This is a genomic window from Mycobacterium asiaticum (assembly GCF_001673315.1).
GTDB lineage: Bacteria > Actinomycetota > Actinomycetes > Mycobacteriales > Mycobacteriaceae > Mycobacterium > Mycobacterium asiaticum_B.
In genome coordinates, this window is sequence record NZ_LZLQ01000066.1 from 1 (window position 1) to 56,726 (window position 56,726).

General features: G+C 66.3%; 53 protein-coding genes, 1 tRNA gene and 1 pseudogene (1 of these 55 running past the window's edge). 27 read left to right on the forward strand and 28 right to left on the reverse strand.

Going from position 1 to position 56,726, the window contains the following annotated elements:
* On the reverse strand, positions 1–1,384 hold a 1,384-nt coding region (locus A5636_RS10105; RefSeq protein WP_253900561.1), incomplete at its 3' end, for an acyclic terpene utilization AtuA family protein.
* Between the two features lie 359 nt (positions 1,385–1,743).
* Here A5636_RS10105 and rpmF point away from each other — a divergent pair.
* From rpmF to A5636_RS10130, 5 genes are all read left to right on the forward strand, one after another.
* Complete coding sequence (gene rpmF, locus A5636_RS10110) at positions 1,744–1,917, forward strand: 50S ribosomal protein L32 (RefSeq protein WP_036364355.1); 174 nt, start codon at positions 1,744–1,746, stop codon at positions 1,915–1,917.
* A gap of 54 nt (positions 1,918–1,971) precedes the next feature.
* Positions 1,972–2,658, forward strand: a complete 687-nt coding sequence (mprA, locus tag A5636_RS10115) for a two-component system response regulator MprA (protein WP_065158504.1) — start codon at positions 1,972–1,974, stop codon at positions 2,656–2,658.
* Positions 2,659–2,738: 80 nt separating this feature from the next.
* Entirely contained in the window at positions 2,739–4,196 is a 1,458-nt protein-coding gene (locus A5636_RS10120) for a HAMP domain-containing sensor histidine kinase (protein ID WP_155763742.1), read from the forward strand.
* Between the two features lie 114 nt (positions 4,197–4,310).
* Positions 4,311–5,813, forward strand: a complete 1,503-nt coding sequence (locus A5636_RS10125; protein WP_065158505.1) for a S1C family serine protease — start codon at positions 4,311–4,313, stop codon at positions 5,811–5,813.
* A complete protein-coding gene (locus tag A5636_RS10130; RefSeq protein ID WP_065158506.1) occupies positions 5,813–6,358 on the forward strand; it encodes a MogA/MoaB family molybdenum cofactor biosynthesis protein in 546 nt (181 codons plus the stop codon). The genes A5636_RS10125 and A5636_RS10130 overlap by 1 nt, the downstream gene beginning before the upstream one ends.
* A gap of 9 nt (positions 6,359–6,367) precedes the next feature.
* Here A5636_RS10130 and mscL read toward each other — a convergent pair whose 3' ends face one another.
* The 4 genes from mscL to A5636_RS10150 all read right to left on the reverse strand — a co-directional run bounded on the left by mscL (position 6,368) and on the right by A5636_RS10150 (position 8,663).
* Entirely contained in the window at positions 6,368–6,832 is a 465-nt protein-coding gene (gene mscL, locus A5636_RS10135) for a large-conductance mechanosensitive channel protein MscL (RefSeq protein WP_065158507.1), read from the reverse strand.
* A 63-nt stretch (positions 6,833–6,895) separates the two neighbouring features.
* Positions 6,896–7,564 carry an SAF domain-containing protein gene (locus A5636_RS10140; RefSeq protein ID WP_065158508.1) on the reverse strand — a complete coding sequence of 223 codons (669 nt, stop codon included), beginning with the start codon at positions 7,562–7,564 and terminating at the stop codon, positions 6,896–6,898.
* Positions 7,565–7,672: 108 nt separating this feature from the next.
* Positions 7,673–7,996, reverse strand: coding sequence for an FmdB family zinc ribbon protein (locus tag A5636_RS10145; protein WP_065158509.1), 324 nt, complete (start codon positions 7,994–7,996; stop codon positions 7,673–7,675).
* Positions 7,997–8,066: 70 nt separating this feature from the next.
* On the reverse strand, positions 8,067–8,663 hold the full coding sequence (locus A5636_RS10150) for a 5-formyltetrahydrofolate cyclo-ligase (RefSeq protein WP_065158510.1): 597 nt from the start codon (positions 8,661–8,663) through the stop codon (positions 8,067–8,069).
* Positions 8,664–8,752: 89 nt separating this feature from the next.
* On the opposite strand from A5636_RS10150, the gene A5636_RS10155 reads away from it, so the two are divergent.
* From A5636_RS10155 to A5636_RS10175, 5 genes are all read left to right on the forward strand, one after another.
* The gene (locus A5636_RS10155; RefSeq protein ID WP_065158511.1) at positions 8,753–9,700 is read left to right on the forward strand and encodes a UTP--glucose-1-phosphate uridylyltransferase; all 948 of its coding nucleotides are present in this window, start codon (positions 8,753–8,755) and stop codon (positions 9,698–9,700) included.
* A gap of 49 nt (positions 9,701–9,749) precedes the next feature.
* Positions 9,750–11,027 (forward strand): molybdotransferase-like divisome protein Glp, encoded by a 1,278-nt coding sequence (gene glp / locus A5636_RS10160; protein ID WP_065158512.1) that lies wholly within the window; start codon positions 9,750–9,752, stop codon positions 11,025–11,027.
* Between the two features lie 15 nt (positions 11,028–11,042).
* Positions 11,043–11,696 carry a GNAT family N-acetyltransferase gene (locus A5636_RS10165; protein WP_065158513.1) on the forward strand — a complete coding sequence of 218 codons (654 nt, stop codon included), beginning with the start codon at positions 11,043–11,045 and terminating at the stop codon, positions 11,694–11,696.
* A gap of 185 nt (positions 11,697–11,881) precedes the next feature.
* The gene (gene sepX, locus A5636_RS10170; protein ID WP_065158514.1) at positions 11,882–13,018 is read left to right on the forward strand and encodes a divisome protein SepX/GlpR; all 1,137 of its coding nucleotides are present in this window, start codon (positions 11,882–11,884) and stop codon (positions 13,016–13,018) included.
* 49 nt (positions 13,019–13,067) lie between these two features.
* Positions 13,068–13,140: transfer RNA gene (locus A5636_RS10175), tRNA-Ala, on the forward strand.
* Between the two features lie 211 nt (positions 13,141–13,351).
* On the opposite strand, the gene A5636_RS10180 is transcribed toward A5636_RS10175, so the two are convergent.
* The 3 genes from A5636_RS10180 to A5636_RS10190 are packed head-to-tail and all read right to left on the reverse strand — an operon-like array spanning position 13,352 to position 16,280.
* The gene (locus A5636_RS10180; protein ID WP_065158515.1) at positions 13,352–14,797 is read right to left on the reverse strand and encodes a cytochrome P450; all 1,446 of its coding nucleotides are present in this window, start codon (positions 14,795–14,797) and stop codon (positions 13,352–13,354) included.
* The gene (locus tag A5636_RS10185; protein ID WP_065158516.1) at positions 14,794–15,603 is read right to left on the reverse strand and encodes an SDR family NAD(P)-dependent oxidoreductase; all 810 of its coding nucleotides are present in this window, start codon (positions 15,601–15,603) and stop codon (positions 14,794–14,796) included. The genes A5636_RS10180 and A5636_RS10185 overlap by 4 nt, the downstream gene beginning before the upstream one ends.
* Entirely contained in the window at positions 15,600–16,280 is a 681-nt protein-coding gene (locus A5636_RS10190; RefSeq protein WP_065158517.1) for a hypothetical protein, read from the reverse strand. Before A5636_RS10190 ends, A5636_RS10185 begins: the two co-directional genes overlap by 4 nt.
* Positions 16,281–16,389: 109 nt before the next feature.
* Between A5636_RS10190 and A5636_RS26515 the strand changes: the two genes are divergently transcribed.
* Entirely contained in the window at positions 16,390–17,058 is a 669-nt protein-coding gene (locus tag A5636_RS26515; RefSeq protein ID WP_065158579.1) for a TetR/AcrR family transcriptional regulator, read from the forward strand.
* Between the two features lie 138 nt (positions 17,059–17,196).
* Here A5636_RS26515 and A5636_RS10200 read toward each other — a convergent pair whose 3' ends face one another.
* Positions 17,197–17,556, reverse strand: a complete 360-nt coding sequence (locus A5636_RS10200; protein WP_065158580.1) for an Rv2640c family ArsR-like transcriptional regulator — start codon at positions 17,554–17,556, stop codon at positions 17,197–17,199.
* 97 nt (positions 17,557–17,653) lie between these two features.
* On the opposite strand from A5636_RS10200, the gene A5636_RS10205 reads away from it, so the two are divergent.
* Both A5636_RS10205 and arsB read left to right on the forward strand, forming a co-directional pair.
* Positions 17,654–18,127, forward strand: coding sequence for an ArsI/CadI family heavy metal resistance metalloenzyme (locus tag A5636_RS10205; RefSeq protein WP_065158518.1), 474 nt, complete (start codon positions 17,654–17,656; stop codon positions 18,125–18,127).
* A pseudogene (gene arsB, locus A5636_RS10210) lies at positions 18,127–19,221 on the forward strand (ACR3 family arsenite efflux transporter); the annotation flags it as partial. The gene A5636_RS10205 and the pseudogene arsB, both read left to right, overlap by 1 nt.
* On the opposite strand, the gene A5636_RS10215 reads toward arsB, so the two are convergent.
* The 3 genes from A5636_RS10215 to A5636_RS10225 are packed head-to-tail and all read right to left on the reverse strand — an operon-like array spanning position 19,218 to position 21,477.
* The gene (locus A5636_RS10215; protein WP_065158520.1) at positions 19,218–20,042 is read right to left on the reverse strand and encodes a hypothetical protein; all 825 of its coding nucleotides are present in this window, start codon (positions 20,040–20,042) and stop codon (positions 19,218–19,220) included. The pseudogene arsB and the gene A5636_RS10215 sit on opposite strands and share 4 nt — an antisense overlap.
* Positions 20,039–20,668 (reverse strand): TetR/AcrR family transcriptional regulator, encoded by a 630-nt coding sequence (locus tag A5636_RS10220; RefSeq protein WP_065158521.1) that lies wholly within the window; start codon positions 20,666–20,668, stop codon positions 20,039–20,041. Before A5636_RS10220 ends, A5636_RS10215 begins: the two co-directional genes overlap by 4 nt.
* Before the next feature lie 53 nt (positions 20,669–20,721).
* Positions 20,722–21,477, reverse strand: coding sequence for an alpha/beta hydrolase family protein (locus tag A5636_RS10225; RefSeq protein WP_065158522.1), 756 nt, complete (start codon positions 21,475–21,477; stop codon positions 20,722–20,724).
* 231 nt (positions 21,478–21,708) lie between these two features.
* Between A5636_RS10225 and A5636_RS10230 the strand changes: the two genes are divergently transcribed.
* Complete coding sequence (locus A5636_RS10230) at positions 21,709–22,662, forward strand: helix-turn-helix transcriptional regulator (RefSeq protein ID WP_065158523.1); 954 nt, start codon at positions 21,709–21,711, stop codon at positions 22,660–22,662.
* On the opposite strand, the gene A5636_RS10235 is transcribed toward A5636_RS10230, so the two are convergent.
* On the reverse strand, positions 22,659–23,189 hold the full coding sequence (locus tag A5636_RS10235; protein WP_065158524.1) for a hypothetical protein: 531 nt from the start codon (positions 23,187–23,189) through the stop codon (positions 22,659–22,661). The genes A5636_RS10230 and A5636_RS10235 overlap by 4 nt on opposite strands.
* A 205-nt stretch (positions 23,190–23,394) precedes the next feature.
* Between A5636_RS10235 and A5636_RS10240 the strand changes: the two genes are divergently transcribed.
* Positions 23,395–23,643, forward strand: coding sequence for a hypothetical protein (locus A5636_RS10240; RefSeq protein WP_065158525.1), 249 nt, complete (start codon positions 23,395–23,397; stop codon positions 23,641–23,643).
* Here A5636_RS10240 and A5636_RS10245 read toward each other — a convergent pair.
* Positions 23,640–24,386 carry a class I SAM-dependent methyltransferase gene (locus A5636_RS10245; RefSeq protein ID WP_253900557.1) on the reverse strand — a complete coding sequence of 249 codons (747 nt, stop codon included), beginning with the start codon at positions 24,384–24,386 and terminating at the stop codon, positions 23,640–23,642. The two genes, A5636_RS10240 and A5636_RS10245, sit on opposite strands and share 4 nt — an antisense overlap.
* 122 nt (positions 24,387–24,508) lie before the next feature.
* On the opposite strand from A5636_RS10245, the gene A5636_RS10250 reads away from it, so the two are divergent.
* The 3 genes from A5636_RS10250 to A5636_RS10260 are packed head-to-tail and all read left to right on the forward strand — an operon-like array spanning position 24,509 to position 26,888.
* Positions 24,509–25,495, forward strand: coding sequence for a GNAT family N-acetyltransferase (locus A5636_RS10250; protein WP_065158527.1), 987 nt, complete (start codon positions 24,509–24,511; stop codon positions 25,493–25,495).
* A 37-nt stretch (positions 25,496–25,532) separates the two neighbouring features.
* Positions 25,533–26,201 (forward strand): DUF5642 family protein, encoded by a 669-nt coding sequence (locus A5636_RS10255; RefSeq protein WP_065158581.1) that lies wholly within the window; start codon positions 25,533–25,535, stop codon positions 26,199–26,201.
* Positions 26,202–26,228: 27 nt separating this feature from the next.
* On the forward strand, positions 26,229–26,888 hold the full coding sequence (locus A5636_RS10260) for a DUF5642 family protein (protein ID WP_065158528.1): 660 nt from the start codon (positions 26,229–26,231) through the stop codon (positions 26,886–26,888).
* Here A5636_RS10260 and A5636_RS10265 read toward each other — a convergent pair.
* Positions 26,885–27,481: an alpha-ketoglutarate-dependent dioxygenase AlkB family protein gene (locus A5636_RS10265; protein ID WP_216638829.1), complete on the reverse strand. Its 597-nt coding sequence runs from the start codon at positions 27,479–27,481 to the stop codon at positions 26,885–26,887. The two genes, A5636_RS10260 and A5636_RS10265, sit on opposite strands and share 4 nt — an antisense overlap.
* Before the next feature lie 81 nt (positions 27,482–27,562).
* Between A5636_RS10265 and arcA the strand changes: the two genes are divergently transcribed.
* Positions 27,563–28,771: an arginine deiminase gene (arcA, locus tag A5636_RS10270; RefSeq protein ID WP_065158530.1), complete on the forward strand. Its 1,209-nt coding sequence runs from the start codon at positions 27,563–27,565 to the stop codon at positions 28,769–28,771.
* Here the strand turns inward: arcA and A5636_RS10275 are convergent.
* Both A5636_RS10275 and A5636_RS10280 read right to left on the reverse strand, forming a co-directional pair.
* Positions 28,768–29,214 (reverse strand): SRPBCC family protein, encoded by a 447-nt coding sequence (locus tag A5636_RS10275; protein ID WP_065158531.1) that lies wholly within the window; start codon positions 29,212–29,214, stop codon positions 28,768–28,770. The genes arcA and A5636_RS10275 overlap by 4 nt on opposite strands.
* Positions 29,215–29,252: 38 nt before the next feature.
* The gene (locus A5636_RS10280; RefSeq protein ID WP_065158532.1) at positions 29,253–30,821 is read right to left on the reverse strand and encodes a dolichyl-phosphate-mannose--protein mannosyltransferase; all 1,569 of its coding nucleotides are present in this window, start codon (positions 30,819–30,821) and stop codon (positions 29,253–29,255) included.
* Between the two features lie 24 nt (positions 30,822–30,845).
* On the opposite strand from A5636_RS10280, the gene rsmI reads away from it, so the two are divergent.
* Positions 30,846–31,727, forward strand: a complete 882-nt coding sequence (gene rsmI / locus A5636_RS10285; protein WP_065158533.1) for a 16S rRNA (cytidine(1402)-2'-O)-methyltransferase — start codon at positions 30,846–30,848, stop codon at positions 31,725–31,727.
* A gap of 76 nt (positions 31,728–31,803) precedes the next feature.
* Here the strand turns inward: rsmI and A5636_RS10290 are convergent, their stop codons facing one another.
* From A5636_RS10290 to A5636_RS10310, 5 genes are all read right to left on the reverse strand, one after another.
* Positions 31,804–33,288 carry a hypothetical protein gene (locus A5636_RS10290; protein WP_065158534.1) on the reverse strand — a complete coding sequence of 495 codons (1,485 nt, stop codon included), beginning with the start codon at positions 33,286–33,288 and terminating at the stop codon, positions 31,804–31,806.
* A 154-nt stretch (positions 33,289–33,442) separates the two neighbouring features.
* On the reverse strand, positions 33,443–34,699 hold the full coding sequence (locus tag A5636_RS10295; RefSeq protein ID WP_065158535.1) for an aminodeoxychorismate synthase component I: 1,257 nt from the start codon (positions 34,697–34,699) through the stop codon (positions 33,443–33,445).
* Positions 34,700–34,746: 47 nt separating this feature from the next.
* Positions 34,747–35,664 carry an RNA polymerase sigma-70 factor gene (locus tag A5636_RS10300; protein WP_065158536.1) on the reverse strand — a complete coding sequence of 306 codons (918 nt, stop codon included), beginning with the start codon at positions 35,662–35,664 and terminating at the stop codon, positions 34,747–34,749.
* The gene (locus A5636_RS10305) at positions 35,664–36,857 is read right to left on the reverse strand and encodes an NAD(P)/FAD-dependent oxidoreductase (protein ID WP_065158537.1); all 1,194 of its coding nucleotides are present in this window, start codon (positions 36,855–36,857) and stop codon (positions 35,664–35,666) included. Before A5636_RS10305 ends, A5636_RS10300 begins: the two co-directional genes overlap by 1 nt.
* 90 nt (positions 36,858–36,947) lie before the next feature.
* Positions 36,948–37,742: an FkbM family methyltransferase gene (locus A5636_RS10310; protein WP_065158538.1), complete on the reverse strand. Its 795-nt coding sequence runs from the start codon at positions 37,740–37,742 to the stop codon at positions 36,948–36,950.
* A 281-nt stretch (positions 37,743–38,023) separates the two neighbouring features.
* Between A5636_RS10310 and A5636_RS10315 the strand changes: the two genes are divergently transcribed.
* The 7 genes from A5636_RS10315 (at position 38,024) to A5636_RS10345 (ending at position 48,193) form a co-directional block, all read left to right on the forward strand.
* Positions 38,024–39,886 (forward strand): putative bifunctional diguanylate cyclase/phosphodiesterase, encoded by a 1,863-nt coding sequence (locus A5636_RS10315; RefSeq protein WP_065158582.1) that lies wholly within the window; start codon positions 38,024–38,026, stop codon positions 39,884–39,886.
* Positions 39,887–39,899: 13 nt separating this feature from the next.
* Positions 39,900–41,612 (forward strand): hypothetical protein, encoded by a 1,713-nt coding sequence (locus A5636_RS10320; RefSeq protein WP_065158539.1) that lies wholly within the window; start codon positions 39,900–39,902, stop codon positions 41,610–41,612.
* Positions 41,613–41,728: 116 nt separating this feature from the next.
* On the forward strand, positions 41,729–43,249 hold the full coding sequence (locus A5636_RS10325; protein ID WP_065158540.1) for a polysaccharide biosynthesis tyrosine autokinase: 1,521 nt from the start codon (positions 41,729–41,731) through the stop codon (positions 43,247–43,249).
* A complete protein-coding gene (locus A5636_RS10330) occupies positions 43,246–44,730 on the forward strand; it encodes an O-antigen ligase family protein (RefSeq protein WP_155763740.1) in 1,485 nt (494 codons plus the stop codon). Before A5636_RS10325 ends, A5636_RS10330 begins: the two co-directional genes overlap by 4 nt.
* Positions 44,727–45,824 (forward strand): glycosyltransferase family 4 protein, encoded by a 1,098-nt coding sequence (locus A5636_RS10335; protein ID WP_253900558.1) that lies wholly within the window; start codon positions 44,727–44,729, stop codon positions 45,822–45,824. The genes A5636_RS10330 and A5636_RS10335 overlap by 4 nt, the downstream gene beginning before the upstream one ends.
* A complete protein-coding gene (locus A5636_RS10340; protein WP_065158541.1) occupies positions 45,821–46,687 on the forward strand; it encodes an FkbM family methyltransferase in 867 nt (288 codons plus the stop codon). The genes A5636_RS10335 and A5636_RS10340 overlap by 4 nt, the downstream gene beginning before the upstream one ends.
* 93 nt (positions 46,688–46,780) lie before the next feature.
* Complete coding sequence (locus A5636_RS10345) at positions 46,781–48,193, forward strand: HNH endonuclease signature motif containing protein (RefSeq protein ID WP_065158542.1); 1,413 nt, start codon at positions 46,781–46,783, stop codon at positions 48,191–48,193.
* A gap of 3 nt (positions 48,194–48,196) precedes the next feature.
* Here A5636_RS10345 and A5636_RS10350 read toward each other — a convergent pair whose 3' ends face one another.
* The 6 genes in view from A5636_RS10350 to A5636_RS10375 are tightly spaced (at most 53 nt apart) and all read right to left on the reverse strand, a layout consistent with a single transcriptional unit that may run on beyond the window.
* Positions 48,197–49,267: a glycosyltransferase family 4 protein gene (locus A5636_RS10350; RefSeq protein WP_172827205.1), complete on the reverse strand. Its 1,071-nt coding sequence runs from the start codon at positions 49,265–49,267 to the stop codon at positions 48,197–48,199.
* A 14-nt stretch (positions 49,268–49,281) separates the two neighbouring features.
* Complete coding sequence (locus A5636_RS10355) at positions 49,282–50,382, reverse strand: class I SAM-dependent methyltransferase (protein ID WP_065158544.1); 1,101 nt, start codon at positions 50,380–50,382, stop codon at positions 49,282–49,284.
* Positions 50,383–51,636, reverse strand: a complete 1,254-nt coding sequence (locus tag A5636_RS10360) for a class I SAM-dependent methyltransferase (RefSeq protein ID WP_065158545.1) — start codon at positions 51,634–51,636, stop codon at positions 50,383–50,385. It lies immediately after the preceding gene.
* A 53-nt stretch (positions 51,637–51,689) separates the two neighbouring features.
* The gene (locus A5636_RS10365) at positions 51,690–53,705 is read right to left on the reverse strand and encodes a glycosyltransferase (RefSeq protein ID WP_065158546.1); all 2,016 of its coding nucleotides are present in this window, start codon (positions 53,703–53,705) and stop codon (positions 51,690–51,692) included.
* Positions 53,702–55,240 (reverse strand): flippase, encoded by a 1,539-nt coding sequence (locus tag A5636_RS10370; RefSeq protein ID WP_081287714.1) that lies wholly within the window; start codon positions 55,238–55,240, stop codon positions 53,702–53,704. The genes A5636_RS10365 and A5636_RS10370 overlap by 4 nt, the downstream gene beginning before the upstream one ends.
* Positions 55,241–56,726, reverse strand: the 3' portion of a protein-coding gene (locus A5636_RS10375) for a sugar transferase (protein ID WP_065158586.1). It continues 5 nt past the right edge of the window; 1,486 of the gene's 1,491 nt are visible here — the last part of the coding sequence; the start codon falls outside the window, past its right edge; the stop codon is at positions 55,241–55,243.

The window sequence follows — 56,726 nt, forward strand, 5'->3', positions numbered from 1 at the left end:
CGCCCCCGCCACCGAAACTTTGGCGTTGGCCTCGGTCGATACCCCGGCACTGCCGGAGCCGTTGCCGGCCGGCCCGACCCGGCGAGCGCCGCTGGGTTTGATCGCCGGGGCGCGCAGCGGCGACAAGGGCGGCTCCGCCAACGTCGGCGTCTGGGTTCGCACCGATGACCAGTGGCGCTGGCTGGCCAACACCCTGACCGTCGCCCGGCGGGGTGGTCGCGGTGAACCCCGGATAGCTTGCCAACGCCAATTCGACTGCCGCACCGGAGAATTTGCGTCCGACGTTGGCGGGATCCGGATCGCGGACCACGCAGCTCAGCAGCGCGCTGGCGGCCTCTTCGGTGTCGGCGTCGGGGTGATCGGTGCGGGCCAACGTCCATTCCAGTTCGGCGGGTTTGACTGTCAGCGTGGCTTCGAGCTGACGGCGAACCAACTCCGCCTTGGCTTCGATGTCCAAACCGGTCAGCACGAACGTCATTGCGTTGCGGAATCCGCCGATGCTGTTCAGCGACACCTTCAGGGTCGGTGGCGGCGGTTCGCCGATCACGCCGCTGATCCGCACCCGGTCGGGTCCGTCCGCCGAGACTTCCACGCTGTCCATCCGGGCGGTGACGTCCGGATTGGCGTAGCGGGCGCCGGTGATTTCGTAGAGGAGCTGCGCGGTGACGGTGTCTACGCTCACCAGGCCGCCGGTCCCCGGGTGCTTGGTGATCACCGACGAGCCGTCGCGGTGGACCTCGGCCAGCGGGAAACCGGCATGGGTCAGATCGGGGATTTCGGTGAAGAAGGAGAAGTTGCCGCCGGTGGCCTGCACCCCGCACTCGATGACATGGCCGGCGACCACGGCTCCGGCCAGCTGGTCGTAATCGCTGCGGCCCCAGCCGAAGTGCGCAGCAGCGGAACCGACGATCACAGAGGCGTCGGTGACGCGGCCTGTGACTACGACGTCGGCTCCGGCGTTGAGGCAGTCCACGATGCCCCACCCGCCCAGGTAGGCGTTGGCCGTCAGCGGGGAACCCAACCCCAGCTCGGCCGCCCGTGGCTGCAGATCGTCGCCTTCGACGTGGGCCACCCGCGCGGGCACGCCCAGCCGTTCGGCCAGCGCGCGCACCGCGCTCGCCAGGCCGGCTGGGTTCAAGCCGCCGGCGTTGACGACGATGCGCACGCCGCGCTCGTGGGCCAGGCCCAGGCATTCTTCGAGCTGGGTCAGGAAGGTCTTGGCATAGCCGCGGTCGGGATTCTTCATCCGGTCGCGGCCCAGGATCAGCATGGTCAACTCGGCCAGGTAGTCACCGGTGAGAAAGTCCACGTCGCCGCCGGTGAGCATTTCGCGCATCGCGGACAGCCGGTCGCCGTAGAAACCGGAGCAGTTCGCGATCCGCACGGCACCAGACTCGGGGGCCAATGCGATCCTCCCTCCCTTGGTTTGGGCGGCCGGCGCAGTCGAGAACCAACCAACCGGTAGGTTAACGGGTATCGCGGCGCTCCCGCCAACCGGATCAGCGTCCCTCCCGCGGCAACATCAGCGTCCCTCCCGCGGCGACACTGACACCGCGCACACGACGCGCCGTAGAGAAGCGTCCTGGATGCAATTTCGGCGCGCCAGCGCCGACCCGACGAGCTCAATTTTGGCGACCAGCAGCTCACCGACTACCCTTGAGGTCAACTGTTGCCGTTCGGCCGCCGAGGTCATGGAGCGCGACACGCCCCGTCCGTAAACCACACGAGGAGTTAGGCCCGACCATGGCCGTACCCAAGCGCAGGATGTCGCGCTCGAATACCCGCAGCCGGCGCTCGCAGTGGAAGGCCACCTCGACCGAGTTGGTCGGCGTCACTGTGGCTGGTCAGAAGCATAAGGTGCCTCGCCGACTGCTCAAAGCCGCGCGCCTCGGCTTGATCGACCTCGACAAACGCTGATCAGCTCGGCGCGCCTCTCAGGCCGCTCTCAGGCCCTAGTACCAAACTAGCTCCGTGCGAATACTTGTCGTCGACGACGATCGCGCGGTGCGCGAGTCGCTGCGCAGGTCACTTTCCTTCAACGGTTATACGGTCGAGTTGGCCCACGACGGGGTCGAGGCACTCGAGTTGATCGCCAGTGACCGGCCAGATGCGCTGGTCCTGGACGTGATGATGCCGCGGCTGGATGGCCTGGAAGTTTGCCGTCAGCTGCGCAGCACCGGAGACGACCTGCCGATCCTGGTGCTCACGGCACGTGACTCGGTCTCTGAGCGCGTCGCCGGCCTGGATGCCGGGGCCGACGACTATCTGCCCAAGCCGTTCGCCCTGGAAGAACTGCTCGCCCGCATGCGGGCGTTGCTGCGGCGCACCAAGCCGGAGGACGCCGCGGAGTCGGTGGCGATGACATTCTCCGACCTGAGCCTGGACCCGGTGACCCGAGAGGTCATCCGCGGGGAACGCCGCATCAGCCTCACCCGCACCGAATTCGCCCTGCTGGAAATGCTGATCGCCAACCCGCGGCGGGTGTTGACTCGCAGCCGCATCCTGGAGGAGGTGTGGGGATTCGACTTCCCGACCTCGGGTAATGCTCTCGAGGTCTACGTCGGCTACCTGCGCCGCAAGACCGAGGCCGACGGCGAGCCGCGGCTGATCCACACCGTGCGCGGGGTGGGTTACGTGCTACGCGAAACGCCGCCTTGATACTTAGGCTCCGCCGTCCTGGCCGGGTGAGGCGCGCACCGCTGCGGGCCACCAGTTCGCTGTCGTTGCGGTGGCGAGTGATGCTGCTGGCCATGTCCATGGTGGCGATGGTGGTGCTGCTGATGTCCTTCGCCGTGTACGCGGTGATCTCCGCCGCTCTTTACAGCGACATCGATAACCAGCTGCAGAGCCGCGCACAGTTGCTGATTGCCAGCGGTTCGCTGGCCGCCGACCCGGGCAAAGCGATCGAGGGCACGGCCTACTCGGACGTCAACGCGATGCTGGTGAACCCGGGCAGATCGATCTACACCGCCAACCAGCCGGGCCAGACGCTGCCGGTCGGGACCCCGGAAAAGGCGGTCATCCGGGGTGAATTGTTCATGTCCCGGCGCACTGCGTCGGATCAGCGGGTGCTCGCGATCCACCTGCCCAGCGGCAGTTCGCTTCTGATCTCCAAGAGTCTGAGACCGACCGAAGCCGTGATGGGCAAACTGCGTTTCGTGCTGCTGATGGTCGGGGGTGTCGGCGTCGCGGTCGCCGCGGTAGCCGGCGGCATGGTCACCCGGGCCGGGCTACGTCCGGTCGGTCGTCTCACCGAAGCGGCCGAGCGGGTTGCCCGCACCGACGACCTGCGACCCATCCCGGTGTTCGGTAGCGACGAATTGGCCAGGCTCACCGAAGCGTTCAATCTGATGCTGCGGGCGCTGGCCGAATCGCGGGAGCGCCAGGCGCGCCTGGTCACCGACGCCGGACACGAACTACGCACCCCACTCACGTCGCTGCGCACCAACGTCGAACTGCTGATGGCCGCGATGGAGCCCGGGGCGCCACGGCTGCCAGAGCAGGAGATGGTGGACCTGCGCGCCGATGTGATAGCCCAGATCGAGGAACTGTCAACGCTGGTAGGCGATTTGGTGGACCTCACCCGGGGCGACGCCGGCCACGCTGTGCACGAGCCGGTAGACATGGCCGAAGTCATCGACCGCAGCCTTGAGCGAGTTCGTCGGCGCCGCAACGACATTCACTTCGACGTCACGATCATTCCCTGGCAGGTATATGGCGACCCGGCCGGGTTATCAAGGGCCGCACTGAATCTCATGGACAATGCGGCCAAGTGGAGTCCGCCGGGCGGCCACGTTGGGGTCGTGCTGCGCCAACTGGATCCGTCGCACGCCGAATTGGTGGTATCCGACCAGGGTCCCGGCATTGCACCGCAGGAGCGACGCCTGGTGTTCGAGCGCTTCTACCGGTCGACGTCGGCGCGGGCGATGCCGGGATCGGGTCTGGGTTTGGCGATCGTCAAACAGGTGGTGCTCAACCACGGCGGATCGCTACGCATCGAGGACACCCACCCGGGCAGGCAACCGCCCGGCACATCGATCTTCGTGCTGTTGCCCGGACGTCCGATGCCCATTCCCGAGTACCCGGCAGAAGCCGACGCAGCAGCGGCGGACAAGCCCGCGAAACGCCCCCGGACAGGCTCGGCGGACGACGCGGATTCACGGGGTTCGACAAACGTTATCTCAGTCGATTCTTAGTCCGCGCGAGCAAGGTGGTTGTGCAGTTAGTGTTGAAGACCAAAGCCATGCAAGCAAGGCATGCGCGAGTCGGCCTTACCGAGCCCACGAAGTAGAGAAGAGCAATCCAGCGTCATGACGAATCACCCGAGGTATTCGCCACCGCCGCAGCAGCCGGGTTATGGCGCTACGCCCAACCAGCCGGTGCCTCCTGCCTATGCCCAGGGGCAGCACAGCTACAACCAGCAGTTCGACTGGCGCTATCAGCCGTCGCAACCGCAATATCGGTCTTCCTACGATCCGCTCAGCGGCACCGGTGCCGGTCCTATACCGGGCCACACCGGTGCGGGTCCGATACCGGGCCACACCGGTGCGGGTCCGATACCGGGCCACACGGGTTCAGGTCCGATATCGCGTAACACCGGGGTGGGCCCGATACCCGGCGGTAGCGGTGTGCACCCCATCCCGCCGGGTACCGGTCCGGGCCCGATCCCTGGGATGATGCCGCCGATGGGGCGGCCGCCCCGGCGACGCCGCTCAGGCGGGCTGATCTTCGGCGCGCTGGCCATCGCGGTGGTGTCCGCCGGTATCGGCGGTGCGGCGGCGACAGTGGTGGAACTGGGACACCAGACCGGCGGCAGCCACGACACGACGGCCGCGTCAGGCGGTGCCCCCAGCGTTCCGGCTGCGAACATGCCGCCCGGCTCGGTCGAACAGGTAGCGGCCAAGGTGGTGCCCAGCGTCGTCATGTTGGAGACCGATCTCGGACGCCAATCCGAGGAGGGCTCGGGTGTGATCCTGTCGGCTGACGGGCTGATCCTGACCAACAACCATGTCGTCGCGGCCGCCGCGAAGCCGCCCCCGGGGAGTCCGCCGCCGAAAACGACGGTGACCTTCTCCGACGGTCGCACCGCCACGTTCTCGGTGGTCGGCACCGACCCGACCAGCGATATCGCGGTCATCCGGGTGCAGGGGTCCTCCGGTCTGACGCCCATCGCCATGGGTTCGTCGGCCGGCCTGCGCGTCGGGCAGCCAGTGTTGGCCATCGGGTCCCCGCTGGGCTTGGCGGGCACGGTGACCACCGGAATCGTCAGCGCGCTCAACCGGCCGGTGTCGACCACCGGTGAGTCCGGGAACCAGAACACCGTGCTGGACGCGATTCAGACCGACGCCGCGATCAACCCCGGTAATTCCGGTGGTGCGCTGGTGAACATGAACGGCCAGCTGATCGGGATCAACTCGGCGATCGCCACGCTGGGTGCGGACTCCGGGGACGCGCAGAGCGGGTCCATCGGTCTGGGCTTCGCCATCCCAGTCGACCAGGCCAAACGCATCGCCGATGAGCTGATCAGCACTGGCAAGGCGTCCCACGCGTCGCTCGGCGTGCAGGTGACCACCGACAAGGGAGTCCCGGGTGCCAAGGTGATGGAGGTAGTCGGCAATGGTGCGGCAGCCAATGCCGGGGTACCGAAAGGGGTCGTCGTCACCAAGGTCGATGAGCGGACGATCAACAGCGCGGATGCGTTGGTTGCTGCCGTGCGTTCTAAAGCACCGGGAGACAGAGTGACGCTGACTTATCAGGATCCCGCGGGCGGCACCCGCACGGCGCAGGTGACGCTTGGGAAGGCGGAGCAGTGATGAATGCGGAGGGTCAGTTGTCTGACCTCGGATATACGGTGGCACCCATGGAGCAGGGTGCGGAGTTGGTGGTGGGCCGGGCACTTGTTGTCGTTGTCGACGACCGCACCGCGCACGGCGACGAGGACCACAGCGGACCGCTGGTCACCGAGTTGCTCACCGAGGCGGGTTTCGTGGTGGACGGCGTTGTCGCGGTCGAGGCCGACGAGGTCGAGATCCGAAATGCGTTGAACACCGCGGTGATCGGCGGGGTCGACCTGGTGGTGTCGGTCGGTGGCACCGGTGTCACGCCACGAGACGTTGCCCCCGAGGCCACCCGCGACATCCTCGACCGGGAGATCCTGGGGATCGCAGAGGCCATCCGCGGCTCCGGACTGTCCGCGGGCATCACCGATGCCGGGCTGTCGCGAGGTCTGGCCGGTGTTTCCGGCAGCACGCTGGTGGTCAACCTCGCTGGTTCGCGCTACGCCGTGCGGGACGGGATGGCGACGCTCAATCCGCTGGCGGCCTACATCATCGGGCAGTTGTCCAGCTTGGAGATCTGAGGCCGGTTTTCAGCTGTCCGCGCGAGGTCCGTAACTCGGTGGCGGCGTCAACGGGGGTGCTTCGTGGGCGCCGCCGTGTTTGCCGGACGACGAGTCGCCGTTGGTCTGGGCGAGTAGGTCGCGGATCTCCTCGAGCAGCACCACCTGCGCGTCGTCGGCCTGCTCGACTTCACCTTGCTTGCGCAGTCTGCTGTAGGGCAGCACGACCAGGAAGTACACCACCGCGGCGACCAGAATGAAGTTGATCGCCGCCGAGAGCACCGTGTTCAGGTCGATGTACTGATTGCCGGTGATGTGGATTTTCAGGATCCCGACCTGTGACGTCTGGCCGACGCCGATCGAGCTCACCAGCGGTTTGATGACGTTGTCGGTGAATGCGGTGACCAGCGCAGTGAACGCGGTACCGATCACCACCGCAGTCGACAGGTCAACGATGTTGCCCCGCGAGAGAAACTCCTTGAACCCTTTGAGCATGAGATCCCTTTCTGGACTTGACCGAGTTTGCTGTCGATCACGTGTCCAGCGGCGGATAACTGCTCAATGCAGGGTCAACGTCACCGCTTGGCCCAGCGCCGAGCCCGCCACCGCGTTCGCCACGCGAGCCGGCAGCGCAACCAACACTACGCGGTCGCCCTCGTTCGACTGGAGTTTCGCTCTTGCCGACACGAGCACCACGACCGCGTCGACGGCGATCACTTTGCTCACCGCCGACGCGCCCGGCTGGGATTCGCCGGCCGGTGTGGCCAGCACGTCGACCACATCACCCACCCTGACCAGGTCGACCAATGCGCCGTCGGTCAGATGCAACGGCACGATCCGGGCACCGGGACCCGCCGTCGACTCGGCCAGTCGACTGCCCAACAGCCGGACATCGGTCAACACCTCGCCGCGGCGTGCCGGGCCCGCCAGGGTTGAACCGAGCACCGCCTGCAGGTCCGCTCGGAAGCCATCGGGAACCGTCGCGGTCAGACGTCTTTCGGTGCGCACATCATCGGCGGTGAGCGCAGTGCCCGGGCCGAGGTCGCGGGCGGCCACCAGCACGTCGACGCGGTCCCCGTCCGGGTTGGACCGCAGCGCGGCGATGCCGGCCAGGACGACGAGCCCGCCCGCCGCCACCCGTCGGGCCAGTACCGTTCGGGTCCAGTCCGGTCGGCAGACCGAGCTGATGCGGCTGAGCAGAGTCGGATTGAGAGATGGTTCCCGCACGCGGTCACCGTAGGCGCAGCGCGCCGCCGATTGTTGCGGGCCGAAGCGGGTTTGTGGATAACCGCTAGTTGGAGGCTAACTGGATGCTAGGTGGGGGCTAACGGGATGCTAGGTGGATGCGGCGGCCGGGGAGGCGGCTTTCTCGGTTTTCGCGCTCGACTCCGACGCTTTGCTCTCGCTCGAGTTGGAGCTTGAGCTTGAGCTGGATTCGCTGGAAGAGGAGCCGCCTGCCGAACTGGTCTCCTTCTTGCCGGACTCGCGACTGTCGGTGCGGTAGAAACCGCTGCCCTTGAACACGACTCCGACGGAATTGAAGAGCTTGCGCAGCCGGCCGGAGCACTGCTCACAGGTGGTCAGCGCGTCGTCGGTGAAGGCCTGCACCTTGTCGAAGCGGTGGCCGCACTCGGTGCACGCGTAGCTGTACGTCGGCACAAAAACCTCCGGATGGTCATGAAGTCTGTTAGCACTCTACCGTCTTAAGTGCTAGAACCGCCACGTCATGTCACTCATTCCCCAACGGGAGCGTGATTAACCCTCGTCCCGGGGTGAGTGCGTGGGTCATCGGCACATCGTGTGGCTCGCACGGCAATTCGTCGACCAGTTCGTCATCGCGCACCACCACGACCAGACGGGCCCGCGGATCCCGAGCCGGCAGTGAGCGGTCGTAGAAACCACGGCCGCGGCCCAGGCGCACCCCGCGGCGGTCTACCGCCAAGGCGGGCAGCAGCACCAGAGCGGCCTCGGCCAGAGCGTTTTCGGGCAGCCACGGCTGCGCCGGCTCCAAGAGACCCCAGCGCGCGGTGACGAGCCCACCGGGCCGGTACACGCCCCATTGCAACGGCAACGGCGTGTCGTCGGCACGGGTTCGCGCGATCGGCAACAGCACCCTGTCCGCCCGCCGCAGCAACGCGTCGAGCATGTCCAGCGAGCCGGGCTCCGAGCCCACCGGCACGTACGCGCAGACTGTGCCGGCACGGTCTACGACCTGCTCCAGGTGGTTGACGAGCTTCTCGGCTTCCGCGACGCGCACGTCGTCGGACACGCGACGCCGAGCGGCGGTCAGCCGTTGCCGCAACGCGGCCTTGCTCGCGGTGCCCACGGTTCAACGATGACAGACCCCGAAGCGGGCTGGGCGTTTCCGCCGTCAAACAATGGCTACCCAGCTGACGAAGGATATGGTGTGAATCGATGTCAACCCTGTCAACCCCGTCAACCCCCTCAACCCCCTCAACTTCGCGAGTTGCGGTCCCGTTCACGGCGATCGTGCCCGCTGCGGGGCTAGGCACACGGTTTCTGCCCGCCACCAAGACCGTGCCGAAAGAATTGCTGCCCGTCGTCGACACCCCCGGTATCGAGTTGGTCGCCGCCGAGGCCGCCGAAGCCGGCGCCGAGCGACTGGTGATCATCACGTCCGAGGGCAAGGACGGCGTCGTGGCGCACTTCGTCGAGGATCTGGTGCTGGAGGGCACGCTCGAGGCCCGCGGCAAGAAAGCCATGCTGGCCAAGGTCCGCCGCGCGCCGGCGTTGATCAAGGTCGAGTCCGTCGTGCAGGCCGAACCGCTCGGATTGGGGCATGCGATCAGCTGCGTGGAGCCCACCCTGGCCCCGGACGAAACCGCTGTGATGGTGCTGCTGCCCGACGATCTGGTGCAGCCGACCGGCGTACTGGAGACGATGGCGCAGGTCCGGGCCCAGCATGGCGGCACCGTGTTGTGTGCCATCGAGGTGACACCGGAAGAGATCAGTGCCTACGGCGTTTTCGACGTCGAACCGGTTCCCGGTAGCGACACCGAAGATGTGCTGCGGGTCAAGGGCATGGTGGAAAAGCCCAAGGCCGAGGACGCCCCGTCGCTGTATGCCGCAGCCGGTCGTTACGTGCTGGACCGCGCCATTTTCGACGCATTGCGCCGTATCGACCGGGGTGCGGGCGGCGAAGTTCAGCTCACCGATGCCGTTGCACTACTGATCTCCGAGGGCCATCCGGTCCATGTCGTGGTGCACCGCGGATCCCGACACGACTTGGGAAATCCCGGCGGGTACCTCAAGGCTGCGGTTGACTTTGCATTGGATCGTGACGACTACGGCCCGGAATTGCGGCGGTGGTTGGTGGCGCGATTGGGTCTGTCCGAACAGTAGCCGGGACGCCGGTGCTCGGGTCGCGGCCCGCACGGCAGGAAGGCGCACGGTGCGTTCTGTAGAGGAGCAACAGGCACGGATATCGGCCGCCGCGGTCGCCCCGAGGCCGATCAAGGTCGCCATTGCCGAGGCGCAGGGACTGTTGTGCGCCGAGGAGGTCGTGACCGAACGTCCGCTACCCGGCTTCGATCAGGCCGCCATCGACGGCTACGCAGTGCGCAGCGTCGACGTGCTGGGCGTGGGCGATACCGGAACGCTCGAAGCCGTCGCAGACGACGGGGGCGTGGAAGGTCGCGACGGGGTGACCCTGCCGGTGATGGGAACCATCGAGGCCGGTGCGCGCACACCCAGCAGATTGCAGCCGCGTCAGGCAGCCCGGGTGCAGACGGGCGCGCCGCTGCCCACCTTGGCCGACGCGGTGCTGCCGCTGCGCTGGACCGACGGCGGGATGAATCGGGTCCGGATTCTGCGCGGAGCACCGTCGGGTGCATATGTACGACGTGCCGGCGACGACGTGCAGCCGGGCGACGTGGCGGTGCGGTCCGGGACGATCATCGGCGCCGCACAGGTGGGGCTATTGGCCGCGGTCGGCCGCGAACGGGTGTTGGTGCATCCGCGCCCGCGGGTGTCGGTGATGGCCGTCGGCGGCGAGTTGGTCGACATATCCCGCAGCCCGGGCAACGGCCAGGTCTACGACGTCAACTCCTATGCCCTGGCGGCGGCAGCCCGCGATGCCGGTGCCGAGGTGAACCGCGTCGGCATCGTCAGCAACAACCCCAACGAGCTAGGGGAGATCGTCGAGGGCCAGCTCAACCGGGCCGAGGTGCTGGTGATCGCGGGCGGTGTCGGCGGCGCGGCGGCCGAGGCCGTGCGCGCGGTGCTGTCCGAGCTGGGCGACATGGAGGTGGTGCGGGTCGCCATGCATCCGGGTTCGGTGCAGGGCTTCGGGCAACTCGGCCGCGACGGCGTACCGACGTTTCTGCTGCCGGCCAATCCCGTCAGCGCCCTGGTGGTCTTCGAGGTGATGGTCCGGCCGCTGATCCGGCTTTCGCTGGGCAAGCGGCATCCGATGCGCCGGATCGTCCAGGCCCGCACGCTGTCGCCGATCACCTCGGTGGCCGGGCGCAAGGGCTACCTGCGCGGTCAGCTGATGCGGGACCAGGAGAGCGGCGAATATCTGGTGCAGGCGTTGGGCGGCGCGCCAGGGTCGTCGCATCTGCTGGCGACCCTCGCCGAGGCGAACTGTCTGGTCGTGGTTCCCAGTGGCGCCGAGCAGATTCGCACGGGGGAGATCGTCGACGTCGCCTTCCTGGCTCAGCATGGCTGAGCCCGTTTCGGTCTCGTGAGCCTGTTGCGGTCCACTTCGCGCCATCCTGGCTGGCCGACGAGCGTGGGGCCGTTGCGCGTCGACGCGGGGGTGATCCGGTTGCGGCCGGTGCGGATGCGCGACGGGGCCGTGTGGAGCCGAATCCGGACGGCCGACCGGGCGTTTCTGGAGCCTTGGGAACCCACCGTCGACGGTGACTGGACGACGCGGCACTCGGCGGCGGCGTGGCCCGCGGTCTGTTCGGGACTGCGCGCCGAGGCGCGCAAGGGTCGGATGCTGCCGTATGTGATCGAACTGGATGGCTATTTCTGCGGGCAGTTGACCATCGGCAACGTCACGCACGGGGCGTTGCGCTCGGCATGGATCGGTTACTGGGTGTTCAGCGAGTGCAACGGCGGCGGGGTGGCCACGGGCGCCGTTGCCCTCGGGGTGGACCACTGCTTTGGGCCGGTGATGTTGCACCGCGTGGAGGCCACGGTGCGGCCGGAGAATGCCGCCAGTCGCAAAGTGCTGGCCAAGGCCGGATTCCGCGAGGAGGGACTGCTGCGGCGTTACCTCGAAGTGGACCGGGGCTGGCGGGACCACCTGCTGCTCGGTCTGACCGTGGAAGAGGTCTATGGATCGGTGACTTCGTCACTGGTTCGCGCTGGACGCGCCAGCTGGGTCTGATAGCGGCGCGAGGCGCGCCTTCTTGAGGAAACCGAAATAAAAGTGTGGCTAACGTGACATGTGTGGCGTGTGATGCTTGGAAAAGCGAAATTACAGGTGTGTAATTGCCCTGGTCGCAGTGACCGGGCCCGCACTGGCCAATGATGGGGCCTCGCGGGGAGCGGAACCGAAGAGAGCAGGTCATCATGCCAAGCATCCCGCAGTCGTTGTTGTGGATCTCGCTCGTGGTGCTGTGGCTGTTCGTGCTGGTGCCGATGCTGATCAGCAAGCGCGACGCGGTCCGGCGCACCAGCGACGTGGCCCTGGCAACCCGAGTGCTCAACGGCGGCGCAAGCTCCCGTCTCCTGAAACGCTCTGGCCCCGCGGCCGGGCATCGCAGCGACCCGGACTGGAAGCCGCAGGACGAGTGGGAAACCGAGCCGATCGACGGGCCGTTCGCCGACGCCGATCGGCAACACGACGAGGACATGCCGGTACTCGAGGACGAAGACACCGGCGTGGTGATGCGGCGCCGGTCGGTGGTGACCGCAATGGCCAAGGTGGACAAGCGCGTTGACGTCGAGGAGCCTGACTACCTCGACGTGGATGTGGTGGACGAGAACGCCGCCGCCCTACCCGTCGGAGCCACTGCGCAAGTGGAGGAGCCCGAGGCGCGCGGTGCCGAGGTGGCTGCGGCTGAGGAAGTCGAGGCCGTAGCCGACGCTGCAGGCGACGAACTCAACCCTCAAGATGAACTCGGCGCCCACGATGAACTCGGCGACGAACTCGGTGATGACGAGTACGAATATGTCGAGGACTCATCGGGTTTGGAGCCCGAGGGCGACCTGGACGACGCCGACCTGGACGAGCACGATGCGCCACCGGCCTACGCGGCAGGCGTCAACCGGCGGCGTCGGTACGACACCAAGACCGCCGCGGCGGTCAGCGCGCGCAAGTACGCCTTCCGCAAGAAGGTGTTGGTGGTGATGGCGGTGGTCTTGGTCGGTTCGGCCATCATGGCCTTCGAAGCGACACCACAAGCCTGGTGGCTGTGCGGCACCGCGACCACCATCACCTTGTTCTACCTGTTCTACCTGCGCCGGCAGACGCGAATCGAGGAGAAGGTGCGTCGTCGCCGGACGCAGCGGATGGCGCGGGCACGGGCGGGCGTGGAGAACACCGAGGACCGCGAATACGACCTGGTCCCGTCGCGGCTGCGGCGCCCGGGTGCGGTGGTGCTGGAGATCGACGATGAGGACCCGATCTTCGAGCACCTGGAGTATGCGGCGTCCATGCGCCAGTACGGCTGGCCGCGGGACCTGCCGCGCGCCGTCGGACAGTAGTGCTCGGTTCGGCCCGCGGGGGCGGTGCCTGGTAGCCTGCTACCGATCAGGGGCTATGGCGCAGTTGGTAGCGCGACTCGTTCGCATCGAGTAGGTCGGGAGTTCGAATCTCCCTAGCTCCACAGAGTTTGCTCAGGTCAGGCCGTATGTCTCGGCCAGGGAACCTCGCCCTCCGCAATGTCCGCCAGAACTTGGATAGCGCCGTTCACTCGGTTCGCGGCCTCGTCGAGGTTGCGACGCCAGCGCGACAACCTGTCCTGACTGAGGCAGCCACGGACAGCATGCCGGCGCTTTGGCGCAGCACTCCGAATGCGCTCTCGATGATCGGCCGAGCTATTTCGCGCCGCGCGTTCGTAGTGTGATTGGTAGATGATCGGCCGGTGTCGGCCCGGTGCCCCAGGTCAATGGGAGTCGGTAGTCGTCGGGCACTGTCCATTCGAAGCGTCTCAGCATTTGGTGCATGGTGGCTTTGACGGCCATGTCGGCGAACTGCTGGCCGATGCACTTGTGTGCGCCTCCACCAAAGGGTGCGAACACGTAGCGACTGACCGCGGCCCGCGATTCGGGGCTGCTGACAAAGCGCGCTGGGTCAAACGTGTCGGGGTTAGGCCACCAGTCTCCCAACCGCATGGAGGCATAGACGTTGATAGCTATTTGAGTCTTGGCAGGGACGAAGTGCTCGAGAATGTCTGTGTCGCGGACCGTTTGGCGAAATAGGGTGCCCGCTGGCGCATACATCCGAAGTATTTCTTTGAATGCGGCGTCAAGCAGGGGGTACGTATCCAGGTCGAGGACGGTGGGGTTGTCGTTGGGCTGGCTTATGGCTTCGTCGCGAAGGGCGTTTCGCCACTGTGGGTTTCGGCCCAGCTCGTAGGTGAGCATGGACAGGGCGATGGCGGTGGTGTCGTGGGCTGCCATCAGCAAGAAGATCATGTGGTTGACGATGTCGTCGTGGGTAAACCGGGCCCCCTCATCGTCTTCGCTGCGGCACAGCATGGAGAATAAATCGTTTCCGTCGCCGCGCTGGCGTTGGGGAACTTGTTGGGAGAAGTAGCGTTCGAGTCGTTCACGCGCGCGGAGACCTCTAGCCCAGACGCCGCCGGGAATGTCCGCCCGCAAGAGGGCTTGCCCTCCCCGGACCGTGTCGTGAAAGTCCGCCAACAGTTGGTCCGATTCCGGGCCGAGCCTGGTACCAACGAATACTTCGGCCGCTTGTTGAAGCAGCAGATGCTTGATGGATGGATAGAAGGGGAAGCGCGAAGTCGACGGCCACATGCGCAGCGTCCGGTCAATGCCGGGCAGCATCAAGGCAAGGTAGCCATCGAGCGCACTTCGGGTGAAAGCCTGCTGCATGATCCGGCGGTGATCGCGATGCTCTTCAAAGTCCAGCAACATGAGTCCGCGGTGAAAGAAGGGTCCGATGACGGGTGCCCACCCACGTGTGCTGGAAAAGACTTTGTCTTTGTTGATCCACGCGGTCTCCAATGCTTCGGGTCCCAGGAGTGCCACGACGCGGAATCCAACGCCGCCTGCCCACGAGACTGGGCCGTATCGCTCGTATCTGCGTCGCGCGAAGTCCAACGGTTCGGCGAGCGAACTGAAGATATGGCCGATGAACGGGAAGCCGTAGTCACCCCTAACCGGTTTGAGATTCGAGCCAGGAGGTGGCGCCGCGAGAGGTCCCTCAGCGCTAGGGAATTTCGAACTAACAGCGGCCGCGAGGGTTTGGAGGCGATGCTTGTTCACGGGCGTGGCGAGTTGCATGACCGATGTCGTCATCGACCAATCCGATCGAGGTAGTCGCGGCGTCGACGTTCATCGAAGTAGCCGGGCGGCTCGTTGCGGGTGGCGAGTCGTTTGATTCGCTGCATCAGTGGTTCGGGTGTGACTTCCTCCACGACACCGAATGGTGATAGCCACCGTGGCACCGTCACTTCGCGTCCGGGTCGACGCGCGCTGTCCGCGATGGCCGCGGCTATCTGCTCGGGTTGGCGAGTGGGTAGCAGGGTTAAGTTCACTCCCGCGGTCAACTCGGTATGGACAGCGGTCGGCATGATCGTGGTGATCGTGACGTTGGTGGACGCGATTTCGGCGCGCACGGCTCGCGATAGCGCGGCTACCGCATATTTCGTCGCGCAATACACCGAAATGCCGGGCGTAGTCACTTTGGCGGCCATCGAAGCAACGTTGACGATGTGTCCCTGGTTGCGGGCAAGCATGTCTGGCAGGAATTGATGCATTCCGTTGATGACGCCGCCAAGGTTCACTGCCATCTCTCGGTGATAGTTGGAGAGCTTCTGGTCGACGAATGGCCCCATGTATTGGATGCCGGCGTTGTTGACCAGCATCGCCACCGGGCCGTCCGCCGTGGCCGCGCGGTGAAATGCCGCCACACTGCACTCGTCAGTCACGTCCAGATGTATTGCCTTCGCGCCGATTTCGCGGGCCGTGCGAGCGGCCGCGTCCGCGTCCAAGTCTCCGATCCATACGGTCGCGCCCCGTTGCCTTAGGGCCGAGGCGGTGGCTCGTCCGATTCCGCGCGCGCCCCCGGTGACGCACGCGACGGCTCCGTTGAGGTCGATCATTGACCCGAGGTTTCATCAGTGAACTCCCGCAAGGCAAAGTAAGCGATCAGGCGAATCTCGCGGTTGTGCATGGTCAACAGGGCGCGCCCAAGGTAGAGGCCGGGCAGGAGTTCAACCACTTCGTCGCGGGTCCGCTTGATGGGGAACGTCCGAAGGCTGGGATTGCGGTATTCATCCGGGCCGTAGTTCAAGGCGCGAACTTTGTTGAATGGCGCGATGGCGGCGGTATCGATGCGGTGACTGAATTTGAATCCGACCATTTCGGGTCCAACGCGGCGCAGCCCGCCGTACCGCGGCGCGATGACTCGCATCGCGTACTTCGCCAGCGGCGCGAGTCGGTTGAAGCCGGTGTCGGCGTCGAATGTCTTGCCGCGCCACGTCGGATTGATCTTCAACAAGGGGTTGGCCAGGTATGCCTCCGGTATGCCGAACAGATCGCCGACGATCAATCCTTCCAGTGCTCCGCGCGGTCCCTCAGGTGCGTCTCCGCGTGCGAACAGCAAAGCGAGTTGGTCGCGTCGGCCCGCTTTGCCGAGTTCCTGTAAGTAGTTCCAGCCTTGCTGGCGCGCCAAGACGGGCGAGGTTAACGACAACGCCCGTAGGTCGTTCAACACCGACGTGTCAGCCGCGCCTTTCGTCTGGTTGTTGGACCGGGCATTCTTGGCCACCGTCGTCATGCGTCCTCCTGCGTCAATCTGGTACGAAATCGTGCCTAATATCTGGTACGAAACCGTGCCAGAATGCTTCGGTGATGTCAATGAGCAACGGAGTGGGGTCGCCGGCCGAATGCGAGATCTAGCGGCGCCCGACGCGCCACAGCGTCCCTACGGAGGGCAATCGGCCGAGGCTCGCCGACGGCAGCGGCGGGAGCGCCTCTTGGACGCCGCCATGGACGCTATGGCAAGCAACGAATGGCGTAGTGCGACAGTCGATAAACTCTGCGCCGCAGCCAATCTGAACAAACGCTACTTCTACGAAAGCTTCGACGACCTGGACAGCCTGTCGGCCGCAGTTGTCGACGACATCGCCGAGGACGTTCGCGCCGCGACCGTATCAGCGGCAGGTGCGGCAGCGCAGGAGCCGTTGGAGGTACAAGCGTTCGCAGGCGTTGCCGCGACCGTGCGGGCACTGGTCGACGATCCTCGCCGTGCCCGCGTCCTCCTGGGGGGCGTCGCCGCCTCGCCGGAATTGGACGCTCACCGCGCTGCAGTGATGCACCGGCTTACAGAGGTGCTGATAGATCATGGCCGCACAGTGCATGGCGTCGAACTCGAAGTCGATCCGATGGCAAAGGTCGCACCGGCGTTCATCGTCGGCGGAACCGCGGACGCCATTCTGGCCTTCATCAACGGCGAAGTCGGCTTGTCGCTCGACGATTTCATCGCACAACTTGCGACCCTCTGGCTCATCACCGGAAACGGTGCGGCGCACGTCGCCCGTGCGCGACTGAGCTAAAACACGTAGGCGAACGTCAAACTCGTAATGAACTCGACGCCCCGCGGGCCGACGGATGAACTCGACGACCCGCGGGCCGACGGCGACAGGGGCGGGGGTCGCTTGAATCGCGATGTCGGTGAGGCGCTGGAAACCGCACTAGCGGCAGCAGTTCGGGTCGAGAACTGAGCAGAGCGCGACGAGGGATTCGCGACGGGCGCGATGGTAGACATTCATCCCGCGGCGTTCGGATTCAACGAACCCTGCTCTGCGCAACTGCGACAGGTGATGACTGACGGTGGACTCGGCCAGTCCTACCGCCGCGGCAAGATTGCTGCTGCATTCTTCACCGGCAGTGCTACTGATCATGAGCGACAGCAGCCGAACGCGCACCGGATCGGCTAAAGCCTTGAGCCGCAGCGCAATCTCCAGTGCTGCATCCTCGCTCACCGCACCAGCGGCGACTGGCGAGCAGCACACCGGCGCAGAAACGTCTAGCTCGGGCAGTGTCTTGGGCACCTGACCATAATGCCACACCCCTTTGACAAATATCGAAAAGGTGGCACTATCAAGGACGCCAGAAGTTCGACATAAGCCGCAAAGGTTGTGAGGCCCCATGTCCCGCGTTCAACTCGCTCTCAACGTCGACGACCTCGACCAGGCCGTCGCGTTTTACGCCAAGCTGTTCAACACCCCGCCGGCCAAGGTGAAGCCGGGTTACGCCAACTTCGCAGTCGCCCAGCCGCCGTTGAAGCTCGTGCTGCTGGAGAATCCCGGCAAGGGCGGGACGATCAACCATCTCGGCGTCGAAGTCGAGTCCAGCGAAACCGTTCACGCCGAGATCGCCCGACTCGCGGGTGCGGGACTGTTCACCGAAGAGGAGATCAACACCACCTGCTGCTTCGCCAGGCAGGACAAGGTGTGGGTGACCGGTCCCGCCGGTGAGAAGTGGGAGGTCTACACAGTCCTGGCGGACAGCGAGGCGTTCGGGACCGGCCCGCAACATCGCGACGACAGCGGGGAGAAAGAGGGCGGTGCGTGCTGCGGTAGCGCAGCCGCCGATCCCGAGTCCGCGGACGCCTGCTGCTGATGGCGGCGAGGACTGCGTCCAGCCCTGGCGCGGAATCGCACGTTGCGGTAGTGCAGAAGCTGTCGACGCTCGACCGCTTCCTTCCGGTTTGGATCGGCATCGCCATGGCTGCCGGACTGCTGCTGGGGCGATGGGTACCCGGTCTGAACACCGCACTCGACCGCGTCCAGATCGACGGCATCTCGCTGCCCATCGCCGTGGGGCTTCTCGTCATGATGTACCCGGTACTGGCGAAGGTTCGCTATGACCGTCTGGACACTGTCACCGGCGATCGCAGGTTGCTCGTCAGTTCGCTGGTGCTGAATTGGGTGCTGGGGCCGGCGCTGATGTTCGCCTTGGCGTGGCTGCTGCTGCCCGACCTGCCCGAGTATCGCACCGGCCTGGTCATCGTGGGGTTGGCGCGGTGCATCGCCATGGTCATCATCTGGAATGACCTCGCATGCGGTGACCGCGAGGCAGCGGCGGTCCTGGTCGCACTGAACTCGGTCTTTCAAGTCGTCATGTTCGCCGTGCTGGGGTGGTTCTACTTGTCCGTGCTGCCCGGCTGGCTCGGCTTGGCGCAGACCACGATCAACACGTCACCGTGGCAGATCGCCAAGTCGGTGCTGGTCTTCCTCGGCATTCCGCTGGCAGCCGGTTACCTGTCTCGGCGGTTGGGGGAGCCGGCAAAGGGCCGGGAGTGGTACGAATCCACGTTCCTCCCCAAGATCGGCCCATTGGCGCTCTACGGTCTGCTGTTCACCATCGTGATCCTCTTCGCCCTGCAAGGCGACCAGATCACCAGTCGCCCAATCGATGTCGTCCGCATCGCGCTACCGTTACTTGCGTACTTCGCCCTCATGTGGGGCGGCGGCTACCTGCTGGGCGCAACTCTCGGACTCGGCTACCCACGCACCACCACACTGGCTTTCACCGCCGCGGGCAACAACTTCGAACTCGCCATCGCGGTGGCTATCGCCACGTATGGTGCGACCTCCGGACAGGCACTCGCCGGAGTCGTCGGACCGCTCATCGAAGTCCCCGTCCTGGTGGCGCTGGTGTACGTCTCCCTGGCGTCACGCCGCCGGTTTACCAACGCTCCCAGCACTTCTCACGGATGTGCGACCAGGTAGGTCTCATTGTCGAGACCTGCGGTGAGTGCCGCGATGTCGAACGGCCGCTTCAGGCGTTCGCGTAGTTTGTCGATGTCCACCAGCATGCTGATCTCCACAGTCTGGCGGGCGAACAGCAGGGTGATTCGTGGGTAAAGCCACCGCATCACCGCGCGTTCCGGGCCCGTGCACCGGGAAGCGCAATAGCCGACATGACCGATCTCATCGGTGAGGATCTCGCTGTAGAGCAGATCGATGCGCGCGGCGACATCCGGTTCGTCAGCGAAGAGTTCGATGCCCACCCGGCGCAACTCGTCGAACATGACACAACCGGCCATCTCGGCCGCGCCGACGAACATGAAACTGAGCCGCTCGGGAATGAACACGCCGGTCTTGACGAACTGGCGCATCACGAACGGCGGTGGCACCACCTGGAATGTCAGGTCGAAGACGTCGAGGACATAGGCCAACAGCCGGGTGTGGTAGTGCTCCTCCAGTTCGAGGTAAACCCGTTCCGGCGGCAGGTTTTCGTCGCTGTTCAGCCCGTAGGTCTCGCCGAGACCCACCCCGAAGCGTTCCGCCTGATTGAGCTTCGCGGTCGCCAACAGAAACAACATCTTCGGGTCCAGCCCATTCTCCGGGCGCCGGCGCCGCAGGTTGCGCAGGAAGGTGGCGCGGTCGGCGGGGTGTCGCGATCGGACCGGGTCGTCTTCCAAGCCGGTGAAGAAGTCCTCACGATTGGCCAGGCGCCGATTAAGTAGGTCGGCAGCTCCGTCGCGACGCTTCAAGAAATCCCGGTAACCTTCGATCCTGTTGCTGTTCATCGCGTCTCCATCCCCTTCACAATCGTGGTGACGTACCGGGCCAGGACGGCGCCGACGGCTGCGGAATCGTGTGCGCCGGTGGCGAGCAACGCGAAGAGTCCGGTCAGAAAGAACACTGCGAGTTCGCCGGCGTCTTGCTCTGGCGTAACGTGACCGGCCTTCTGCGCGTTGGTGATTGCGACGACGACAAAGCCCGCCAGCGGGTGATCGCTCAGCTCGTCCTCGCCGGGGCGGGTTTGAGAGAAGTGCAGCCCGAGCATGTCTCGGAATACCACCGGGCCCAGTCGGCGCTCGGCGTCAGCAACCGCCCGAACCAACGTCGTAAGCAGGGACGCCAAATCCTCAGTGTCGGTTAGCTTGTCAGCAAGCTCAGCAACTATCCGGGCCTCTTCATTCCGCTCCAGTTCGACCAGCACGTGTTCCTTGGTCGGGAAGTGGAAATAGAACGTACCCCGCACCACGCCGGCCGCTGCGGCAATGGCGCTCACGTCTGCACCGGCCAGGCCGTACCGGCCGATCTCAGTGAGCGCCGCGTCGAACAGGCGCGCCCGCGTTTCCTGCCGCCGAATCTCGCGGGCTCCGCTACCGGCCGACCGGGTCCGCGTGCTGGCGCTCGTCGGTCCCATAGGAGCAGGTTATATCGCAGCACTGACAGTCGTCAATGACGACTGTCAACGAACTACTCGAGGTAGGCGTCTGCCCAGGCGCCGATGATTCGCCCGGCCCGGTGCGCTTGGCCGCGTGCGGTCAACAGGTGGTCAGATCCCTCGAGCGAGACGAAACTCCGCGGGTGGCGGGCCAGGTTGAAGATCTCACTGGCATTCTCGATGCCGACCGTATTGTCGGTCGGCGAGTGCAGGATCAGCAGCGGCATCTGCAGGTCTTCGATCTTGTCGTGCAGGTGGGCAGTCCGGACGTCCTCGACGAATGCCCGTTTCAGCGTCAGCGTGCGTCCGCCCACCAGCCACTCGGCTGCCCCGTCGGACATCACGCGGTCAACCACCGCGTCGTAATGCTTTTCGACGTGACTGGGATCGACCGGCGCGGCGACTGTGACCACTGAACGTACGCCCGCGGATCGTCTGGCCGCCGCCAGAGCCGCCGCCCCACCCCAGGAGTGCCCGACCAGGATGTCGGCCGGGGTGCCGCGTGCCGTCATGAACTCGCATGCCTCGACGATGTCGTCGACTTTCACGGTGAACGAGCCGTCGCCCCAATCTCCCTCGGAGGCACCAAGACCCAGCGCGTCGAACCGCAGCATGCCAATTCCGTCAGAGGACAGTTGTTTGCAGATCCGGGCCGCGGCCGGGGAGTCTTTGCCGAGTGTGAAGCCGTGGGCGAACACGCCCCAGCCGCGTACCGGACCCTCTGGCACCTCGACTACGCCGGTGAGAGTGGGGCCGGTGCAGCTACGAAACGTGACGCGTTCGCCCATCCTGACGATCTAACACCCCAGGCGCCAGCGGCCCGGTGAACGTTGCGCACCCAAAGTGGGCACGCAGCGTTTCAGTAGATGGATTTTTGCCGGGTTTCGGCAGTTCAGAGGTCGCGACGAGGGCCGGCACACCGCGGCGTGCTTACCTATTGCCTCCGGTTGATGGATACTGGGACAACAGTCGGCTCAGCACGATGCCGTGGCCATCGTTTCTTGCCTGAAAGCCGACTAATGTTCACGGTTCTTCTCGACACCAAAGATCTCGGCGAGGCCGAGTCCGTTCTGAGCGCCAATATCTCCAAAATGCGTATCCGGACAGCCTGCGCTGACGAGTCGGCGCTGTTCCGCATCGAGCGGGCGTTCGTCGGATCGATTGCTTTCGACAGCGCCGAATGCGGCATTGACTTCAGCTACGAGATGGCGCCACCCGACAACATCCTGTTATGTCGCGTGGTGTCCGGGGGACTCCAAGAGCGTCCACAGGGCCGGTCGGCCGCGACATACCGGACCGGTGAGGCCGGGGTGATCGGAGCGAACTCCGGGGTGCCCTGCGAAGGAAAAGTTCAGCAGGGCCACTACGAGCAGCTCTTGATCAAACCGAGCCTGCTCAGCTCCGTAGCGGCCGAGCGCCCCGGTAGCGATAAGCCGGTACGGCTGACCGGTTCGGTACCGATTTCGCGTGAAGCAAGCCGGCAATTGTCCGAGACGATCGGGTACGTCGGACGCGTCGCAGCCAGTCGGCACGCACAGGAGAATCGGTTGATCGCCTCCGGCGTGGAGCGGTATGTGGCAAGTACGCTGCTGGCCACGCTGCCCAATACGGCGCGGTCGGAGCCGACTCGTCAAGAACGTCGCGACAGCAGTCCCGTACTCCTGCGCCGAGCTGTGGCCTACGTTGAGGACAACGCGCATGACGACATCACCCTGACTGATATCGCCACTGCCGTCTACGTGACACCGCGCGCGCTGCAATACATGTTCCGCAAGTACCGCCACTGCACCCCGACGGAATATCTGCGCCGGGTTCGGTTGCAACGCGCCCATCTCGACCTCGTTGCGGCCGACCATTCCGCGATCAGCGTGGGCGACATCGCGCGGCGGTGGGGGTTCGGCCACCTCGGACGGTTCTCGGTCCTCTACCGGCAGACGTACGGCCGCAGCCCGCACCTCACCTTACGCGGCTAAACCGGACCGGTAATTACTAAGAGTAATTCTGGCGCAACGGGTTTGGTGGAGTAGGTACGTGCCCCCGAGGACACCGTGAGTACGATGCGCGGCGCTTGTTCTGCGCCGGCGGCGGCGAAGCTGTGCACGTGTTGCAGCTCGGTGAGAAACACGGCGCTGCCGCCGGGCGCTACGTCAAACGGAACGTCTGCCCCGGCGATCGGCTTCTCGATCGGCACCAGCGATGTGCCGTCAGGATCGGAGCGGATCGCCCAGCCGGCAACGTGAAACGGTTCCCTTCCGGCGTTGACCACTTTCACCCCGAGGATCAGCGGAATGTCCTCGAGCTGCTCGGCAGCGTCGGCCAACGACTCGCGCACGTCGCAACTGGCGTCATTGGTCACCAGCCCACCGGGTGTCAATCGACCGACGACGGGGGTGAGTTTGGGCCGCGGGCGTTGCAGCCGCCAGGTGACCAGGTGGCAACCCAGCGACACGACCGCGAGCACGGTGCCGATCAGGCCCAGCACGAATCCCGCGACGCTCACCGCACACCCCCGATTTCGGTCACTCCCCAACGCTACTGGGTGTGCGCGCGGATTCGACCACCGCACGCCGCTGCCAGTCGACTGAAAGTGCTGTTGCGGTGGCGATTTGAGTGGATCCTGATGAAGTGCCTAGATTCAGCTGAACGTTCGCTAAGACGGGCGCGGCGGGTCGGATCCGGCAAGAAACCGCCCTTAATGTCGCGGCATGAGCACCAAGTACTACCTGCAAAAGGTTCCCGCCGAAGCTGTCGAACCGGGCTATTCACTGGCCATCCGTGACGAGGGCAAGTTTCGCCTCTTCCAAGTCGAATGCGCGGAGATCACGCAACGCAACAACCAACCCGACCTGATTCGGCTCGTCTCGACCGCGGACAACGGCGCGTGGGTGCTGGAGTACGAAGCGGGCACGCCGGTCGTTCGGCTCTTCGGGGTGTGCGAGCTGGCCGCGTCCTAGCCCGGCTTGGTCGCGGTGACGAACTGCAACGCTCGCTGCGTCTGTTGCTCGACGTCGACCAGGCCCGCTTCGGTGAACAGGTCGACGAAGGCGCGTCGGTCGAACATGGTCAGTCCGATCAAGCGCGCGGTGGTGTGCAACGCAAAGTTGATCGGCGGCGGTTGCCCGGCGTAACTGGTGAGGATCGCGATCCGCCCACCGGGACGCAGCACCCGAATCATTTCGCGCGCCACCCGGTACGGCTCGGGTATCAAGTACAGCGCCCCGAAGCAGCAAACCGCGTCGAAGGTTTCCTCACCGAACGGCAGGTCACGGGCGTCGCCGCGGACGTAGCAAGTCCTAGGGCCGCTGTTGTCCGCTACGGCTCGCTTCAGCATCGGCTCCGAGATATCGAAGCCGACCGCGAGGCTGCCTGTGGACAGTCGTTCGGCCAGCGGGCCCGTGAAATTGCCGGGGCCGCAGGCGACGTCGAGAAGAGTCTTCGCGCTGCGCAGGCGTAGGGCGTCGGCCGCGCGGCGCTCCTCCGCGCGAGTGGTCACCCCGCTGGCGACAAAGAAGGACGTCGGCCGCCACAACCCTTCGTACACGGTCGCAACAAAGGGGCTGTTCATGGCCCGCTGAGCGAACGTAGGGGCGGGTGCCGCCGTGGATTCTCCGAGCACGTCGAGGTACCCGTGCCGCACTACGGCAGGTTTGGTGAGCAGCCGTCGGGTCAACTCCATGCGATCCTGGTTATCGATCACGTCAAGTCCATTTCTGCCGCGGTGCCGACCTGTCGTCAGGCTAGTGCGCTTGTTGGCGCACTTCTTGCAGGGGCGGCAGCCGACCCCATAACCTGGGTCGGATCGGACCGCGAGGGGACGGGATGGCCGAATTGAGCGGCACGGGGACCGAGGCACTCGCGGGCATGGACGTCTTCAAGGGATGTCCTATCGAAGATCTACAGCCCCTGGCCTCCCAGTTGGCCCCGTTGCGAGCCCACGCCGCACAGGTCCTGATGCGGCAAGGGGAGCGGGCCGTGTCTTTCCTGCTCATCGCGTCGGGCAGTGCCGAGGTCATCCACCTCGGCGAAGACAACACGGTGATCGTCGAGCAGGCGCTGCCCGGGACGATCGTCGGAGAAATCGCTCTGCTGCGCGACGTTCCACGGACAGCCACCGTCACCACGCTCGAACCGCTGACCGGGTGGATCGGCGGCAAAGACGCCCTGAACCAGATGATGCACATCCCGGGCATCATGCAACGGTTGGTACGCACGGTGCGCCAGCGCCTCGCGGCCTTCATCACGCCCATTCCGGTGCAGGTCCGGGACGGAAGCCAATTGCTGCTGCGTCCGGTGCTCCCTGGTGACAGCGAGCGGACGGTGCACGGGCACGTCCATTTCTCCAGTGAGACGATCTATCGCAGGTTCATGTCGGCTCGGGTGCCCAGCGCGGCGATGATGCACTACCTGGCCGAGGTCGACTACGTGGACCATTTTGTCTGGGTCATGGTCGACGGCGCCGATCCGATCGCCGACGCACGCTTCGTGCGCGACTCGAACGACCCGACGGTTGCCGAGATCGCGTTCACCGTTGCCGACGCGTATCAAGGGCGCGGCATCGGCACCTTTCTGATCGACGCACTGGCCGTCGCCGCCCGTGTCGACGGGGTCGAAAAGTTCACCGCCAGAATGCTTTCCGGCAACGTGCCGATGCGCACGATCATGGACAAGCACGGAGCGGTCTGGCAACGCGAGGACATCGGAGTCATCACCACCGTGATCGACGTGCCGCGCCACCTGAGCCTCGGGCGCGACACGGAGCGGCAGATCAGGCGGGTGGCCCGCCAGGTGATCGAGGCGGTGAGTTGATCCGGACACCCTCCCGCGCGACGTGATATCAACGTTCATGCGGCCGTTACGGATTGGCGCCGCGCTGGCGCTGCTGCTGGCGGGCTGCGCTCAATCCCCGGCACCGGCGCCGTCGGCCACGTCGTCTTCGGCGCCGCGCGGCAGGGTCGTCAATCCGGCCAACATCCGTCGGGTCGGCCGTGATCTGCCGCCCGGCTACGAGGTGACCAATGTGCCCAGGGCCGCCACGCCGCGGGCGATCTGGGGTCTCGGCGGCACCGTCGCGGCGAGTCCGCCGAAATGCATGGCGCTGGCCGATCCCACCCTCGGGCCCGCGCCGGTGACACAGGGCGTGTCCGGTTCCGGTTCGGGCGGGATCGTGGACGCGGTGGTGGTGGGGGCGCCCGCCGGGCTGAGTCTGGATCGCGACCTGGTGACCGCGTGCCAGGAATGGGAGTTGAGCGCCGGGCGCACCCAGGTGCACGTCGAACACGCCGATGCGCCGCACATCGACGGGGCGCAAACCCTCGGGATGGTCGCCGACATTCGTGCCGCGGTCGAGTCGGGCAGCGAAATCGATTCGCGGGCATACACATTCGTCGCCTATCTGGGTGACTACTACGCGTTCACGGCGCTGACCACTGATCCCGGCTCGCCGCTGCCCCCACTGCCGGCGCAGTTCGCCGCAGATCTATTGGTCAAAACCGTGTCGACGTTACGGGGCTGAGCTTTTCGGTTGGGTAGATTGGCGACGATGTTGAAGCTGGCGGTCGCAGTCGGGTCGGTGTGCCTGCTGCTCGGTTGTTCCCCCGGCGCGAATTCGTCGAAACCCGCCAAGGCCGATATCGCCAAGATCACGGACGTCAAGTCGAGCTTCGGACCCGACTACAAGGTCACCGACATCGCACCCAGAGCGATCGACCCGCAGTTCTTCGCCTCCCGCAAGCTGCCCGAGGGGCTCACCTTCGACCCGGCGAACTGCGCCAAGGCCGCGGTCGGCCCGGAGACGCCGGGCGGGCTGGAGGGCAATATGGCCGCGGTCTCCGCAGAGGGCAACGGCAACCGGTTCGTGGCGATCGCGCTGGAGACCTCGCAGGCGCTGCCCACCAACGACCCCGGCAAAGACTGTGCCAAAGTCGGATTTTCCGGTGCTCAGTTGCGCGGGGCCATCGAAGTGATCGACGCGCCCCGGATCGACGACGTGCACACGCAGGCCATTCACCGCGTGCTGCAGGCACTCGTCGGCGGATCGGCTCGAACGGGCGAACTGTACGACTACTCGGCACACTTCGGCGATTACCAGGTGATCGTGATCGCCAATCCGCTGGTTATACCCGGGCAACCGGTGGCCAAGGTCGATACTCAGCGGGCCCGTGATCTGCTGGTCAAGGCGGTGGCTGCGGTCCGCACCTAGCGGACGTTGCGCGGCCGGAATTGGATGCTCACCCGCGGACCGGCCGAGGCCGAGGTCTTGGGAACCGCATGCTCCCAGGTGCGTTGGCAGGAACCGCCCATCACCAGCAGGTCGCCGTGCGCCAGCGGCAGGCGCAGGGACGGGCCGCCGCCGCGCCGCCGCATCGCGAACGTCCGGGTGGCGCCGAGGCTGACGATCGCGACCATGGTGTCCTCGGAGCTGCTGCGGCCGATCGTGTCACCATGCCAGGCCACGCTGTCCGACCCGTCCCGGTAGCAGCACAGACCGACGGTCGTGAATGGTTCGCCCAGCTCCCCGGCGTAGATGTCGTTGAGCCGACGACGTAGTCGGGTGAGCGCGGGATGCGGTGGGTCCTCGACGGTGAGATCGTGAAAGCTGACCAGCCGGGGTACGTCGACCACCCGGTCGTACATCTGGCGACGCTCGGCCCGCCACGGCACCGAAGTGAGCAGGGCGCGCAGTAGGTCGTCGGCATCCTTGAGCCAGTTTGCGCGGACGTCGATGAAGGCGCCGTCACCGAGCTGCCTGCGCTCGTTGTGCTCGAACAGCGAGCCCTGAACCGCGATCGACACGGCCACAATTCTATCGCACACCCGTTCGATGAATCGGCGTGTGACGCGCCGCGCCGCGTCTGCCCCGCTACCGTTTCTGCTGTGGGTGTCGTGCTGGGAGCCAATTCAGAGGTGGGTGCGCTGAAGGCCGTCATCCTGCACCGGCCCGGTGCCGAACTACGCCGCCTGAATCCGAGCAACAGCGACCAGCTGCTGTTCGACGGCCTGCCCTGGGTGGACCGCGCGCAGGACGAGCACGACCAGTTCGCCGAGTTGCTGCGGACCCGGGGCGTGGAAGTGTTGCTGCTCTCGGAGCTGTTGACCGAGGCGCTGCAGCACAGCGGAGCCGCGCGGATGCAGGGCGTGGCGGCCGCGGTCAATGTCCGGCGGCTCGGATTGGCACTGGCGCAGGACCTTTCGGCGTACCTGCGTGGTCTCGAGCCGGCGGCGCTGGCGCAGGTGCTGACGGCCGGCATGACGTTCGAGGAGTTGCCGGCCAGCATCCGCACCGACGTGTCGCTGGTGCTGCGGATGCATCACGGCGCCGACTTCGTCATCGAACCCCTGCCCAACCTGGTGTTCACCCGGGATTCATCCATCTGGATCGGTCCGAAGGTGGTGATCCCGTCGCTGGCCCTGCCGGCCCGCGTTCGCGAAGCTTCGCTGACCGACATCATCTACGCCCACCACCCGCGGTTCACCGGCGTGCGGCGAGCTTACGAGTCGCGCACCGCCCCCGTCGAAGGTGGCGACGTGCTGCTGCTCGCGCCCGGCGTGATCGCGGTGGGAGTGGGGGAGCGGACCACGCCTGCCGGCGCGGAAGCGTTGGCGCGCAGCCTTTTCGACGATGACCTCGCCCATACCGTGCTTGCGGTGCCAATCGCCCAGAAGCGGGCCCAGATGCACCTGGACACGGTCTGCACTGTCGTCGACACCGACACCGTGGTGATGTACGCCAACATCGTCGACACGCTGTCGGCGTTCACCATGCGGCGCACCGCCGACGGTGTCACCATCAGCGATGCCGCCCCGTTTGTGGATGCGGCTGCGACGGCGATGGGGCTCGACAAACTGCGTGTCATCGATACCGGCCGCGATCCGGTAGTCGCCGAACGCGAGCAGTGGGATGACGGCAACAACACCCTGGCTCTGGCGCCCGGGGTGGTCGTCGCCTATGAGCGCAACTCGCAGACCAATGCGCGGTTGCAGGACGCCGGCATCGAGGTGCTGACCATCGCGGGGTCCGAACTGGGCACCGGGCGCGGCGGTCCTCGCTGCATGTCCTGCCCGGCTGCCCGGGAACCTCTTTAGCTACCGGCGTCCTGGACGTCGAGCACCCGCTGACGGAGCCCGTCGGTCGCTGCCCGCATGAGCCACTGAGTCGCTTTCCGGACCAGGAACCCGGGTACGGGCGGGACCAGATCCACCGCGAGCTCTAGGAGAACCCGGGTGGAATCGCCTTCCGGCGTCAAGGTGTAGCGGCCGCGTTGAGAACGTAACTGCTTGGCGCTCAACAAATTCCAACTCAAGCCGTCGTCATGTAAGAAATACTCGACCAGCTGTTCGTCGGTGGCGCCCATGACCTTGACCGTCTGCCGACATTGCCGCGGCCGGCCCTGCTCGTCCCGCTGCAGGATCTCGATCTTGTCGTGCAACGCCGACCACTCCGGCAACGACTCGAGGTCCAGCAAGACCGTCAGCACCTCGGCGGGCGTCGCAGCTATGACGACTTCGCGGGAATCGGTGATCGCCATCGGGAAAGCATAGTGAGCCGGAGGGCGGCGGAACGCGCCTAGCGCCAGCTGGGCAGCCAGATCTCCATATCCCAGGTCTGCTGGGAGATGGGCAGACCCGTCAGCACCGGGAACAACCAGGCGAAGTTCGTCACCACCAACGCCACGTAGCAGCTGACCAGGATCAGACCCAGCGTGCGCCGCTCCTTGTTCTGCCCGGGCTGATGCAGGATGTCGCCCAGGATCAACGCGATGGCCATCACCAGGAACGGCCCCATCGTCGCGGCGTAGAAGAAGTACATCTGCCGGTCGATCTCGGCGAACCACGGCAGCCAACCCGCGCAGTATCCCACCCAGACCGCCGCATACCGCCAGTCGCGGTGCACGAACATCCGCCACGACGTGTAGAGCAACACCGGCACCGCCAGCCACCACATAGCGGGCGTGCCCACCAGCATTACCGCCTTGACGCATGACTGTGCGCCACAACCCGGAACGTCCTGCTGATCGATGGCATACAGCACCGGCCGCAGCGACATCGGCCAACTCCACGGCTTGGATTCCCAGGGGTGGTGGTTGCCGGCCGCGTTGGTCAGCGTGGCGTGGAAGTGGAACGCCTTGGTGGTGTAGTACCACAGCGACCGGATGGCGTCAGGCAGCGGAACAACACTGTCCGGTCCGATGGTCTGGCCGACCTGGTGTCGGTCGATCGCCGTCTCGGAGGCAAACCATCCCGCGTAACTGGCCAGGTAGACCCCGAACGGAATCAGCACCAGCGCATACCCGCTGGGGACGAGGTCGCGGCGCAGCGCTCCCAGCCACGGTCGGGGCACCTGGTACTGGCGGCGGGCCGCTATGTCGAAAACCAGCGACATCACGCCGAAGAACGCCATGAAATACAACCCGGACCACTTGGTCCCCAACGCCAATCCCAGCAGCACGCCGGCGCCGAACCGCCACCACCGCACGCCCAACCGCGGACCCCACACCGTTTCGGCGATGCGGCCCTCCGCGAACGCGACGTGCATGCGCTGCCGAACCTGGTCGCGGTCCACGATCAGCGCGCCGAACGCCGCGACCACGAAGAACGTCAGAAAACCATCCAGCAGCGCGGTCCGGGCGGTCACGAAGCTGACACCGTCGCAAATGAGCAACAGCCCGGCGACAACACCCACCAGGGTGGACCGGCTGATCCGCCGCACGATGCGGGTCACCAACGCCACCAGCAGCACCCCCAGCAGCGCGCCGGTGAACCGCCAGCCCCATCCGGTGTACCCGAACAGGGCCTCACCGATGGCGATCAGCTGCTTGCCGACCGGGGGATGCACCACCAGGCCGAACCCAGGGTTGTCTTCCACCCAGTGGTTGTTGAGCACCTGCCAGGCCTGGGGGGCATAGTGCTTCTCGTCGAAGATGGGCGTGCCGGCATCGGTGGGCGACCCCAGATTCAGGAACCGGGTGAACGCGGCCAGCAGGGTGACGACGGCGGTGGCGATCCAGCCGCGCATCCGGTCTACCGGCCCGAAATCGGTCACGGGCGCCAAGGGACCCGGGCTGACAAGGGGGGCTGGGCGCGGTGCCGGACGCTCCTCGACCAGGACCGGGGTTTCTCGGGGCGGGGCGGACATCACGTCGATCGTAGGCTGTGCGGTGTGACCACTGGGCGTCTATTACTGGGTGCAACGCCGTTGGGCCAGCCCGCGGATGCCTCACCCCGTCTGATTCAAGCGCTGGCCGAAGCCGATGTGGTGGCTGCCGAGGACACCCGGCGGGTGCGGAACCTGGCCAAGGCGCTCGACGTCCAGATCGGCGGGCGGGTATTGAGCCTGTTCGATCGCGTGGAGGCCACGCGAGTGGCAACGTTGCTGGACGCCATCGAAGCGGGCGCGACGGTGCTAGTGGTCAGCGACGCGGGCATGCCGATGATCAGCGACCCCGGCTATCGGTTGGTTACGGCGTGCGTCGCTGCCGATCTGCCGGTGCAGTGCCTGCCGGGCCCCTCGGCGGTGACTACCGCGCTCGTCGTCTCCGGGCTGCCGGCCGAAAAGTTCTGCTTCGAAGGTTTCGCGCCGCGCCGGGGATCGGCGCGCCGGACCTGGCTGGCGACGCTGGCCGACGAGCGACGCACCTGTGTGTTCTTCGAATCGCCGCGCCGGCTGGCTGCTTGTCTGCGCGACGCCGTCGATCAACTCGGCGGTGCCCGTCAGGCCGCCGTCTGCCGGGAGCTGACCAAGACGCACGAGGAAGTGATCCGCGGATCGCTCGAGGAGTTGGCGGCCTGGTCGACCGGCGGAGTGTTGGGTGAGATCACTGTCGTGCTGGCCGGCGCGACCCCGCGGTCCGACGTGTCAACGCTGGTCGCCGACCTGGTCGACGAGGTGGAGAACCTGGTCACCGGCGGCATTCGCATCAAAGACGCGTGCAGTCACGTGGCAGCCGGATACCCGGAGGTGCGTTCGCGCCAGCTTTACGAAGCGGTGCTGACGTCGCGCCGTGCCCAGCAGTCCGACGAGGGGGAGCCGGACCCGGGTTAGGCCCGGACGGAGCCAGGTTAGGCCCAGGTTAGGCCCGCGCGGACCCAGGTTTAGGCCCGGACGGAGCCAGGTTAGGTCAGAAGCAGGGTCCGCCCGGAATGGGGCAGATCGGCGGATGCGGCGGCAGCGGCGGCGGTCCGGGCAATGGCGGCAGCGGCGGCGGTGCGGGCAGCGCTGGCAGACCCGCGGGCAACGACGTAGGAATACCCGCGGCCGCGGCCATCGCGGCTATCGCCGCCGGGTCCACGTTCGGCAGTGCCGGGAGGGCGGGCAGCCCCGGAGCCCCTCCGGCTGCCAAGGCGGGCAGGGCCGCGGCAACTACGCCCGGGTCGATGCCCGGTGGTAGACCACCGGCCAGGGCCGGCAGTGCCGCCGTCAGCATCGCCGGATCCACGCCCGGAACCCCACCGGCCAACGCCGGCAGCAACGCCGCCACCATCGCCGGATCCACATTGGGGATGCCACCGGGAACCGCCGCGGCCAACGCGGGCAGCGCCGCCGACAGGGTGGCCGGGTCGATGCCCGGCAGCGGCGGCAGGCCCGGGATACCGGCAGCCAGTGCCGGCAAGGCCGCGGCGACTATCGCCGGGTTGACGCCTGGCAGGCTGGGCAGACCCGGGATGCCACCGGCGGTGGCCAGCGCGATCAGGTCGGTGGGACCCACGCCCGGCAGGCCCGGCAGGCCGTTGGCCGCCAGCGGCAGCAGACTGGCTGGGGACACGCCCGGCAGCGCCGGCAGGTTGAGGCCGGGCAAGCCGCCCGCGCCGGCCAACGCAATCATCCCCGCGGGCGAAATACCCGGCAGGCCGGGCAATCCCGGCAGCCCCGGCAGGCTCAAGCTGGGCAGCGCCGCGGCCGGCAGCGCCACGGCGCCCGGTAGCAGCATGTTTCCCAGCGAACCGAGCCCGCCGCTTCCGGCGGGCAGCAGGCCCGAACTCTGCAAAGCGTTGTAGGCGAGCACGACGTAGGTGACGGCCAGCGCACCGGATGTCACCGCGCCGGAGACGGTGTTGCCCACCCCGATCAGGCCGTTGACGATCGAGAAGGCGGCATTGGCTCCGGCCGGGACACTCCCCAGGCCGGCTGCGGCGCCGTATGCACCGAAGAGGTCCGGTACCCCGGGAATGCCGACACCCGGGATGCCGCCGATTCCGGGAAGTGCCGGGTAGTCCTCGACGCCCGGCGGCAAAGCGGCCGCGGCGGGCGGCGGGCCCGCCGGGTTGATCGCGTTGGCTGCGGGGGGCAACAGACCTGACCCGCCACTCGGGCCGACGGGCGGTGTGTAGGCCGCCGGGGCCGCGGTTTCGGGCCGCGGCGCGATGGCCGGCGCAGCAGCAGCCGGCGGCGGCTCGACCGGTGACGGCGCGCCCCGCGGCGCTATGGCTCCGGACTGCTTGCCTGCTTCCGGCATGAGGACCGAAGCCAGCCGATCGCACTGCTTACCTGCACTGCAGGTGCCGCCGGGCAGCGTCCGGGCCTGGTTGGTGACCGTCAACGGCGCAACCGCCAACGCGCCACCTAAGACAGCGGCAGCCGCTGCGCCAACGATGGCGACTCTCATGACAATCCCTCCAGCCTCTCCTCAACCGCCGGCCCTGCCGCGTTCGCACGCGGGAACATCGGGTCGATTGTTGAAGCTTATGCGTGCCCGAGAGTCCGTGTGGGCGTTCGGCGAAAATCGCCGCACCGGATTATCTGCTCCAAAATTTGCTCAGCTAACTCACCCGAGTGGCGGCAGGGGTGCTGGGGGGCCCGACGACGGGGGCGGCCTTGTGCAGGCACTCGTCCCACTCTGCGGCAGGATCGGAATCGGCGGTGATGCCGCCGCCGACCCCCAGCACCGCACCTCCCGAGGAGTCGAATTCGACGGTGCGGATCGCGACGTTGAGCTCGCAGCCTGCGATGGGCGAAGCCAAACCGACGGTACCGCAATAGATTCCGCGGCGATGCCGTTCCCACTGCGAAATGAGTTGACGGGCACGGAGTTTCGGTGTTCCGGTGACAGACGCCGGGGGAAAGGTGGCGTCGAGCAGCGCGGCGGTGGGCAGGTCGGGCGGCACCTGGGCCGACACCGTGGACACCAGGTGCCACACGCCGGGGGCGCGCCGGACCACCAACAGCTCGGGAACCGTCACCGTACCGGTAATCGCCACGCGGCCAAGGTCATTACGAACCAAGTCGACGATCATGATGTTTTCCGCTACCTCTTTGGGTGACGCCCGCAAGGCCGATGGCCAGGCATGCAGCGGCAGCGTGCCCTTGATCGGGCTGGAACTCACCACGCTGCCCTGCCGGCGCAGGAAAAGTTCCGGTGACAGCGACGCCACCGCGCCCCAGCGCCCCGCGACGTATGCCGCCCGCGCCGGTGCGGTGCGGGCGATCCCGTCAGCGAAGAAATCCAGTGACGACCCGCTGAGCACCCCGCTGAACTGGGTGCAGACACAGGCCTGGTAGACCTCACCCGCCGCGATAGCTTCCAGGCATGCCAGCACACCCGCGCGGTGTGCTGACCGGTCGGCTGGCTCCCATCGGATCTGGCACATCGGTGCCGTTCTGGGCGTTGCAGCCAGCGCATCGGCCAACCAATCCGGCACGCGGGCACCCGAAAGGCTCTCGTACCACCACTGGCCGTCCCGGTCCCGACGCAATACGCAGTCGGTCCACCCGCCGGCGGCCTCGGGGATCCGGGGTGCAAGCCCGTCCGAACCTGCGTCCGGATAGGACAGGTAGCCGATCCAGCCCCCGCCCACCGCGCCGAACTGCGGATTTGCCGTTCGGGCCGGCCCAACCTCGAACACCTCGTGGGCGGCCACTGGCTGCACCGACACGCTCGGCGCGATGACGGCCAATGCGCCGAACCATTCGCCGGTCAGCGCGGCCGGCGGCGGCAGCCCGAGCCGATCGGCAGCGCGACCGAGCGCGCGCAGCACCTGCGGCGCGCTGCCGAGGTCGCCGAGCCGGTCGCTTCGCACTGCCCTAGCTTGACAGAACGACGGATATTCGCACGCCAGGGCCTTGACTAGGCGCGACTGATCTCGCGCGCCGTGACCAGCGCGGCGAGCTTTTCGGGATTGCGCATCACATACAAGTTGGTGATCTTCCCGTCGATGATCTCCATCGTGATCACCCCTTCGAGGTGATCGTCCAGGTAGACCAACACCGCTGGGGCGCTGTTGCACGTCACCGTCTGTGCCCGCAGCCGTCCTTGCGTCTTGCGCATCAGTCCGGAAACGGCTCGGGCCACCCGCAACGCGCCGACCACCGGCTTGCGGGCGGCGGACGCCTTGCCGCCGCTGTCGGCAGTCCAGACCGCGTCGGGTGCCAGCATCGCCAGCAGCGCCTCCACGTCGCCGCTCGCCGCGGTGGCCAGGAACTGCTGGGTGATCTCGGCGTTGCGCGCGGGGTCGACGTCATCGAACCGCTTGCGGCGCGCGTGTACGTGCTCGCGTGCCCGGTGGGCGACCTGCCGAACCGTCGCCGCCGGTTTACCCACCGCGTCAGCGATCTCGCCGTAGTCGAACCCGAACACCTCCCGCAACACGAACACCGCCCGCTCGTCCGGAGTGAGCGTCTCCAGCAGCACCAGCATGGCCATCGAAACCGATTCCGCCAGAACCACGTCGGCCGAGGCGTCCTGGTCGTCGAGCAGGAGCGGCTCGGGCAGCCAAGGTCCCACATACTCCTCACGGCGGCGCGCCTGCGCCCGCAGCGTGTTCAGTGCCTGGCGGGTGACGAGCCGGGCCAGGTAGGACTTCGTGTCACGCACTGACGAGAGGTCGACGTCCGCCCACCGCAGATAGCTGTCCTGCAGCACGTCGTCGGCTTCGGTGGCAGAGCCCAGGATTTCGTAGGCGATGGTGAACAGCAGCGGGCGCAGCAGAGTGAACCGCTCCGCGTGCCCGCTGCTGTCCGCCGCGCTGTCGACCCGGTTGGTCATCACACCGCGGTCTGCTGTTCGGCCGGCAACTGCGCGGGCCGCTCGCCGCCCTTGAGCCAGCGGTACCAGCCGGGCTTCTCGGCCTCCTTGCGCAGGCCCCACAACGTGCCCTTGCAGACCAATTCCTTGATGGAGGCCGCCGTCCGGCCGCCGATGTACAGCCGGATCGGGGTGTCGTCGGTACGCGCCAGCTGGATGGTGCCGTAGCTGCGGCCCACGCTGATGCACTGCCCGGTGAACGCTTGGTTCAGCGGCGCGGGCGCGGTGCCGGCAATGCGGGACAGCACGGTGTTGGCGGCTTGGGCGGCCAGCGGACCGGCCGCTTGGCAGCTCATCCGCAACGGCTGGTTCGAGGGTGCGGCCGCGTCACCGGCAGCGACGATTCGCCCGTCACTGATGCTGGTCAGGGTTTCGTCGGTGAGCAGTCGGCCCATCGAGTCGGTGCGCAGCCCGCTGCGGGTGGCCAGGTCCGGGACGCCGAAGCCGGCCGTCCACACCGTCACCGCACTGGGCAACACCTCGCCATCGCCCAGAACCACCGAGTCCCAGCGCACCTCGCGGACGCTGGCGGTTTCGAGCACCGTCACGCCCAGCTTGCGCAGCTGCTTTGCCACCGAGCGCCGCCCGGGACCACTCAGCGACGGGCCCAGGATGCCGCCACAGACCAGGGTCACCGCGCGACCCTGCTCGCCTAGTTCCCCGGCGGCCTCGATGCCGGTCAAGCCACCGCCGACGACGGTGATTGGGGCACCGGGGTGCAGGTCGGCCAACGCATACCGCAGCCGTTGCGCGCCTTCGAGTTCGGCGAGCGAATACGCATACTCGCCGGCGCCGGGCACCGCGACGGGCGTGGCGCCGGTGCTGCCGACGGCGTAGATCAGGTAGTCGTAATCCAGCGCCGCGCCGGAGGCCAGGGACACGCGGCGCGCCACGGGGTCGATGTGGTCGGCGTTGTCGACGACCAGCCGGATGTCCTTGCCCAGCAACGTCCCGTAGTCCGCGGTGGCGGCACCGGTGCCGGCGGCCAACTGGTGCAGGCGGATTCGTTCGACGAATTGCGGGCGAGGGTTGACCAGGGTGATGTCGACGTCGGTGCGCAGCCGCAGGTGATTGGCCGCCATGGTTCCGGCGTAGCCGCCGCCGATGACGACGACGCGGGTGCGTTCGTCGGCCCGATTGGATAGCTCAGACATCTTCGTCTCCTGTTGTCGGTGTGGACTTACGCCCTTCAGACACCGCAGGCCGGCCATCCGTGACACCGAGAGCCCCGAGTGTGAGCTGTCTCACCCCGCTACTGGTTCGAAAACAAAGTTGTTGACGTAGACGCCCCGGGGCGCCCAGTCGTCCTCGGCGCCGCCGATGTTGGCGGAGTCCTGGTGGGTGGCGGCGTCGAATTCCTCGATCGGCCGGCGCTGCTCGTCCAGGAGGAAATAGCCCCGGAAGCCCAGGCCGGTCAACAGCTCGGTGATGTCGGCGACGGCATTTGCGTGGTGACGCTCTTCGGCTTCGACGACGATTGTCGGTCGATTGCGGCGCAAGGTGTCCAGTGCGCCGCGCAGGACGGCCAACTCGTGGCCCTCGACGTCGATCTTGACCAGCCCGACGTTCGTGAGCCGGTAATCGTCGAGGCGCTTGACCGGGACTTCGATCGCTTGGACGGCGCCGCCTACCGCGGTGTCCAGCACGTTGTCGCGGTCGATCGTGCTGCGTCCCGGGTCGGTCGCCACCACCCGCATCGCCGTCACCCCGGGTGCGTCCGACAGCGCCACCGCCTCGACGCGCACCGGCGCCCCGACCGCGGCGAACATCGTCACCAGCTCGCGGGCCTGAGCCGGACGCGGTTCGAATGCGATCACCGAGCGCGACGCGCTGAGCATCGCGATCGCGAATTCTCCGACGTCGGCCCCGATGTCGAGAGAGACCCGACCGGGGTTGCACAGGGATCGCACCAGCGCCACGTCGGGCCGGGATTCGCCCAGACGTCGCAGGATCCGGACTTTGCGTCGCCAGAACAGACGGGGCGCAACAGTCTTTGCCGCCGGTGCGAGCAACCGCTTGGCCGACGCTGCGACTGACATCAGCCGACCCTAGCCGACCGGCGCGGACGCGGGTCCCGGCGTGGTGGGGTGCCGCAGTTAACACGGGGGCCCAGGGGCACTGCGTGATAGTCTTCGCTAACCACTGATCCATCCGTGACCTGCGCCGGTCCGGGTATTGTCCGCTGGCTTCCAGGCGACTTCAGCGCCGCTTCGATGCGTATAAGGCATGGAGAGGCAGCGGCCGCCAAGACTGTCTGCAGGCTGGGTAGTCGCTCGTGACTGGTGCAGCGCCTTCGGACGTGCACAAAATCGGAGGACCGTTGCCACGCAGCTTGGACCTCGTCGTCACCTCCGTAGCTACCCAGCTCATGGAGGCGACCGCGTCCACCGCTACGCAGGTCAGCGAACGGGTTCTGGCGCAGCTCGTCGAGCAGTTCGATGTGGATGCCAGTTTTCTGCGCCACCATGATCACGACATACGCGCGTCGGTGTTGATTGCCGAATGGCCTCCTCGGGTCGACGTCCCGGACCCGGACCCGCAAGCGGTGGTGCACTTCACCAGCGCGGACCCGGTACTCGCGCAGTGCGAGCACGGACGCAAACCGGTGGTGATCCGGCCAGACCAGAACAACCGGTCCCCGCGCTGGGCCGGTGGCGCCAACAAGGCGGCCTCGCCGTCGGTGGCCGCCGCACCACTGGTGTCCGGGGAGATGACTACCGGCGTGCTGGGCTTCGTCAAGTTCGGCGCCAGGAAGTGGAAGCAAGAGGAGATCAACACGCTCGAAGCGGTGGCGGCGTTGTTTGCTCATCTGCAGGCCCGGATCGCCGCCGAGGAGAAGCTGCGCTACCTGGCCGAGCACGACGACTTGACCGGCCTGTACAACCGCCGGGCACTGGTCGCGCATCTGACGGACCGACTCGCCTCCGGCAACCCCGGGCCGGTGGCAGTGCTCTATATGGACCTGGACCGGCTCAAGTCGATCAACGACTATCTGGGTCATACCGCCGGGGACTGGTTCATCCGGGTCTTCGCGCAGCGCCTGCGGGTGTGCGCGGGAAGTCAAAACATGATCGCCCGCCTCGGCGGCGACGAGTTCGTGGTGATCCCGGACCAGACCATGTCGAGCGCAGCGGCCGAATCCTTCGCCCGCCGGCTGGGCACCATGTTGCGCGAACGCTTGGCGATTGGTGGCCACCAGATCACCCGCACCATCAGCATCGGGCTGGCCGTGGGCATGCCTGGCCGGGACAACAGCACCGACCTGCTGCGTCGCGCCGACGAAGCCGTGCTGGCCGCCAAGCGCGCCGGGGGCAACCAAGTCGCGCTGTCCACCGATGACATGTCGCTCAAGAGCGCATTCCGCAACGACATCGAGTTGCACCTGCAGGGTGATATCGACAGCGAAGCTCTGCTGCTGCACTACCTGCCCGAGGTCGATCTGTGGACCGGCGCGATCGTCGCGGCCGAGGCGCTGGTGCGTTGGCGGCATCCGATCTGGGGGCTGTTGCTGCCGGATTCGTTCATCGGTGTTGCCGAATCGGCGAACCTGGCCGGCGAACTCGGCCGCTGGGTGATGCGCAGCGCCTGTTCGGAGTTCAGCCGGTGGCGGGCCAACGGCGTGGGGCAGAGCGCCATCCTTCGCATCAACGTTTCGCCGGTGCAACTGATCACCCGCGGCTTCGTCCGCACCGTCGCAGACACCATCGAGGAGTTCGGCATCGACGGCGGCTCGGTATGCCTCGAGATCACCGAGCGGGCCGTGGTGCACGACATCGAGACCACCCGCAAGACACTCCACGAGCTCAAAGAGGTGGGCGTACAGATCGCCATCGACGACTTCGGCACCGGATACGCCGTGTTGTCGCATCTGAAATCCCTGCCGGTCGACATGCTCAAGATCGACACCGGGTTCGTCCGGGACCTCGGCACCAACGCCGGCGACCTGGCCATCGTGCGCGCCATCATCGGCCTGGCTGAGGCGTTCGGTTTGCAACTGGTCGCCGAAGGCGTCGAAACACCCGCCGCCGCACTGACTTTGATGCAACACGGTTGCCACCGTGCGCAGGGGTTCCTGCTGTCCCGTCCCGTTCCTGGCAACGCCATGGAGGCGTTGCTGTCCGCGCGCTGGATGCCGATGCCGTTCCTCGCCGACCGCGAGGCGCTGACGCTCGGCGCAATTTAACTCACCAGTCAGAATGGCTCGAACAATCAGAAAAATCACGTTAATCGTCGTTGCCTGCGCCACTGTGGTGGTTGCCTGCGCGGCGCTGCTGATCGGCGGCTGTAGCCGCAACCACAACGAACCGGGCCCGCTGGCCGCGATGGTGAACCCGGCCATCCCGCCGGCCGCGCAGGAGATACCCAACCCGTTGCGCGGGCAGTATGAAGACCTGATGGAGCCGCTCTTCCCGCAGCGCGCCCCCGCCCAGCAGCGCTATCCGGCCTGGCCGGCGTCCTACGATGCGAGTCTGCGGGTGACGTGGCGGCAGTTGCAGCCGATCGATCCGGCCACGCTGCCCCCGGACGCCCCCGACGAGCAACGGTTCGACTTCAGCGTCATCGACGACGCGTTGAACAAGATGGCGGAGCGTCGGATGCGGTTGACGCTACGAGTTCAGGCTTACAACTCCTGTTGCAACGCCTCCTACCCGGATAACACCAACATCGAAATCCCGGACTGGGAGCGCGCTCGTCCGGGAACCAGCACCAGCTATCCAGGCCCGGCGAACGGGCCGGCCGCAGGCGTGACGCAGGTGGTGCCGAACTTCAATGATCCGACCTACCTGAGCGATTTCGGCCAGCTGTTGTCCGCGCTGGGCCGACGCTACGACAACGACGAACGGCTGAGCGTCTTCGAGTTCTCCGGCTACGGCGACTTCAGCGAGAACCATGTCGCTTATCTGCGGGATTCGCTGGGTGCGGCGGGCCCGGCACCCGAGCAGAGCCAGGCCGCGCTGGGCTATTACAGCCAGTTCCGCGACCAGAACATCACCAGCGCGTCCATTAAGCAGTTGGTCGCGGCCAACGTGAACGCCTTCCCCCACACGCAGTTGGTGACTGCGCCCAACAACCCGGAAATCGTGCGGCAGTTGCTCGCCGACGACGTGACCAAGAAGCTGGTCGCGCCGGTGGGCATCCGCTCGGATTGCCTCGGGGTGTACGCGCCGCTGCCCACCTGGGCCGAGTCCAGCACGTCGCATTACGTGCAGACCCAGGACCCGCTTGTCGACGCGCTCAAGCAGCGACTGGCGAAGGCGCCGGTAATAACCGAGTGGTGTCAGTTGCCGTCCGGAACGTCGCCGCAGCAGTACTACGACAAGGGCCTGCACGACGTCATCCGGTACCACGTGTCGATGACGTCGAGCATCAACTTTCCTGACCAGGATGCGACCTCGCCGATGGACCCGAAGCTCTACGTGCAGTGGGCTCAGGCCAACGCCACCGCTGGCTATCGGTACTCGGTGGAAGCCCGGCCGGGGTCGCAGTCCCTGCAGGACAAAGTGGCATCGATCGCGGTTACCTGGACCAACTACGGCGCCGCGGCGGCTACCGAGAAATGGGTGCCGGGCTACCGCCTGGTCGACTTCGCCGGGCAGACGGTTCGATCGCTGCCCGCCACAGTCGACCTGCGGAACCTGGTTCCAGACGCTTCCGGAGACCGCAACATCGACCAGCCACCGCCCGCCTCGGTCACCGAGACGGTTCGTGTGGAGCTCAAAGGCTTGGCGCCGGGGCATTACACGTTGCGGGCCGCCGTCGACTGGCAGCAGCACAAACCCAACGGCTCGCACGTGGTGACGTACCCGCCCATGCGGCTGGCCCGGGACGGCCGGGACGACTCCGGCTTCTATCCGATCGCCACGCTCGATATACCGCGGAATGTTTTGACTACCCCCACCGCCTCGTGAGAACGTAGAGCCGTAAATCATTACATTGGTATGAAACTTGCGGTAGTCGCTATGCTATCGGTATGCGGGGGAAATTCGACGCTGTGAGGGCGGCGTCTACTCAGGGGGGTTAGTGGATGGACTTCCGCACCTTTGTCCGAACACTGCTGCTGCACTGGAAGCTGATGCTTGCCGCGCTGCTGGCCTGTTTGGCGGGCGCCGCGGCTATTACGGCGTTCCAGACCAAGAGCTACGAGTCGTCGGCGACCGTGCTGATCTCCTTCACCGGTGAAACCGACTTGATGCAGGTCTACCAGGGCACCCAGGCTGCGCAGGAGCGGTTGTCGTCCTACGCGGCCATAGCCGGCGGGCACGCGGTGGCCGATCGCGCGGTCACCCAGTTCCACCTGCCGGTCAGCGCGGACGCCCTGGCGAATCAGACGAAGGTGGCGTTCACCCCCAAGACAACGCTGTTCACCATCACGGTCACCGACACCGACCCGAAAAGGGCGGCGACGCTGGCGAAGGCAGTCGCAGACGAATTCAGCATCACGGTGGGCACCCTCGGCGGGAACCCGAAACCTCCGGACGCACCGGCAGCCGTCGCGACCACGCAGCCGGAACCAACCTCGTCGGCTCCAGCGCCCGACGGTGAGGCACCCAGCGTCCAGCCGCAGGGCAGTGAAACCACCGTGCCGTCCGAGCCGCAATCCGCGCCGAATCCCGCACCGCAAGCGTCGCCGACGGGCACGCCGCTGCCGGTCGCCAAGGCCACCGTGGTGGAACAACCCGGCATACCCGACCACCCGGTCAAGCCGGTGCCGGTACGCAACATGGCGATGGGCCTGGTGGCCGGGTTGCTGCTGGGCACGGGGGTGGCGCTAACCCGCGAGGCTGCCGACCGCACGGTGCGCGACCGGGCCAAACTGGAGAGTCTGTCCGGCCTGCCGACACTGGCCGAGCTCCCCGGGCATCGGGGCAGTGCACCGCGATTCGGCACGGATATCTCCTTCGACGACGCGGTCCGCGGTTTACGCGCCCGGTTGCTGCGGGCGATGGGTCCGGCCGCGAATCGGGTGTTGCTGACGGCGCCGTTCGGTGGCGAGGGCACCACGACGACCGCGATCAACCTGTCCCGGGCGTTCGCCGAACTCGGCGAAGACGTCCTACTGATCGAGGGCGACACCCGTCGTCCGGTGATCGCCGGCTTGCTCAAAGTCGAGTCTGGGGAGGGACTCTCCAACGCGCTGTCCAATCCCGACATCTCGACGGAAGCCACCAAGCCGACCTCGATTCCGAAGTTGTTCGTGCTCGCGGCGCGCGCGGTCCGCCGGGAGACACTGCCCACCAGTGCCTATCTGCCCGAGGTGCTGGACAAGGTTCTCCGGGACGTGGCAAGGACTTTCGAGCGGACGGTCGTCGACGGCCCCCCAGTGCTCGCCACAGCCGATTCGGGATTGCTGGGCGGTGCCGTGGACGCGACGGTGCTGGTGCTGCGGGCCGGCCGTACCACCGAGGATGAACTGGCGGACGCGTTGACCGCGCTGCGCGCGGCCGGTGCCAATGTGGTGGGCACTGTCCTTACCGACGCGCGAATCGCCCGCCATACCAGGGCCGCTACCCGGACCTACCGCGCGAAGGTCAGTGGGCCGGCGTGATCCGCTACCTGCGGAGTCGCCATCGGCTGGCGATGGCCGTGGTGGTATTGGCGGTATTTCTGTCGGGATGCTTTGTCTACGGCGCACTCTCGGTGCGCAACACCACCCAGGGCATCCTGTTGATCGGGTTGACCTTTTTCCTGATCGTCTATTGGGCCAAACCGGAACTGATGATCGGACTGGCGCTGTTCCTGGGGTGTGCGGCCCTGCCGCAGGGCTTGCACGTGGGCAAAGTGATTGGGCCGGTATCCATTTACGCCTCCCATGTGGTGCTGGTGCTGGCCATCTGTTTCGTATTGCCTGCGGTACGACTACGCATGTCGGACTACCTGTTGCCGGGAATGTTCGCGGCCACCGTGATTTACTTTGCCGCCGTTGGTTTTTCCACCGGACACAATCCGGCGATCGTGGTGCGCGAAACGACATTCCTGCTCGAGATGGTCGCAGGGTTTGTGCTGGCGCTGGTGGTGGTGTACGGCAACTACATCATGTTGTCGATTCGCGCGACGGCTGTGACACTGTGGTTTTCGGCGGGCATGGCCATCCTGGGTTCCTCAGGTGGTATTCGGTTGGCGGGCCGCACCGAAAGCCTGCAGATGGACACCGGTGACGCCGCCAACCGAGTCATCACCTCGACACTGATACCGGCGATTGCCGTGCTGACCGTTTTGGTCGCCGCTCAGATCGCCGGGCGCGTGCAGCCCGTGGCCTACCTCGCTCTGGGTCTACCGGCGCTGGTTATTGCCGTGCTGGCGTTCTCGCGCAACACCATCATCTCGGTGGGCGTGGCAGCTATCGTCGCATTCTTCGCCAGCATGGGCTGGTCGGCCGTACGTCGGGCCGCCCGGCTGACTCTCACCGGCCTCGGGATACTGGCGGTGACGATCCCGGGTGCGTTGTTTCTGCTGGGAGATTCGTCGGCCGGGGTGTGGGTGGCCAATCAGATCACCGGGTTCAGCCACCGCGTGCTCGGCAGGACCTCTGGCGCCGCCCTGTCCGCCGACCCGTCCACCCTGGCTCGATTTGCTGAAGACCATCACCTCAACGAGGCGATCGAGGCGGCCCCGATATTCGGCCATGGGCTGGGCTACGCCTACCAGCTGCCGTTCGGTGGCGACGACCCAACCGAATTCACCCAGACGCTCGGCACCACGTACGCGCACAACTTCTACCTGTGGTGGTTGGCCAAATCGGGCGCGATCGGTATGACCGCATTTGCGGTGTTCGCCCTCACCCCGGTGGTGCGGGCGCTGCGTAGTGCCTCGGTCCCGGCCAAGATCAGCGCGGCGGTCAGCACCGGCCTGTTGGTGATGTGCATCATCGACCCGTTGCCCGAGGATCCGGCAAACGCGATGACGTTGGGTATCGCGCTGGGAGCGGCGTTGGCGTTCGCCACGCTCGGAGACCGTGGTGCGGAAAGGACCGAAGACGACGAGGTCCAAAGCTGCCCCGCCGAACAGGAATTGGTGCGGCTCCGGTGAGCGGGAGATTGCGGGTGGTGGTGGTCGGGCCGGCGCCGGCTCAGGCGGCCAGCCGCGGCGGCATGGCCACGGTCGTCACCTTGATGGCCGCACACCCCGACCAGCGGGTCGAGATCGTGATGGTTCCGACGTACATCGAAGGCTCCCTGGGGTATCGGCTGTGGGTCGGCGGTTCGGGAATGCTGCGTGCGACCTGGATGGTGCTGCGCCGACGGGCCGACGTCCTGCATGTCCACCTCGCGCACGGTGGCAGCGTGCTGCGCAAGGCGCTACCGCTAGCCGCGGCGCGGTTGGCGAGGGTGCCCGCCGTCGTACACGCCCACAGCTACGATTTCGGCGGCTGGTTCGATCGGTTGCCGGGGGTGATGCGACCGGTGGTCCGGCGCATGTTGGTCGCCGACAGATGGTTGGTGCTCGGAGCGCGTCACGTCGAGGAGTACGCCCGCCGGCTGCGGTTGCCGGCCGAGCGGATCACGGTGCTGCACAACGCGGTTGCTATTCCGCCTAGCGGTGTAGCGCAGGCTGAGGTGGAACCGGTGCACGCGGTTTCGCTTGGCCGGCTGGGTGTGCGCAAGGGCAGTTACGACCTGATCGCCGGCGTCGCCGCCCTCGACGAGAACCTGCGCGACAGGCTACGGCTGACCCTGGCCGGTGACGGCGAGGTGGACGAGGTGCGGGCGGCGGTCAGCGCGGCCGGTCTCGACCGGACCATCGTGGTGGCGGGTTGGCTGGATCCGAAAGCTCGAGACGAATTGCTGGGCAGGGCGCAGTTATTCGTATTGCCCAGCTACGACGAGGGACTGCCGATGGCGCTGCTGGAGGCCATGGCGCGCGGCCTGGCGCCGGTGACGACGCTGGTGGGCAGCATCGGCGAGGCGGTCCGCGACCGGGAGAACGGCTTGGTGGTACAGCCCGGCCGCCCCGACCAGATCGCCGAGGCGTTGACCGAATTACTCAAAGACGACACCCTGCGCGCCAGCCTTGGAGCGGCCGCACGCAGCCGTGCCAACGATTTCGGCCTGGACCGCTGGTATCAGCGGTTGACTGACATCTGGACCAGCGCGATGCATCCACCGGGAGGCGGCACACCGTGATCACCAAAGAAGGCCTACTGCGCAGCGACGCCGCCAACTGGGCCGCGAAGTACGCGACCGTGCGCAACGTCGGCCGAGTCCTGGGCCGCACCGCGATGACGACGACGACGGAAATGTTGTGGCGCCGCCGGTTGACGCAGGATCTGGCGATGTCGGTGGCCGACCACTTCGCGCCCGGCGGTTCGACTGTCCTCGATGTCGGCGCGAGCTGGGGCCTGTTCACATATCACCTGGCTCGACGGGTCGGAAAGTCCGGGCAGCTCTACAGCTTTGAACCACACCCGGACAACGCCCCGATGTTGCAAAAGCTTGCCAAGGCACGGTCGCACGTGCACTTTCACCAGGTCGCGGTTTCCGACGAGGCCGGTACCGCACGACTGTTGGTGCCGGAGCGGCGCAACCGGCAGGTAACGGCACAGGGCAGTCTGGCGCATGGGTTCGACGGGCAAGCGGTTGACGTGCGGCAGATCGACGTGCCGACAGTGCGACTCGACGACGTCTTGCCGCCGGATATCGTTGTGCACTTCGTGAAGATCGACGTGGAGGGCCACGAGGCGGCAGTACTGCGCGGCGGTGCATCAATGCTCCGGCGTTGCCGCCCAACGATTTTGATCGAAATCGAGCAGCGTCACCTCGGGTCGCCCATCGACGACGTGTTTGGTCAGATCGAGGAATTGGGCTATCGCCTGTTCTGTGTCACGGAGTCGGGATTGCGGCCGATTACCGACTTCGATGTGCAGCGCGATCAGATGTCGATGGTCGATTCGGGTGAATTTCATCCGTTCGCCATGCCTGCGGGTTACATGCATGATTTTTGCGCGGTCCGGTCACCGGAGCTGGTTGCGGGGCTCTTGGCGTCCTAAGCATCCTCGTAGCACGTGAATTGCATTGTCGGACTATGCGTCTGGCTTCGTACGGGCGAGGTCTTGTCGGTGGTGGTTCGTAGAATTTGAGCCATGGGTGCGAATAGTCGTGAGGAGATTGACGAGGTCTTCGATGCGTACGATGCCGCGTTGGATCGGGTGTGTGCGTTGTCTTTTGACGCGTTCACCACCCGGGAGCGGTTGTGGGCGTTGGAGTGGTTGGAGCGGGGCAACCGCCGGATGCGGGCCCCGCAGCATTCGTTGATCAATGGGGTCGGCGCCCAGGCCAGCGCTGAAGAGTTGGGTGGGACGCTGCGGGGTGCGTTGGCCGACCGGTTGCGCATCACCAAAGCCGAAGCCGCCCGGCGCATCGCCGACGCCCAAGACCTTGGGCAGCGCCGCGCGTTGACCGGGCAGCCCTTGGCGCCGGTGCTCAGTGCCACGGCTCAGGCTCAGCGCGAGGGTTTGATCGGTGACGGGCACGTCAAAGTCATCCGCGACTTCTTCGACCACCTGCCCGCCACCGTGGACGTGTTCACCCGCGAGGCCGCCGAAGCCGACCTGGCCGCCAAGGCGTGTGAGTACCGGCCCGATCAGGTCGCCAAGTACGCCCGCCGCCTGATGGACTTGCTGCACCCCGACGGGGACTTCTCCGATCAAGAGCGCGCCCGCAAACGCGGCCTGACTCTGGGTGCCCAGGACGCCGATGGCATGTCGCGGTTGACCGGCGTGATCACCCCCGAGTTACGCGCACTACTCGAGGCCGTGTGGGCCAAACTCGCCGCCCCGGGTATGTGCAACCCCGAGGATGAGGCTCCACGCGTGGATGGCGAACCCGACGAGGAGACCGCCCGCCGTGATACCCGCAGCACCAGCCAACGCCACCACGACGCCCTGGTCGCCGGGATCCGCGCGCTGTTCGCTTCCGGCGATCTGGGTCAGCACCGTGGGCTGCCCGTGTCGGTCATCGTCACCACCACGCTGAAGGATCTGCAAGCCGGCACCGGTAAAGCCCGCACCAGCGGCGACACCCTGCTCCCCATGACCGATGTGCTGCGCATGGCCAGCCACGCCCACCACTACCTCGCGATCTTCGACGGCGCCAAACCCCTGGCGCTCTACCACACCAAACGCTTGGCCTCCCCGGCCCAACGGATCATGCTAGCCGCCATGCACCGGGGTTGCACCAAACCCGGCTGCGACGCCCCGGCCTACCACAGCGAAGTCCACCACGTCACCGGCTGGACCACCACCGCCCGCACCGACATCACCGACCTCACCCTGGCCTGCGGACCCCACAACAGACTCGCCGAAACCGGCTGGACCACCCGCACCACCAGCCACCACCAAACCGAATGGCTCCCACCACCCCACCTCGACCACGGCCAACCCCGCACCAACAGCTTCCACCACCCCGAGAAACTCTTCACCGACGAAGACGACGAAGACGACGACGAGAAAGACGAAGGCGACAAAGACGACAGAGACGACGAGGGGGCGCCGTAACGGTCAGCAGGCCGATGGCGTGGCGACCGGTGTGGAACCGACCGCCACGACACCCTCGATCACCTCGAGCAGACGTGCTGCGGCGCGGTCGACGGAGAACCGTCGCGTGTAGTGCTGTGCCGCGGTGGCACCGTGTTGCGCCGCCTGAACCGGGTCGGCCAGTTTGTCGAAAGTGGTTGCCAAACCGGCAATGTCGTCGACATCCACCGGTGGACATCCTGGCGGCTGGTATTCGGGCAGGCCACCGACGTTGGACACGATCGGCATCACGCCCAGTTGCATCGACAACACCTGCACCCCGCTCTGTGAGGCCCGCCGGTAGTGCGCGACGGAGCCCTTGGCCCGGGCAAGGGTGCTGAGCACCTCGGAGTAGCGGTATCTTCCTGACTGCCAATGGGTGTGCGGTGGCAGCTGTTCGGCATCGATCGAACCGTCGCCGATGAGCACCAGATTGTCGCCGCGCCAACCTGTTCCGTCGACATGCTGCTGCCAAGCGCGCAGCACGATATCGAGGTTCTTGTAGGGATTCAGCCGGCCCACCATGACGAAGTCGCGCCGGCCCGCGGGGCCTACCGGCGCGGAAACCAGTCCCGGGTCGAGGTCACTGGTCAGCGGTGCGATGTGCACCGGTGTTCCGGTGACGTCGCGCCGATCGGTGATCTGTGCCGCGACGTAGCCGCTGTAGGTGAGGGTCGCCGCCGAGCGGGCGCCCCAGCGGTCGAAAACGGCCAGCTCGTAGGACGGCCGCTGTTCGGCGGCGTCATGGGGGCGGTCGTCGTGCACCAGTTGAATTCGTGGTTTGCCGCCGGCCAGTGCGATCCAGCGCGGATCACGCACCAACTCGGTGATCACCACGTCGGGACGGTACTCGGCGATCCTGCGCCGCGCGGCGAAGTGGGCCGGCCAGGTGGCGGCGGTGCGGAACCGCGGGTCCAGCACCAGCTCGTAGTCGCGAGCCCGGTCAGATTCCGGGTGCTGGTCGGAGGTCACCAGCAGCACGTCGGTGCCCTGGCGGCGTAGCGCCTCGGCCTGTACCCGCGCCAGCGGGCGCAGCCACGGCGAAAGCCACAGCACGCGAAGCGCATTCGTCATGACGTCGCGCTGCCGACGGCGCCGTGATCGACCCACCAACGACCCTCGAACTGCGGGTAACTGCGGCGTACCTCCTCGAACAGGTCTGGCAGGGTCAACAGGACCCGGTCCGGGTTGGCGGCGTTGAGCTGTTCGGGGGAGATGATCGGAACATCGGTTCCGGGGATCCTACGGCCCTGTTTGGCCGGGGACGCGTCGGCGATTCCCTTCAGCAGTTGACGGTCGACCTTGGCGATGTTCAACAGGGCGGGGACCCGCGAGCCGGCACCGTAGCCGTAGACGGTGTGCCGGCGGTCTGCCTGCAGCACAAGCCAGTCGCGCAGTTGCGCGGCATGGCTATCGACCGCTTGCTGCAGACTCTGCAGCACGATGGGGTCTGTCACTCCGAAATCGCTTTCGCGCGCCAAGATCTCCCGCACACGCTCGTCCGGCTCCACGCGGCCGTGCACAGCGGCAACCAGAAATGTGCCGCCATAGAGATCGAACTCCCAGGCGGTGGCCGCGCTCATCCCGACGGCACCGAGCAGGTTGACCACCGCGGTCAGTGAGTAGTAAGCGAAGTGGCCGTGCCGCAGGGCAGTCCACTGCCCGTCGCGGACCATTGTCATCAGGGACGGAAACTGGATCAACAAGACGCCTTCGGGCGCGGTCACTTTCGCGCGCTGCACGAAACCGGACCGTTGCCGCGGATCGTGCGTGATGCCGAAACAGTCGAGCACCACATCGGCCACCTCAGCTTCGGCGTATCCGCGTTCGGCCAGCAACGGCAACCATGTGCCGCCGTGCGGGCTGCCGAATTCGCAAACCGTGTCACCACGCAACCAGCCGGCATCGGCAACACGCCGAACGGCGTCGGCAGCCTGATCCCGGAGGGCCTGCGGCTCGATGCCCCTGGGTTCCTCGGTGACCGTGTCGTCGTCGGCCAGCTGGGCCAGTCCACAACCGGCACACAGGTCCATCGCCAGTGGATGCGCCGATTCCTGAGCAATGATCGGATCGGACACCAATGGAAAATGATCGGCCGCAGGTGCTTTCCCCAGATCGAGCACCCGGGTCAGATCGGTGCAATCGCACCCTCGGCAGCTGCGCGCGGTCATCTAGCGCACCGCCGCGGCGGGTGATCGGGCCGGCCGTGCCATATGCAAGGTCGGCAGCGGGTAGACGATCTGACCGCCCCATTCGGTGACGTAGCTGAGCTGCTCGGTGAGTTCGGTCTCCAGGTTCCACGGCAACACCAGCACCACATCCGGACGGTCTCGGGCGATGACCTCCGGATCGTGGATGGGGATGCGAGTGCCAGGTGTGAAATGTCCATGCTTGTAGGGGTTTCGATCGACCGTGTACTCGAGCAGGTCGCTGCGGATCCCGCAGTAGTTCAGCAACGTGTTGCCCTTGCCCGGCGCGCCGTAGCCGACGACACGTTTGCCCTCCGCTTTGCACGCGAGCAGGAAGCGCAACAACTCCTGGCGCGTCTGTTCGGTGCGGCGACGCAATTGCAGGTACCCCTCCGGGCGGTGCAGTCCGGCCGCCTCCTCGGTGCGCAGAATCTTGCTCACCCGTTCCGTCGGTGGACCGGCCACCTCGATGGGGCGGGCCCAGACGCGAATGGACCCGCCATGAGTGGGCAGCAACTCCACGTCGACCACAGCCAGGCCGGCGCTGGACAGCGCGTTGATCGCCGAGAACACGGTGTAGTACTGGAAGTGCTCGTGGTAGATGGTGTCGAATTGGCCTCGGCTCACCAGGTTCAGCGCGTGGTGTACCTCGATGCTCAGCCAGCCGTCGTCGGCGAGCAGTCCGCGCAACGACTGGGTGAAGCCGCGAAGATCAGGGATGTGCGCGTATACGTTATTGGCCACCACCAGGTTCGCCGGGCCGTGCTGGGCGCGCACTTGCTGTGCCACGTCCTGGTCGAGGAATTCCGACACCGTGGGCACACCCCGATCCGCCGCGGCCGCACCGACATTGAGCGACGGTTCGATGCCCAGGCAGGGGATGCCTCTGGTCACGGCGTGTTGCAGTAGGTAGCCGTCATTACTGGCGACCTCAACCACGAAGGAATCAGGTCCCAGCCCCAGTCGTTTCACCGCATCTTCGACGAACGTCTCCGCATGCTGCACCCAGCTGTCGGAATACGAAGAGTAGTAAGCGTATTCGGTGAACGTCTCCTCGGGAGTGATCAATGCCGGAATCTGCAACAGCAGACAGTTCTCGCACAGCCGTAGGTGCAGCGGGTACGTGGGCTCAGGCAAGTCCAGTTCCGCTGCGCTGAGGATTTTTTCGCAGGGTGGGGTGGCACCGAGGTCTAACACGCTGAGCATGCGTTCCGAGTCACATAAGCGGCACTTCATCTGGCTTCCAATCCGTCGTGTCGTCAAGGTTGTGTCAGGGTGGTGCAGCGGTTTCACAGCACCGCACCGATCGCGTCGAGGTAGGCGTCGGCCATCGCGGCCACGGTGTAATGCGTCTGCATGCGCTCGAAACCGCGCCGTCCGACCTCCGGCAGTGCGTCGGGGTCGCGCAGGATCTCGGCCAGTTGGTCCCGCCATGCCGTTACCGAAACGGGTTCGACCACGAAACCGGCCTTGCCGAAATCCAGCATCTCCGGAACGGCGCAAACACCGGATGCGGCCACCGGGACGGCCCTGGCCATGGCTTCCAGAATCACGAGCGGGAAAGCCTCGGAACGGCTTGGCACGCACAGTAAGTCTGCGTCGGCCAACGCCGGCCCGGGACCCTGCGACCAGCCATGCCACTGGACGCGGTCGCGCAACCAATCCGGCGTACGGGCCTCCAGCTTCACGCGGTCGGGTCCGTCGCCGAAAATAGAGAGCTTCCAGGGCAGATCTGTCAGGCCGGCGAGCGCCTCGATGAGCAGGTCGGGATTCTTGTGCTCGACGATGCGGGACAACATCACCAGGTGCGGTGGCGCGCCGGGCGGGCGCACCCGTCGCGTCGGCTCACCTGCCGAGACCACGCCGTTCGGTGCGACGAAAGGTTGTCCACGCAGCCGGTGGTGGGGAGTCAGCATCTCCCAATGCCGTTGCGCCAGAACAATGAAGCCATCCGCGCGGCGCATCGCGGCGGTCAGTGGCCGCGAGTAGACGGGTCCGTCTGCCGCGGGTGGCACGTGCGGGGCCACCAGCCACCGGCGGGCACTGGAGCCTGCCCGCCAGAGAGTCGCGAAACCGGTCTCGGTATTGGTGTCACCACTGATCAGCACCGACGGCCCGGCTGGCAGGTCGACCATGGGGGCCCACCACGGCTGTCGCACCACCCGCACACTGTGCGGAATCTCTTTGATCAGTGGCCCGAAGCGCTGCATGCACACGATGGTGACCGGATACCCGCGGCGGTCCAATTCCGCGGCCAGCAAAGCTTTCTGACGCTCGGCACCGCCGTAGACGAGGCGATTGGTGGTGATGACGATCGAGGGCTTGCCGGTGCGACGGGCCGCGATGGCGCGCCTGCGTAGGTCGCGTTTGGACCGTTGTATCCGTTCCAGCAGCGCCGTACCGGCCAGGTACGCGTCGGCGTGATGGACGCTGTCCTGTCGCTCTAGCAGCAGTGCGATGTTGGCCCGCAACAGGTCCCGATTTCGGAAGCGTTCGACGGTGGAGACCGCCGCGCCGTGCGCCGAGACCGGGTCACCGGCAATCTGGACGGGGGCGGGATTACCGTGGTCGACGTCGAGTTCGTCAGCCAGCAGAATGCGCCACCCGGCCTCGGTCGCCCGTTGCTGCCAGTCGGTCTCCTCGCCGTAGAGGAAGAATTCTTCGTCGAATCCGCCGATCTGGTTCCACGCCTGGCGGTTGATGGCCAGACATATCCCGGCCACATAGCCGTCGATGCTCTGGGATTCGGCGGGCTGTTCGCGGTACAGGTGTGAGAGCGGGGTGCCTCGCAGCCGGTCGGAGTAGCCGGCGGCGGCCACCAGTGCGCGGGTGAGGGTCCGGCGACGCGTGGCGATATCCCACCGTTGTGGGCCGGGGGCACCGATGTCCTGAATGAGCGGCGACACCGCAGCCACTCCGGGCCGGTGTAACAGCTCCCGGGTGCGCGTCAGCGGTCCGTTCAGACGCGTGTCGGCGTTGAGCAGCAGCAGGTCCGTGTCGGCGGGAGTGTGCTCGACCAATGCGTTGAAGGCGCCGCCGAAGCCAAGGTTCACCGGGCCCAGCACCCAATGCACGTCAGGGTGGCGGGCGGCCAATTCCTCGCGGCCGGGGTATGCGTCCCCGCTGTTCTCGTAGACGTAGACCGGCAATTCCGGGGCGTGCATGGCGAGGCTGGCCAGGCACTGCTCCACCAGGTCGTGGCTTTTGTAGGTCACAATCAGCGCCGACAGCGGACGCTCGATGCTCATCGAAATAGTCTCGGCTGCAGGCGGTTTCAGATATGCACGATCCATCTCGGTTGTCATGGCGTCACCTGTCTCTGGAATAGCGAAGTCAACGTCGACCATTTGACCGGGCCGAACACCATGTTGACGGCGAGATAGGTTGCCGCAGCGGCAGCCAGCACAAAGATCACCTGCTGACCCGACAGCAGCAACACGATCGCCGCACTGGCTGCTGTCGGAACCAGCAGTCGCACCAGGAACCTCACCGGGGTGTGATAACCGCATTGGCTACGCAGTCGCCAACTCGCCAGCGTCATGCCGAACAACTCGGTGCACACCAGGGCGATACCGGCCCCGATGGCACCGAACTGACTGTCCAGAAAAAGATTCAGCGCCACATTGACGACCAGTGTGGCGACGAACAACCGGAAAAAGAACCGTTGTTCGTGGCTGGCGAACAAGCCCTGTCCGAGGGTGCCGGTGACGAACCGCAACGAGGCGGCGATGAGCAGCAGCGCCAGGGTCGGTGCGCCCCGACGGACAAAGTCCTGGTCCCCGAACAGATTGATCAGTGGCGCGGCCAGCAACGTCCCGACCACAGCCACCGGGAGGGCTACGAAGAACATCAATTCGACACTGCGGCGCAGGAATCCGACGTAGGCACCGACGTCGCGGGAGTACAGCCCGGTGGCTGTCGACAACGTGGACTTCTGGAAGAAGACAGACAGCGCCTCGGTGTTGAACGCGATGGTATATGCCAGTCCGTACACGCCGACCTCGACGTGGGTGCTCAACAGGGACAAGATCACGCCGTCGGCGCGCCAATACAGGATCCCGACCACAGCTACACCCATGAGCGGCAGGCTTTCTCGCAACAGGTCCGCCGACTCACGGGTGGAGAAGACCGGACGCAGCTTGATGTGCCGCGCGGCGGCGGTGCCCTGGATCAGCAGTTGCAGGACCGGGGGGATGAGCTGGGCGACCGCGAACCAGATGACACCTTGGTGGGTTGTCACCAGCCAACTGACCGTGGCCAGCGTGCCCAGCCGGCCCGCAACATCGGAGATGGCCACCGCGGAGAAACGGACGGTGGACAGGAACACCGGTTCGAAGCGCGTCCGCATGGTCAGCATCAGCAGTTGCCCGGACAACACCACCAGCATCACGCGCACGTCGGCGTCACGGTAGATGAGCCACCCGATGCCCGCCGCGATTGCTGCCAGTGGAACGCAATACACCAGTGACAGACCGCTGTTGACCTGAACCAGTCGTTCCAGCTCGCCGCGACCGGACGTCACGCGCCGCACAATCACGGTGCCGATGCCGAGATCGGTCATGCTGGTCCACATGCCGATGAAGGCCACCGCCACCATCAGCTGGCCATAGCGGTCTGGTCCCAGATAGCGGGCAGTCATCGCCACCGAGACCACCGAGGCCAACATTCCCAGTGCACGGCAAATCAACTGGATCGAGAAGGCATGCGCGATCCGCGACTGCGGCACCCCGCCAGGTCCGCCAGGTCCGCCGGGTCCGCCAGGTCCGCCAGGTCCGCCGGGGAGCTGGGTCTGCTCTGAAGCCCCCGCAGCCGTCGGCTCGATTACGGCGCCGCCATTCATCTAGTACGCCCCATCGCTGACCAGGACCGCCTTGAGAGTCCTGGCGATGATGACGAGATCGCCTGCCATGGACCAGTTGTCGACGTAGGACAGATCAAGCCGGACCGAATCCTCCCAGGACAGGTCAGAGCGGCCGCTGACCTGCCACAAGCCGGTGACGCCGGGCTTGACCAGCAGCCGGCGCTTCACCTCACCGTCGTAGTTCTCCACCTCCCGGCGCAGCGGCGGTCTCGGACCGACGACACTCATGTCTCGCTTGAGTACGTTGATGAACTGGGGCAACTCATCGATGCTGTAGCGGCGCAGGATCCGGCCGACGGGCGTGACCCGCGGATCCTGATGGATCTTGAACAGCATGCCGGCGGCCTGGTTCAACGGCAGCAAGTGTTCGATCTGCTTGTCCGCGCCGTCAACCATGGTGCGCAACTTCAACATCGTGAACGGCTGGCCGTCCAGGCCGATGCGCTCGGCGCGATAGAAGATGGGTCCTTTGCTGTTCAGTCTGATCGCCGCCGCGGCCACAATCAGCAGCGGGGCCGTCACGGCAAGGGCGAACAGCGCGAAGCAGAAGTCGAAGGCGCGCTTCTGAATGCGTTGCGTACCTTCATATTGCGGCTTGTCGACGTGCAACAGCGGGAATCCCGCGATGGGGCGCATGGTCAATCGCGCCCCGGCGACGTCCATCACCCCCGGTGACACCACCAGGTCGACGTCCAGGGTCTCCAGCTGCCACATCAGTTCGCGGATCCCGTGCACGCCGAAATGTTCGGTGCGTGTCACGGCTACGGTGTCGGCGCCGCAGTCGTCGAGTGCGGCCACGGCGTGGGTTTCGTCACCGAGGATCGGGATCTCCCGGTCCTGGACTTTGAGGTTCTCACCGCGCCACGGCCCGTACCCCGGGATGCAGACGCCCACTACGACATACCCGTCTTTCGGGTTGCGCAGCAGTTCGTGCGCCAGGTGAGCCACTCCGGACCGGTCGCCGATGGCCAGCACCATGGTTTGATAGTGGCCTTGGGAACGCCGGTGCCACACGTACTTTCGCCACAGATTGCGACTAGCCAGCAAGCCCAGGGTGCCGACGGGAAGAGCGACGGCCAGGTAGCCGCGAGCCAGTTCGATCTTGGCGAGCAGCGTGACCATGGCGATGATGCCGAACACCGAGAAGGACGCGCTGGCGATGCGCCGGTACTCGTCGATCCCGGCGCCGATGATGCGCGGGGACCTGGTGTGGAACACCGCTATCGACGTGAGCCACAGGACGGCAAACAGGCATGAGAACAGTGTCATTACCGGCCCCGGATATCCGGACATGTTGGGGGAGTCTCCGAACCGGGCGAACTGCGCGAGCGCGATTGCCGCGCAGACGATTATCGAATCGGTGATCCGCAACCGCACGGAATACTGCTGCTGCCAACGCTGTATGGCGCCGACCTGGGGCTCGTGGACGACGGGCGACCTTGCGGTCTGAGTGTGCAGTGTGGCT

Bases quoted from the DNA above. Each gene is read 5' to 3' on its own strand.
- rpmF (WP_036364355.1), top strand. From the start codon at position 1,744: ATGGCCGTACCCAAGCGCAGGATGTCGCGCTCGAATACCCGCAGCCGG.
- A5636_RS10120 (WP_155763742.1), top strand. From the start codon at position 2,739: ATGCTGCTGGCCATGTCCATGGTGGCGATGGTGGTGCTGCTGATGTCC.
- A5636_RS10125 (WP_065158505.1), top strand. From the start codon at position 4,311: ATGACGAATCACCCGAGGTATTCGCCACCGCCGCAGCAGCCGGGTTAT.
- A5636_RS10130 (WP_065158506.1), top strand. From the start codon at position 5,813: ATGAATGCGGAGGGTCAGTTGTCTGACCTCGGATATACGGTGGCACCC.
- mscL (WP_065158507.1), bottom strand. From the start codon at position 6,832: ATGCTCAAAGGGTTCAAGGAGTTTCTCTCGCGGGGCAACATCGTTGAC.
- A5636_RS10155 (WP_065158511.1), top strand. From the start codon at position 8,753: ATGTCAACCCTGTCAACCCCGTCAACCCCCTCAACCCCCTCAACTTCG.
- sepX (WP_065158514.1), top strand. From the start codon at position 11,882: ATGCCAAGCATCCCGCAGTCGTTGTTGTGGATCTCGCTCGTGGTGCTG.
- A5636_RS10180 (WP_065158515.1), bottom strand. From the start codon at position 14,797: ATGACGACATCGGTCATGCAACTCGCCACGCCCGTGAACAAGCATCGC.
- A5636_RS10185 (WP_065158516.1), bottom strand. From the start codon at position 15,603: ATGATCGACCTCAACGGAGCCGTCGCGTGCGTCACCGGGGGCGCGCGC.
- A5636_RS10190 (WP_065158517.1), bottom strand. From the start codon at position 16,280: ATGACGACGGTGGCCAAGAATGCCCGGTCCAACAACCAGACGAAAGGC.
- A5636_RS26515 (WP_065158579.1), top strand. From the start codon at position 16,390: ATGCGAGATCTAGCGGCGCCCGACGCGCCACAGCGTCCCTACGGAGGG.
- A5636_RS10205 (WP_065158518.1), top strand. From the start codon at position 17,654: ATGTCCCGCGTTCAACTCGCTCTCAACGTCGACGACCTCGACCAGGCC.
- A5636_RS10215 (WP_065158520.1), bottom strand. From the start codon at position 20,042: ATGAACAGCAACAGGATCGAAGGTTACCGGGATTTCTTGAAGCGTCGC.
- A5636_RS10220 (WP_065158521.1), bottom strand. From the start codon at position 20,668: ATGGGACCGACGAGCGCCAGCACGCGGACCCGGTCGGCCGGTAGCGGA.
- A5636_RS10225 (WP_065158522.1), bottom strand. From the start codon at position 21,477: ATGGGCGAACGCGTCACGTTTCGTAGCTGCACCGGCCCCACTCTCACC.
- A5636_RS10230 (WP_065158523.1), top strand. From the start codon at position 21,709: ATGTTCACGGTTCTTCTCGACACCAAAGATCTCGGCGAGGCCGAGTCC.
- A5636_RS10240 (WP_065158525.1), top strand. From the start codon at position 23,395: ATGAGCACCAAGTACTACCTGCAAAAGGTTCCCGCCGAAGCTGTCGAA.
- A5636_RS10250 (WP_065158527.1), top strand. From the start codon at position 24,509: ATGGCCGAATTGAGCGGCACGGGGACCGAGGCACTCGCGGGCATGGAC.
- A5636_RS10255 (WP_065158581.1), top strand. From the start codon at position 25,533: ATGCGGCCGTTACGGATTGGCGCCGCGCTGGCGCTGCTGCTGGCGGGC.
- A5636_RS10260 (WP_065158528.1), top strand. From the start codon at position 26,229: ATGTTGAAGCTGGCGGTCGCAGTCGGGTCGGTGTGCCTGCTGCTCGGT.
- A5636_RS10275 (WP_065158531.1), bottom strand. From the start codon at position 29,214: ATGGCGATCACCGATTCCCGCGAAGTCGTCATAGCTGCGACGCCCGCC.
- A5636_RS10280 (WP_065158532.1), bottom strand. From the start codon at position 30,821: ATGTCCGCCCCGCCCCGAGAAACCCCGGTCCTGGTCGAGGAGCGTCCG.
- A5636_RS10290 (WP_065158534.1), bottom strand. From the start codon at position 33,288: ATGAGAGTCGCCATCGTTGGCGCAGCGGCTGCCGCTGTCTTAGGTGGC.
- A5636_RS10300 (WP_065158536.1), bottom strand. From the start codon at position 35,664: ATGACCAACCGGGTCGACAGCGCGGCGGACAGCAGCGGGCACGCGGAG.
- A5636_RS10305 (WP_065158537.1), bottom strand. From the start codon at position 36,857: ATGTCTGAGCTATCCAATCGGGCCGACGAACGCACCCGCGTCGTCGTC.
- A5636_RS10310 (WP_065158538.1), bottom strand. From the start codon at position 37,742: ATGTCAGTCGCAGCGTCGGCCAAGCGGTTGCTCGCACCGGCGGCAAAG.
- A5636_RS10320 (WP_065158539.1), top strand. From the start codon at position 39,900: ATGGCTCGAACAATCAGAAAAATCACGTTAATCGTCGTTGCCTGCGCC.
- A5636_RS10325 (WP_065158540.1), top strand. From the start codon at position 41,729: ATGGACTTCCGCACCTTTGTCCGAACACTGCTGCTGCACTGGAAGCTG.
- A5636_RS10345 (WP_065158542.1), top strand. From the start codon at position 46,781: ATGGGTGCGAATAGTCGTGAGGAGATTGACGAGGTCTTCGATGCGTAC.
- A5636_RS10355 (WP_065158544.1), bottom strand. From the start codon at position 50,382: ATGACCGCGCGCAGCTGCCGAGGGTGCGATTGCACCGATCTGACCCGG.
- A5636_RS10360 (WP_065158545.1), bottom strand. From the start codon at position 51,636: ATGAAGTGCCGCTTATGTGACTCGGAACGCATGCTCAGCGTGTTAGAC.
- A5636_RS10365 (WP_065158546.1), bottom strand. From the start codon at position 53,705: ATGACAACCGAGATGGATCGTGCATATCTGAAACCGCCTGCAGCCGAG.
- A5636_RS10370 (WP_081287714.1), bottom strand. From the start codon at position 55,240: ATGAATGGCGGCGCCGTAATCGAGCCGACGGCTGCGGGGGCTTCAGAG.